41 protein-coding genes and 1 pseudogene are annotated in these 52,389 nt (G+C 70.6%); 27 read left to right on the forward strand and 15 right to left on the reverse strand.

Going from position 1 to position 52,389, the window contains the following annotated elements; translation table 11 throughout:
• Nucleotides 1-117 precede the first annotated feature (117 nt).
• From ABZ493_RS15140 to ABZ493_RS15150, 3 genes are read right to left on the reverse strand one after another with little or no spacing between them, the layout of a single operon-like run.
• The gene (locus ABZ493_RS15140) at nucleotides 118-1,878 is read right to left on the reverse strand and encodes a CDP-glycerol glycerophosphotransferase family protein (protein WP_430582970.1); all 1,761 of its coding nucleotides are present in this window, start codon (nucleotides 1,876-1,878) and stop codon (nucleotides 118-120) included.
• Nucleotides 1,878-2,585, reverse strand: coding sequence for an SDR family oxidoreductase (locus tag ABZ493_RS15145; RefSeq protein WP_430582971.1), 708 nt, complete (start codon nucleotides 2,583-2,585; stop codon nucleotides 1,878-1,880). Before ABZ493_RS15145 ends, ABZ493_RS15140 begins: the two co-directional genes overlap by 1 nt.
• Nucleotides 2,578-3,267, reverse strand: a complete 690-nt coding sequence (locus ABZ493_RS15150; RefSeq protein WP_430582972.1) for an IspD/TarI family cytidylyltransferase — start codon at nucleotides 3,265-3,267, stop codon at nucleotides 2,578-2,580. The genes ABZ493_RS15145 and ABZ493_RS15150 overlap by 8 nt, the downstream gene beginning before the upstream one ends.
• 279 nt (nucleotides 3,268-3,546) lie before the next feature.
• Between ABZ493_RS15150 and ABZ493_RS15155 the strand changes: the two genes are divergently transcribed.
• Both ABZ493_RS15155 and ABZ493_RS15160 read left to right on the forward strand, forming a co-directional pair.
• Nucleotides 3,547-4,455: an ABC transporter permease gene (locus ABZ493_RS15155; protein WP_430582973.1), complete on the forward strand. Its 909-nt coding sequence runs from the start codon at nucleotides 3,547-3,549 to the stop codon at nucleotides 4,453-4,455.
• Entirely contained in the window at nucleotides 4,448-5,401 is a 954-nt protein-coding gene (locus tag ABZ493_RS15160; RefSeq protein WP_430582974.1) for an ABC transporter ATP-binding protein, read from the forward strand. The genes ABZ493_RS15155 and ABZ493_RS15160 overlap by 8 nt, the downstream gene beginning before the upstream one ends.
• A 55-nt stretch (nucleotides 5,402-5,456) precedes the next feature.
• Here the strand turns inward: ABZ493_RS15160 and cysC are convergent, their stop codons facing one another.
• Both cysC and ABZ493_RS15170 read right to left on the reverse strand, forming a co-directional pair.
• On the reverse strand, nucleotides 5,457-6,734 hold the full coding sequence (cysC, locus tag ABZ493_RS15165; RefSeq protein ID WP_430582975.1) for an adenylyl-sulfate kinase: 1,278 nt from the start codon (nucleotides 6,732-6,734) through the stop codon (nucleotides 5,457-5,459).
• The gene (locus ABZ493_RS15170) at nucleotides 6,731-7,729 is read right to left on the reverse strand and encodes a sulfite exporter TauE/SafE family protein (RefSeq protein ID WP_430582976.1); all 999 of its coding nucleotides are present in this window, start codon (nucleotides 7,727-7,729) and stop codon (nucleotides 6,731-6,733) included. Before ABZ493_RS15170 ends, cysC begins: the two co-directional genes overlap by 4 nt.
• 130 nt (nucleotides 7,730-7,859) lie before the next feature.
• On the opposite strand from ABZ493_RS15170, the gene ABZ493_RS15175 reads away from it, so the two are divergent.
• The 9 genes from ABZ493_RS15175 (at nucleotide 7,860) to ABZ493_RS15215 (ending at nucleotide 19,963) form a co-directional block, all read left to right on the forward strand.
• The gene (locus ABZ493_RS15175; RefSeq protein ID WP_430582977.1) at nucleotides 7,860-8,732 is read left to right on the forward strand and encodes a 3'(2'),5'-bisphosphate nucleotidase CysQ; all 873 of its coding nucleotides are present in this window, start codon (nucleotides 7,860-7,862) and stop codon (nucleotides 8,730-8,732) included.
• A complete protein-coding gene (cysD, locus tag ABZ493_RS15180) occupies nucleotides 8,729-9,631 on the forward strand; it encodes a sulfate adenylyltransferase subunit CysD (protein ID WP_430582978.1) in 903 nt (300 codons plus the stop codon). Before ABZ493_RS15175 ends, cysD begins: the two co-directional genes overlap by 4 nt.
• Before the next feature lie 3 nt (nucleotides 9,632-9,634).
• On the forward strand, nucleotides 9,635-10,948 hold the full coding sequence (gene cysN, locus ABZ493_RS15185; protein ID WP_430582979.1) for a sulfate adenylyltransferase subunit CysN: 1,314 nt from the start codon (nucleotides 9,635-9,637) through the stop codon (nucleotides 10,946-10,948).
• Between the two features lie 50 nt (nucleotides 10,949-10,998).
• Nucleotides 10,999-11,808 (forward strand): sulfotransferase family 2 domain-containing protein, encoded by an 810-nt coding sequence (locus ABZ493_RS15190; RefSeq protein WP_430582980.1) that lies wholly within the window; start codon nucleotides 10,999-11,001, stop codon nucleotides 11,806-11,808.
• Nucleotides 11,809-11,968: 160 nt separating this feature from the next.
• Nucleotides 11,969-13,195: a CDP-glycerol glycerophosphotransferase family protein gene (locus ABZ493_RS15195; protein WP_430582981.1), complete on the forward strand. Its 1,227-nt coding sequence runs from the start codon at nucleotides 11,969-11,971 to the stop codon at nucleotides 13,193-13,195.
• Nucleotides 13,196-13,226: 31 nt separating this feature from the next.
• Nucleotides 13,227-13,919, forward strand: coding sequence for a phosphocholine cytidylyltransferase family protein (locus tag ABZ493_RS15200; protein WP_430582982.1), 693 nt, complete (start codon nucleotides 13,227-13,229; stop codon nucleotides 13,917-13,919).
• Nucleotides 13,920-14,054: 135 nt separating this feature from the next.
• Nucleotides 14,055-17,270 (forward strand): CDP-glycerol glycerophosphotransferase family protein, encoded by a 3,216-nt coding sequence (locus tag ABZ493_RS15205; RefSeq protein ID WP_430582983.1) that lies wholly within the window; start codon nucleotides 14,055-14,057, stop codon nucleotides 17,268-17,270.
• A 161-nt stretch (nucleotides 17,271-17,431) separates the two neighbouring features.
• Nucleotides 17,432-18,817, forward strand: coding sequence for a glycosyltransferase (locus ABZ493_RS15210; RefSeq protein ID WP_430582984.1), 1,386 nt, complete (start codon nucleotides 17,432-17,434; stop codon nucleotides 18,815-18,817).
• Between the two features lie 6 nt (nucleotides 18,818-18,823).
• Entirely contained in the window at nucleotides 18,824-19,963 is a 1,140-nt protein-coding gene (locus ABZ493_RS15215) for a hypothetical protein (RefSeq protein WP_430582985.1), read from the forward strand.
• On the opposite strand, the gene ABZ493_RS15220 is transcribed toward ABZ493_RS15215, so the two are convergent.
• On the reverse strand, nucleotides 19,908-21,146 hold the full coding sequence (locus ABZ493_RS15220) for a CDP-glycerol glycerophosphotransferase family protein (protein ID WP_430582986.1): 1,239 nt from the start codon (nucleotides 21,144-21,146) through the stop codon (nucleotides 19,908-19,910). The two genes, ABZ493_RS15215 and ABZ493_RS15220, sit on opposite strands and share 56 nt — an antisense overlap.
• A 333-nt stretch (nucleotides 21,147-21,479) precedes the next feature.
• On the opposite strand from ABZ493_RS15220, the gene ABZ493_RS15225 reads away from it, so the two are divergent.
• The 3 genes from ABZ493_RS15225 (at nucleotide 21,480) to rfbB (ending at nucleotide 26,202) form a co-directional block, all read left to right on the forward strand.
• A complete protein-coding gene (locus tag ABZ493_RS15225) occupies nucleotides 21,480-23,333 on the forward strand; it encodes a glycosyltransferase 61 family protein (RefSeq protein WP_430582987.1) in 1,854 nt (617 codons plus the stop codon).
• Between the two features lie 69 nt (nucleotides 23,334-23,402).
• Nucleotides 23,403-25,139 carry a glycosyltransferase family 61 protein gene (locus ABZ493_RS15230; protein WP_430582988.1) on the forward strand — a complete coding sequence of 579 codons (1,737 nt, stop codon included), beginning with the start codon at nucleotides 23,403-23,405 and terminating at the stop codon, nucleotides 25,137-25,139.
• 67 nt (nucleotides 25,140-25,206) lie between these two features.
• The gene (gene rfbB / locus ABZ493_RS15235; RefSeq protein ID WP_430582989.1) at nucleotides 25,207-26,202 is read left to right on the forward strand and encodes a dTDP-glucose 4,6-dehydratase; all 996 of its coding nucleotides are present in this window, start codon (nucleotides 25,207-25,209) and stop codon (nucleotides 26,200-26,202) included.
• 94 nt (nucleotides 26,203-26,296) lie between these two features.
• Here rfbB and rfbC read toward each other — a convergent pair whose 3' ends face one another.
• Nucleotides 26,297-26,914, reverse strand: a complete 618-nt coding sequence (gene rfbC, locus ABZ493_RS15240) for a dTDP-4-dehydrorhamnose 3,5-epimerase (RefSeq protein ID WP_430582990.1) — start codon at nucleotides 26,912-26,914, stop codon at nucleotides 26,297-26,299.
• Between the two features lie 54 nt (nucleotides 26,915-26,968).
• Here rfbC and rfbD point away from each other — a divergent pair, with 54 nt between their 5' ends.
• Entirely contained in the window at nucleotides 26,969-27,856 is an 888-nt protein-coding gene (rfbD, locus tag ABZ493_RS15245; RefSeq protein ID WP_430582991.1) for a dTDP-4-dehydrorhamnose reductase, read from the forward strand.
• Nucleotides 27,857-27,880: 24 nt separating this feature from the next.
• Here rfbD and ABZ493_RS15250 read toward each other — a convergent pair whose 3' ends face one another.
• Genes ABZ493_RS15250 through rfbA form a run of 3 tightly spaced genes read right to left on the reverse strand, consistent with a single transcriptional unit; the run spans nucleotide 27,881 to nucleotide 29,456 of the window.
• Nucleotides 27,881-28,291, reverse strand: a complete 411-nt coding sequence (locus ABZ493_RS15250) for a type II toxin-antitoxin system VapC family toxin (protein ID WP_430582992.1) — start codon at nucleotides 28,289-28,291, stop codon at nucleotides 27,881-27,883.
• The gene (locus ABZ493_RS15255; protein WP_430582993.1) at nucleotides 28,288-28,548 is read right to left on the reverse strand and encodes a hypothetical protein; all 261 of its coding nucleotides are present in this window, start codon (nucleotides 28,546-28,548) and stop codon (nucleotides 28,288-28,290) included. The genes ABZ493_RS15250 and ABZ493_RS15255 overlap by 4 nt, the downstream gene beginning before the upstream one ends.
• A 44-nt stretch (nucleotides 28,549-28,592) precedes the next feature.
• Nucleotides 28,593-29,456 (reverse strand): glucose-1-phosphate thymidylyltransferase RfbA, encoded by an 864-nt coding sequence (rfbA, locus tag ABZ493_RS15260; RefSeq protein WP_430582994.1) that lies wholly within the window; start codon nucleotides 29,454-29,456, stop codon nucleotides 28,593-28,595.
• A gap of 101 nt (nucleotides 29,457-29,557) precedes the next feature.
• On the opposite strand from rfbA, the gene ABZ493_RS15265 reads away from it, so the two are divergent.
• Nucleotides 29,558-31,648 carry an acyltransferase family protein gene (locus ABZ493_RS15265; protein ID WP_430582995.1) on the forward strand — a complete coding sequence of 697 codons (2,091 nt, stop codon included), beginning with the start codon at nucleotides 29,558-29,560 and terminating at the stop codon, nucleotides 31,646-31,648.
• A 72-nt stretch (nucleotides 31,649-31,720) separates the two neighbouring features.
• Here ABZ493_RS15265 and ABZ493_RS15270 read toward each other — a convergent pair whose 3' ends face one another.
• Genes ABZ493_RS15270 through glf form a run of 3 tightly spaced genes read right to left on the reverse strand, consistent with a single transcriptional unit; the run spans nucleotide 31,721 to nucleotide 37,462 of the window.
• Nucleotides 31,721-34,294: a polysaccharide pyruvyl transferase family protein gene (locus tag ABZ493_RS15270; RefSeq protein WP_430582996.1), complete on the reverse strand. Its 2,574-nt coding sequence runs from the start codon at nucleotides 34,292-34,294 to the stop codon at nucleotides 31,721-31,723.
• Nucleotides 34,295-34,346: 52 nt separating this feature from the next.
• The gene (locus tag ABZ493_RS15275) at nucleotides 34,347-36,299 is read right to left on the reverse strand and encodes a glycosyltransferase (RefSeq protein WP_430582997.1); all 1,953 of its coding nucleotides are present in this window, start codon (nucleotides 36,297-36,299) and stop codon (nucleotides 34,347-34,349) included.
• Nucleotides 36,300-36,304: 5 nt separating this feature from the next.
• Entirely contained in the window at nucleotides 36,305-37,462 is a 1,158-nt protein-coding gene (gene glf / locus ABZ493_RS15280; protein WP_430582998.1) for a UDP-galactopyranose mutase, read from the reverse strand.
• Between the two features lie 295 nt (nucleotides 37,463-37,757).
• Between glf and ABZ493_RS15285 the strand changes: the two genes are divergently transcribed.
• The gene (locus tag ABZ493_RS15285) at nucleotides 37,758-39,269 is read left to right on the forward strand and encodes a S8 family serine peptidase (RefSeq protein WP_430582999.1); all 1,512 of its coding nucleotides are present in this window, start codon (nucleotides 37,758-37,760) and stop codon (nucleotides 39,267-39,269) included.
• A 101-nt stretch (nucleotides 39,270-39,370) separates the two neighbouring features.
• Here the strand turns inward: ABZ493_RS15285 and ABZ493_RS15290 are convergent, their stop codons facing one another.
• Together ABZ493_RS15290 and ABZ493_RS15295 are read right to left on the reverse strand one after the other, a co-directional pair.
• Complete coding sequence (locus ABZ493_RS15290; protein WP_430583000.1) at nucleotides 39,371-41,266, reverse strand: gamma-glutamyltransferase; 1,896 nt, start codon at nucleotides 41,264-41,266, stop codon at nucleotides 39,371-39,373.
• Nucleotides 41,263-41,952: a YoaK family protein gene (locus ABZ493_RS15295; protein ID WP_430583001.1), complete on the reverse strand. Its 690-nt coding sequence runs from the start codon at nucleotides 41,950-41,952 to the stop codon at nucleotides 41,263-41,265. Before ABZ493_RS15295 ends, ABZ493_RS15290 begins: the two co-directional genes overlap by 4 nt.
• A gap of 285 nt (nucleotides 41,953-42,237) precedes the next feature.
• Between ABZ493_RS15295 and ABZ493_RS15300 the strand changes: the two genes are divergently transcribed.
• From ABZ493_RS15300 to ABZ493_RS15345, 10 genes and pseudogenes are all read left to right on the forward strand, one after another.
• Nucleotides 42,238-43,497 carry a glycine betaine/L-proline ABC transporter ATP-binding protein gene (locus tag ABZ493_RS15300; RefSeq protein WP_430583002.1) on the forward strand — a complete coding sequence of 420 codons (1,260 nt, stop codon included), beginning with the start codon at nucleotides 42,238-42,240 and terminating at the stop codon, nucleotides 43,495-43,497.
• The gene (locus ABZ493_RS15305) at nucleotides 43,497-44,378 is read left to right on the forward strand and encodes an ABC transporter permease subunit (RefSeq protein ID WP_430583003.1); all 882 of its coding nucleotides are present in this window, start codon (nucleotides 43,497-43,499) and stop codon (nucleotides 44,376-44,378) included. Before ABZ493_RS15300 ends, ABZ493_RS15305 begins: the two co-directional genes overlap by 1 nt.
• Nucleotides 44,379-44,457: 79 nt before the next feature.
• Nucleotides 44,458-45,369 carry a glycine betaine ABC transporter substrate-binding protein gene (locus tag ABZ493_RS15310; RefSeq protein WP_430583004.1) on the forward strand — a complete coding sequence of 304 codons (912 nt, stop codon included), beginning with the start codon at nucleotides 44,458-44,460 and terminating at the stop codon, nucleotides 45,367-45,369.
• 157 nt (nucleotides 45,370-45,526) lie between these two features.
• A complete protein-coding gene (locus ABZ493_RS15315; protein ID WP_430583005.1) occupies nucleotides 45,527-46,108 on the forward strand; it encodes a hypothetical protein in 582 nt (193 codons plus the stop codon).
• Nucleotides 46,102-47,109: a hypothetical protein gene (locus tag ABZ493_RS15320; RefSeq protein ID WP_430583006.1), complete on the forward strand. Its 1,008-nt coding sequence runs from the start codon at nucleotides 46,102-46,104 to the stop codon at nucleotides 47,107-47,109. The genes ABZ493_RS15315 and ABZ493_RS15320 overlap by 7 nt, the downstream gene beginning before the upstream one ends.
• A 185-nt stretch (nucleotides 47,110-47,294) precedes the next feature.
• A complete protein-coding gene (locus tag ABZ493_RS15325) occupies nucleotides 47,295-47,912 on the forward strand; it encodes a hypothetical protein (RefSeq protein WP_430583007.1) in 618 nt (205 codons plus the stop codon).
• A 187-nt stretch (nucleotides 47,913-48,099) separates the two neighbouring features.
• Complete coding sequence (ahcY, locus tag ABZ493_RS15330) at nucleotides 48,100-49,653, forward strand: adenosylhomocysteinase (RefSeq protein WP_430583008.1); 1,554 nt, start codon at nucleotides 48,100-48,102, stop codon at nucleotides 49,651-49,653.
• A 101-nt stretch (nucleotides 49,654-49,754) separates the two neighbouring features.
• Entirely contained in the window at nucleotides 49,755-51,236 is a 1,482-nt protein-coding gene (locus ABZ493_RS15335) for a sensor domain-containing protein (RefSeq protein WP_430583009.1), read from the forward strand.
• A gap of 41 nt (nucleotides 51,237-51,277) precedes the next feature.
• Nucleotides 51,278-51,946: a response regulator transcription factor gene (locus ABZ493_RS15340; RefSeq protein ID WP_430583010.1), complete on the forward strand. Its 669-nt coding sequence runs from the start codon at nucleotides 51,278-51,280 to the stop codon at nucleotides 51,944-51,946.
• Nucleotides 51,947-52,078: 132 nt separating this feature from the next.
• Nucleotides 52,079-52,389, forward strand: a pseudogene (locus tag ABZ493_RS15345) (hypothetical protein); the annotation flags it as partial.

Consider the following 52,389-nt stretch of genomic DNA (forward strand, 5'->3'; position numbering starts at 1 on the left):
CGGTGCCGTACACGGCGAGGTCCAGGGGCGTGGCCGAGCGGTTGGTGACGACGAGGGCACCGGCCCGCCCGTCCTCGTCCCCGCCCTCATCACTGGTCGCGCGTCAGTCGTCCCGCGTCACTCGTCGCCGTCGGCGGGGTCCGCCGTGAGCTCCGCGGCCTCCTCGTCCTCGGCGCCCGCGGCCTGCGCGTGGTGCAGGGGCGGCGGGCCCGCGTCGGTCACGGTCGCGCGCACCGCGTCGCGGAACGTGCGCGCGTACGTCTCCTCGGGGATGTCGCCGAGGTAGTAGCGCCGGGTGCGGTCGCGCTCGGCGGCGAGCCGGTCGTCGGCCAGCCCGTCGAGCGCGGCGTCGAGGGAACCGGCCTCGCCGAGGCGCGCCAGGTAGGCGGCGCGCCCGAGCGGGAACTCGTCGAGGAACTCGTCCACGGGCGTGTCGTCCACCTGCGTGATGACGAACGGCTTGCCGCTGTAGAGGTAGTCGGCGGGCACGGACGAGACGTCGGACACCAGCGCGTCGGACGCGTTGAAGCAGTCGACCAGCGTCATGGTCGAGCTGGCCGCCTCGCCGAACAGGTGCTCGCGACCGGACCGTCGGCGGTCGGCGTCGAGCAGCGCGTGGATCGCCTCGACGTGCGCGGCCTCCTCGGGCCGGCGCAGCGAGTACGGGTGCGGCCGGAAGATCACGCGGTACCCCCGCGTCAGCAGCCCCGCGACGATCTGCTCGCCCCAGGCCAGGGAGCCGAAGCTGTTGTCCTGGTTGAACCCGCCCCAGGTGGGCCCGTAGAACACGGTGCGCAGCGCGGCGGCGGCGTCGGCGTGGCGGATGTCCGCGACCTGCGGTCGCCCGACGATGACGAACTTCTCGTCGGGGATGCGCACGCCGTGGGACGCGTACCGGTCGATGCCGGCCTGGCCCGCGACGAAGATCCGGTCGAACATGGCCGTCACCGGGTTGTAGCTGGACGGCTTGTCGCTGTCGCCGTGCAGCAGCTGCACGTGCGTGAGGTCGCGGTAGCGGACGTTGTGGCCGTTCTTGGCCCCGTTGTTGACGTACAGGGCCACCCGGAAGGCGGGCACCTGCAGGGCCTCGAGATCGGCCAGCGACGGGGCCGAGACGACGGGCAGGCTCGTCAGGGCGGCGACGCGCTGCGCGAGCGACCGCTCACGGACCACGACGACGACGCCGGTGCCCTCGTCGGCGAGCCGCTCGAGCTCGCTGGTCCACACGCCGAGCTGGTACTCGGTGCCGCCCGGCCCGGAGAGGTAGACCATGACCGGCGCCGCGTGGCGCTCGAGCGCCGTCGTGATCGCGGTGGCGAAGGGCCCACGGTCGCGACGGGCCCGCAACGACCACAGGCCGCTCACGACCAGGACGCCCGCGGCGAGCGCCGCGGCGGGCAGCGCCACCACAGGCACCACGGGCACCAGCAGGCACAGGGCGAGCGCGGCGAGGTGGGCCGCCTGGAGGGCGCCCACGGCCGTGGTGTACGGGCGTGCCGGGTCGACGCCGGGCAGGTTCGCCACCGGACGGGTCGCGCCGGACCAGATCCCGCCGAGCCGCGCCTCGAGCGCGGTGAGCAGGACCAGGAGCGCGACGACGAGGGCCGTCAGCACGTCCCACCCGTCCATGCCGTCGCGGACGACACCGACCAGCGCCGTCCCGAGCAGCGCGGTGCGGGCGATGCCCCAGGCGCCGGGCCGGCCGGGACCCGGCCGGAAGAACGACCGGCGCTGGAGGTAGCCGATCAGGGCGATCCCCACGAGCGCGAGGACGCTCCCGACCGCCGGCGCCGTGAGGGTCGCCGCCGCCAGCAGGGCGCACGCGGCCAGCAGGTTGACGACGACGACCCTGCGCGGGCCCCGGAGCAGGCGATCCACTACTGGCGCACCACCAGGTTGGCCGAGTCGACGAACCGGCCCACGGGCGAGGCGAGCATCTCGATGACCTCGGCCACGTCCTGCGGCTGCATGATCGTGGACGGGTCCTCGTCCGGCGCGAGCACGCGGCGCAGCGCCGTGGCGGTGCGGCCGGGGGAGATGCACACGACACGGGTGCCGTAGATCGCGAGCTCCTCGCGCATGACCTCGCTCATGTTGATGACCGCGGCCTTGGACGCCGAGTAGGTCAGCCAGCCGGACCGGCCGTTGATGCCGGCGGTCGAGGCGATGTTGACGATGAGCTCGAACTTGTTGCCGTGGTGCAGCAGCTCCTGCACGAACGTGAAGGGTGCGTAGAGGTTCACCGCGATCGTGCGCTCGAAGTCCGCGAAGTCGACCTGCTGCAGCGGGACGGGCTTCGTGTACCCAGCGTTGTTGACGAGGATGTCGACGGTGCCGTGGGCCTTGACGATCTCGGCGCACAGGCGGATCACGCCGCCCCGGTCGGCGAGGTCGGCGACGTACGGCGCCAGCGTGACGCCGCGCTCGTTGAGCTCCTCGAGCTCCGCCAGGGCCTGGGTGTACTCCTCGGACTCGCGCGCGACCAGGACGATCGTCGAGATCTCGGCATCGTTCTGGAGGAACCGGCGCACGGTCTCGAGGCCGATGCCCTTCGACGCGCCGGTCACCATCAGCGTCTTACTCATCCCAGCCCTCCTCGCCACCCGAGAGCAGGTACGTCGCGAGGCGGACGTCCGTCGGGGTGGTCACCTTGATGTTGCGGTCGTTGCCGTCGATGAAGCGGACGTCGTGCCCGGCGACGGCGACCAGGGTCGCGTCCTCCGTGTACGTCTTGCCCTCCGCCGAGGCCTTCTGGTGGGCGTCGACGAGGTCCGCCTTCGCGAACTTCTGCGGGAGCTGGACGTTGCGCAGGGTCGACCGCTCGAGGTAGCCGGTCACCTTGCGCTGCTCCGGGTCGACGGGGGCGACGGTGAACGGGATCTCCAGCATGAGGGAGACGTTCTGGGCCTCGGCCGCGACCAGGGCGGCGAAGTCGGAGGTCGTCACGAGCGGCCGGGCCGACTCGTGCACGACGACGTGCTCGTTCGTGGCGGAGGACAGCATGGCGGCGACGGACTCGTGCCGCGTGGCGCCCGCCTCGACGTACGTCACGGGGGTCTTGATCGCGTAGTCGGTCACGATGCGCTCGACGTCGTCGCGCCACCCCTCGGGGTAGTTCAGCACGATCTGGTCGATCTCGGGCACCGCGTCGGCGGCGACCAGCGAGTACACCAGGATCGGTATGCCCTTGACCTTGATCAGCTGCTTGGGCTGACCCGCGGCGACGCGAGCGCCGACTCCGCCGTTGAGCAAGAGCAGCGAGTACATGGCGTTCCTCTCGAAGGGTTCGGAAGGGTGGGATCCGGCCCGCCACGCGTGGGGCAGCGCCGGTCCGCAGCACACGGTACCTGGTGGGGCGGCGGCTCTCCGACCGCCGGGCGGCACGCGGAGCCGCGCTAGGATCGACGGGGCCGGACAGCCGCTGGCCGTACCTCAGAAGACGGGTATGCAAGTTACGTGACCACCGACACCACCACGGGCGCCGCATCGGGTGACCGCGGGACGCCGGGGCCTGGCCGCGACCCCCTCCGTCCCCCGGAGCCGGTCGTGCCGGACACCACCTCGCAGGAGCGGCAGGCGATCGCGAAGCAGTACGGGCTGCAGCAGATGGGCGTGCGCCCGCCGCTGGGCCGGTACATCCGCGACGTCGCCTCCCGCTGGGCGTTCATCCGTGCCCTCGGCACCGCGACCGCCTACTCCAAGAACCAGAACAACTACCTGGGTCAGCTGTGGGCCGTCCTCAACCCGACGCTCAACGCGATCGTCTACGTGCTGATCTTCGGGATCCTGATCGACGCGAGCCGCGGCGTGGAGAACACGATCGCGTTCATCGTGATCGGCACGTTCCTGTTCCGCTTCGTGGAGCAGTCCGTGCACGGCGGCTCCAAGTCGATCGCGCAGAAGTCGACGCTGATCCGGTCGTTGCACTTCCCGCGCGCCGTGCTGCCCATCGCCGAGGTGGTCTCCCTGCTCACCACGCTCGTGCCGGCGCTCGTCGTCATGTGCGCGATCGTGCTGCTCAGCGGGCTGCTGCCGCAGTACCCGCCGGTGCACGTGACGTGGAGCTGGCTGCTCCTGCCGTTCATCGTGGCGCTCCTGTGGATCTTCAACACCGGGATCGCCTTCATCGTCGCCCGCGCCGTGGCCATCACACCCGACCTGGACAACGTCATCGGCTTCGTCATGCGCCTCGTGATGTACGGCTCGGGCGTGATCTTCCCCGTGACCCACTACGTGGGCACCCTCCCGGAGAGCGCGCAGGCGATCGTCGGCCCGATCCTCGACTACCAGCCGATCGGGGTGTTCCTGTACGTCGCGCGCTCGATCCTCACCCAGGAGCCCAACATCCCGCAGGACCCGGTGATGTGGGCGTGGGCCGCGGGCTGGGCCGTGGTCACGTTCGTCGCCGGGTTCATCATCTTCTGGCGCGGAGAGGAGCGGTACGGCCGTGACTGAGTCCGACCTTCATCTCGACGTCGACCTCGACGAGGAGTTCGAGCCCGAGGACCTCGAGGGCCCGAAGCCCGTCGCGACCGTCGGCGACCCGGTGCTCGTCGTGGACGACCTGCACATCGTCTACCGCGTGTTCGGCGGCAAGGCGAAGCAGGTCGCCGCCAAGGGCGGGGAGAACGTGCGCGAGGCGCAGGCGCCCAAGAAGTCTTTCCTGCGTCGCCTGGTGAGCTCCACGTCGCAGCACGTGGGCGCCGTGAGCGAGGTGCACGCCGTGCGCGGGATCTCCTTCGTCGCCCGGCACGGCGAGGCCATCGGCATCGTCGGCATCAACGGCTCCGGCAAGAGCACCCTGCTGCGCGCGATCACCGGCCTCATCCCGCCGCACTCCGGCAGCGTGCACGTGGCGGGCGAGCCGGCGCTGCTGGGCGTCAACGCGGCCCTCATGCCGCAGCTCTCGGGAGAGCGGAACATCTGGATCGGCGGCCTCGCGCTGGGGCTCACGCCCAAGCAGGTCGAGGAGCGCTTCGACGAGGTGGTGGAGTTCGCCGACATCGGCGACTTCGTCTACATGCCGATGAAGACGTACTCCTCCGGCATGGGCGCCCGCCTGCGGTTCGCGATCTCGTCGGCGGCGACGCCGGACATCCTCATGATCGACGAGGCGCTCGCCACGGGCGACGCCGCGTTCAAGGCGCGCTCGAAGGCCCGCATCGACGAGGTCCGCAAGAACGCCGGCACGATCTTCCTGGTCAGCCATTCGATCAGCACGGTCGAGGCGATGTGCACCCGCGTGCTGTGGGTGCACCAGGGGCAGCTGGTGATGGACGGCGGCACGGACGAGGTGCTCACCGAGTACCGCAAGTTCGTCCGCGCCCACCGCGCCGCGAACGCCTCGGCGCGCGCCGGCGGCGTCGGGCCCCGCGCCCGGACCAAGAAGAAGCAGGCCTGAGCGGCTCGCGCCGGTGGAGCCCGTCCGTCGCGGCGGGCTCCACCGGCGCGGGGCCTCAGCCCCCGAGACGCTCGGTGAGCGCGGCGCGCACCCGCGCGACCGCCTCCGCGACGTCGACCCGCGACGTGTCGACGACGACGTCGGCGTCGGTCGGTGCCTCGTACGGCGAGGAGATCCCCGTGAACTCGGGGATCTCGCCGCGCCGTGCCTTCGCGTACAGCCCCTTGCGGTCGCGGGCCTCGCACACCTCCAGCGGCGTGCTGACGTGCACCAGCAGGAAGGCGCCCGCGGCCTCGGCGAGCTCGCGCACCCGGGCGCGGCCCGAGGCGAACGGCGCGATGGGCGCGGCCACCGCGACGCCCCCGTGCGAGGACACGAGCGACGCGACGTAGCCGATCCGCTCCACGTTGAGCTCGCGCGACTCCTTGTCGAAGCCGAGTCCCTTGGACAGGTGGTGGCGCACCTCGTCGCCGTCGAGCAGCGTGGTGTGCCGGCCCTCGTCGTCGAGCTCGGCCGCCAGCGCCCGGGCCACGGTCGACTTCCCGGAGCCGGACAGCCCCGTGAAGAAGACGACGGCGCCCCGCGGTCGGGCGGTGTCGGCGGCGCGCACGACCTCGGCGGCGGGCACGTCGGGGTAGAGGTCGGCGACGGCGTCGGACCACAGCGTGCCGAGCCCGGCGACGGCCTCCTGGTCGGACGTCGAGCGGTGCGCGGCGAGCACCTCCGTGCGCTCCGCGCCGTAGCGTGCGCCCACGTCCGCCCAGCGCAGCCCGTCCGGTGCGTCGGCGGGCCAGGGCACGACGACGACGGTCGCGCGGCGTGCGCCGTCGTCGAGCCGGTCGGGGAGGTCGCGCGCGACGCGGACGAGCCCCGGGGCGCCCACCCGTCCCACGGCGGGAGCCCGGCGGGCGGCCGGCACGAGCAGCAGCACCGCTCCGGCGTCGCCGACGATCTCCGGCAGGGCGTCCACCTCCGAGCGGGTCGGCGGCTCGGCCACGACAACGGCGACGGTCCCCTGGGCCGGGCGGACGTCCGCGCGGACCGCGGCGGCGGTGCGGCGCAGGTCGGGGTCCCAGTGCGGCCCGGCGGCACGGGCGAACGGCCGCACGGGGCGCGGGGCCTCGTCGCCGGGGGTGCCCACGACGGCGAGCGGCGTGTTCTCCGCGTCCAGGAGCGTCACCGTGCCGGCCGGCAGCCCGGCGGGCGGGAGCCAGGGGCCGCCGGCGAGGGCGAGCTCGAGGAGGTCCAGCCCGTCGGGGGAGAGCACGTGGGTGGCGCGGGGCAGGTCGGCGGGCAGGTCGGCGGGCACGGCGGGGGGCGTGGGCTCGGTCATGATCGCGTGGTCGTGTCCTTCGGGTCGGGGTCGGGGTCGAAGTCCGGTCCCGTGGCGGGGTCGGGTGCGGGGGACGTGGTGGTGCCGAGCGGCTTCGGCCGGGGCGGGAGCCTCTTGATGCGCTCCCGCACCACGACCCACAGCACGTTACCGAGGACGAGGGCGCCCACGGCGGCCGCGACGACGACGCCGAGCGAGGCGCCCAGCAGCTTGAGGCCGGACGCCAGCAGCAGGATCGCCAGGGCGCGGCGGATGATGCCGCCGGGTGCGCGGCTCGAGACGTGCGCGCCGAACCAGGCGCCGGGGATGGCGCCGACCAGCAGCGACGTCGTCAGCCCCAGCTCGAAGTCCCCGTAGAGGATGTGCCCCAGCGACGCGGCGGCCACCAGGGGGACCGCCTGGACCAGGTCGGTGCCCACCAGCTGGGAGGCCTTGAGGGCCGGGTACAGCAGGAGCAGCACCACGATGATGATCGATCCCGCGCCGACGGACGTGAGCCCGACCATGAGCCCGGCGACGGCGCCGAGGATCAGCGTGGGCACCTTGCGGACGACGACGTCCGGGCTGCTCGGCGCGGCCGGTCCCTCGCCGAGGGCGGTGCGGCGCTGGAGCATCCCGAGCACCGCACGGACCACGAGGCCCGCCGAGGCGACGAGGAGGGCGACGCCGAGGACCTTCTTGAGCGTCTCGTCGAACCCGTCGCCGAACGGGAGGTAGCGGATGAGGAGCGCGCCGGAGAACGCCGCCGGCACGGAGCCGATGCACAGCCACAGCACGAGCTGGAGGTTCACGGTGCGGCGGCGCAGGTGGACGATCGCCCCCGCGGGCTTCATGAAGAGGCTGGCCACGACGTCGGAGGAGACGGCGGTGAGCGGGTCCACGCGGAAGACGAAGATCAGCATGGGCGTCATGAGGGCGCCGCCGCCCATGCCCGTCAGGCCCACGACGAAGCCCACGACGAGTCCGCCGACGATCAGCGGGAGATCGAGGCTCAAAAGCGCACCATTCCTATCGGAAAAAGAGAATTCAGCGATGTGAACTCTCAGGAAGTCGTCCAATTCGGAATGGTAGCGTCGGCCGCGGCCCGACCGGGTCCCCGTCCAGTGCCACCTGCCGAGGAGTCGTATGCCCCGCCCCGCCCCGTCCTTCCCGGACCCGGGCCTGTCCGACGGCGAGCTCGCCGTGGCCCTCGCGCAGGGCGCAGGCCAGGTGCTCCGCGGGCTGCGGGCCGAGGTCGACGCCGCCGGCGACGCGTTCGAGCCGCGCGAGCTCAAGGACGCGGGCGACGCGGCGAGCCAGTCGTGGCTCGCCGCCGCGCTCGCGCACGCCCGCCCAGGGGACGCCGTCCTCTCCGAGGAGGCCGCGGACTCCGCGGACCGGCTCGCGGCGGACCGCGTCTGGATCATCGACCCCCTCGACGGCACGCGCGAGTTCGCCGAGCGCGCCGGCGAGGGCTGGCGCGACGACTTCGCCGTGCACGTCGCCCTCTGGGAGCGCGGCGTGGCCCGCCCCGACGGCCTCGCGGTCGGCGCGGTCGGCCTGCCCGCCCGGGACGCTGTCCTCAGCACCGTCGAGCCCGACGGGGCCCGCGCGCTCCCGGACGACGACGCCGCGGCGGTGCTCGCGGGGCGCCGGCCGCTGCGCCTCGCCGCGAGCCGCAGCCGCCCGCCGGCGTTCGTGACGGACCTCGCCGCCCGCGGCGGCGTCGAGCTCGTGCCCATGGGCTCGGCCGGCGTCAAGGTGGTGTCCGTCGTGGACGGCACGGTCGACGCGTACGTGCACGCGGGCGGCCAGTACGAGTGGGACTCGGCGGCCCCCGTCGCAGTCGCGCTCGCCGCCGGGCTCGAGTGCACGCGCCTGGACGGCACGCCGCTCGTCTACAACCGCCAGGACCCCTGGCTCCCCGATCTCTTCGTCTGCCACCCGGCCGTGGCGGCGTACCTGCGTGCGGCGCTGACGGAGGCCGGGGTCGACATCAAGGAAGGTGCCCAGCCGTGACGTCTCGCGTCCTGAGCCAGCTCCGCAGCCTCGAAGCGGAGAGCATCCACATCTTTCGCGAGGTGGTCGCGGAGATGCAGCGCCCCTGTCTGCTCTTCTCGGGCGGCAAGGACTCGATCGTCATGCTCCACCTGGCCGCCAAGGCGTTCGCCCCGGCGCGGATCCCGTTCCCGATCATGCACGTGGACACCGGCCTGAACTTCCCGTCGGTGCTGGCCACGCGCGACCGCTGGGTCGAGCGGCTCGGCATCCAGCTCGTCGTCGCCTCCGTGCCGGAGGCCATCGAGCGCGGGCTGGTGCAGGAGGAGCCCAACGGCTCCCGCAACCGCATCCAGACCCCGGTGCTGCTCGAGGCCGCGGAGAAGAACGGCTTCGACGCGCTGTTCGGCGGCGGGCGCCGCGACGAGGAGAAGGCGCGCGCCAAGGAGCGCGTGTTCTCCTTCCGTGACGACTTCGGCCAGTGGGACCCCAAGAACCAGCGGCCCGAGATCTGGGACCTGTACAACGGCCGCGTCCACCAGGGCGAGTCGATCCGCGTGTTCCCGCTGTCCAACTGGACCGAGCTGGACATCTGGGCCTACATCGAGGCCGAGGACATCGACCTCCCCGACCTGTACTTCGCGGCCGAGCGCGAGGTCGTGGACCGGGGCGGCATGCTGTTCGCCGTCAACGAGTTCACGCCGCTCAAGGACGGCGAGACCGCCGAGGTGCGGTCCGTCCGCTACCGCACGGTGGGGGACGCGAACCTCACCGCCGCCGTCGCGTCGACGGCGGCGACCCGTGCCGAGATCGTCGAGGAGGTCGCCGCCGTGCGCCTCACCGAGCGCGGCGCCACCCGTGGCGACGACAAGGTGAGCGAGGCCGCGATGGAGGACCGCAAGCGAGAGGGCTACTTCTAAGCCATGAGCACCGAGACCTTTACCGAGACCGCCTCTCAGGCGATCGACACGTCCGCCGACCTGCTGCGCTTCGCGACCGCGGGCTCCGTGGACGACGGCAAGAGCACGCTCATCGGGCGGCTGCTGTTCGACTCCAAGACGATCTTCGAGGACCAGCTCGAATCGGTGGAGCAGGTCAGCAAGGACCGTGGCAACGACTACACGGACCTGGCGCTGCTCACCGACGGTCTCCGCGCCGAGCGCGAGCAGGGCATCACGATCGACGTCGCGTACCGCTACTTCGCCACGCCCAAGCGCAAGTTCATCATCGCGGACACCCCGGGGCACATCCAGTACACGCGGAACATGGTCACAGGGGCGTCGACGGCGGACGTCGCGCTCATCCTCGTCGACGCGCGCAAGGGCGTCATCGAGCAGAGCCGTCGGCACACGTTCCTCGCCACCCTGCTCGGTGTCCCGCACATCGTGGTCTGCGTGAACAAGATGGACCTCGTCGACTACTCCGAGGAGGTCTTCGAGGGCATCCGGCGCGACTTCACGGACTTCGCCTCGCGCCTGCGGGTGCCGGACCTCACGTTCATCCCGATCTCGGCGCTCGTCGGCGACAACGTGGTGAACCGCAGCGAGAACATGCCGTGGTTCGACGGCCGCCCGCTGCTCAGCCACCTGGAGTCCCTCCACGTGGCGAGCGACCGCAACCTGCAGGACGTGCGGTTCCCGGTGCAGTACGTGATCCGGCCGCAGTCGCACGACGCGCGCGACTACCGCGGGTACGCGGGCACCGTGGCCGGCGGCGTGCTGAAGAAGGGCGACAAGGTCCGGGTGCTCCCGTCCGGGCTCGAGACCACCATCGCGGGGATCGACACCGCCGACGGGCCGGTCGACGAGGCGTTCCCGCCCATGTCGGTGACGGTGCGCCTCGCCGACGAGATCGACATCTCGCGCGGCGACATGATCTGCCGCCCGAACAACTCGCCCGCCGCGCTGCAGGACATCGACGCCCAGATCTGCTGGATGGACGAGTCCGCGCCGCTGGTGCGCGGCAAGAAGTACGCGATCAAGCACACCACCCGGTGGGCCCGCGCCATGGTGAAGGACATCAACTACCGCGTCGACGTCAACACCCTGCACCGCGACGAGGACGCGACCGAGATCGGGCTCAACGAGATCGGCCGCATCCAGCTGCGCGTCACGCAGCCGCTGTTCGTCGACCCGTATCGCCAGAACCGTCGCACGGGCGCGTTCATCCTCGTGGACGAGGCCACGAACAAGACCGTCGCCGCGGGGATGGTGGGCGGCCTGCCGCACGCGTCCTGACGGGACGCGCCACAGGTCGCAGCCGCACGAAGCCAGGAAGGTCTGATCGCATGCCGGTTCTGCGCAAGGACAAGCGCGGGGTCCTCTTCGTCCACGTGCCGAAGACGGGTGGGTCCTCCATCGAGAACCACTTCGTCGACGCCGGGTGGTCGATGAGCTACCACAGCAGCGCCACCTCGGTGGGTTCGCTCAACCACTTCCGGTGGTGCACGTCGCAGCACATGCACGGCGACCCGCTGCGGGCGACGTTCCGGCTGCACCGCTTCGAGGCCGTCTTCATGATCGTCCGGGACCCGATCGCGCGCTTCCGGTCGGAGTACGCGTGGCGGCACGGCATCGACGGGGACGTCGTCGACCTGTCCGCCGGCGCCGTCGAGGCGTGGGCGGAGCGCCGGTTCGCGAAGTACGCGAGCTACCCGTACCTGCTGGGCAACCACATCCGCCCGCAGGCGGACTTCCTCGTCGAGGGCGCCGACGTGATGCGGTTCGAGGACGGTCTCGACGCGGCGGTCGCGCGGCTGAACGACCGCTACGGGCTGGACCTGCCCCCGCACGTGGGCCGCGAGCGCACCAGCGAGGGCGCGGCGGGCGTGTCGAGCAAGGACGTCGAGATCAGCCCCGCGCTCCACGATCGTCTCGTCGAGTTCTACGCCAGGGACTTCGAGGAGTTCGGGTACTCGACCGAGCCGGGCTCCGCGCCGCTCCCCTCGGCCACGGTCGACACGGACCCGAGGCCGGTTCGCCGGGCGATGGAGCGAGCGATCGTCGCGGACCAGACGTCCGACCTGCGCGCGGGTGAGCTCCTGGGCGAGGTGTTCCGTCGCAGCACCGACCGTGCGCGCGCCGTGTTCCGCCGCTGAACGTCGCTCGCGCCCCCGGGGGCGTGGTGTTCATCTTTTGTTTCCCGGGATGCCGTGCGAGAGCAACCCCCTATACTTCTGGGGCATCCACGTGAGCGTCACCTCATCGCGGAGGCGCGGAGACGGTGGTGGGAGGCGAGTCGTGGGTCGTGCGCGGTCGATGCTGGCGCGTCTGACGCGCCGCCTCGGACTCGTACCCTCCGGTACCGCCGACCGCATCGGCGAGGACGCCGAGCTGGCGACCACCGTCCTGCCGCACGAGGTGATGGTGTTCTTCGCCGACCCGCCCGGCTCGCTCTACCAGCTCGAGCAGTGGTACGAGCCGCTGCGGGCCCTGGACCGCGAGATGCGCACCGTCGTCGTCCTGCGCGACTCGCGCACGGCGCGGCGGGTCCGTGCGGCGTCCGGGCTCGACGTCGTCGTGGCCGCCGAGCCGTCGACCGTCGAGGGTCTGGTGCTGCGGGGCCGCCTGCGCCTCGCCATCTACGTCAACCACCACCCCGACAACTTCACGAACCTGCGGCTGGCGCAGCTGGTGCACGTGTCCCTGATGCACGGGGACTCCGACAAGCAGGTCACGGTCTCCAACCAGACCAAGGCGTACGACTTCTCGTTCGTCGCCGGTCAGGCCGCCGTCGACCGGATGGCCGCGTCGTCCGTGTTCTTCGACGCCTCCGCGCGGTGCGTGCCGATCGGCCGGCCGCAGGTGGACGAGCAGCTGGCCCGCGTCGCCGCGGTGCGGGACGCCCGTGGCGACGCCGACCGGCCGACCGTGCTGTACGCGCCCACGTGGGAGGGCAGCCCCGGCCAGTCCGCGTACGGCACCGTCGTGAGCCATGGCGAGGCCGTGGTCCGGAGCCTGCTGGGAGCGGGATACCGGGTCGTCTACCGGCCCCACCCGCTGACGGGCGTGCACTCACGCGCGTACCGCGACGCCGACGCGCGCCTCCGGGCCCTCGTCGGCGCGGCGGGGGACCGGGGCCGGACCGACGTCGACGGCGTCCCGCTCGCCGACTCGTTCGCGGCCGCGGACGTGCTGGTCTGCGACGTGTCCGGCGTCGCGATCGACTGGCTGGCCACCCGCGGTCCGATGGTGTTCCTGCGGCCCGCCTCGCCCGAGGCCCGGCCCGCGGCCAGCCCGCTGACCGAGGTCGTGCCGTGGGTCGACGCCGCCGACGCAGGTAACCTGGCCGCGCTGGTCGACGAGATCCGTGCCGACGACGCCACGGCGGCGGAGCGGGAGCGGATGGTGGAGCACTACCTGGGCGACACGACGCCGGGGGCGGCGACCGCACGGTTCGTGGCCGCGTGCCGGGAGGTCGTGAGGCGCTACGATGCCGCGGTCGTCGAGCGCGCCGCAGCACGGTCGCCAGGCGTGACCGCATGACCGACGAAGGACGAGACGAGAGGTGGCTGTGATGGGAGTGCAGGTCGTCATTCTGGCGGCGGGGATGGGGACGCGGCTCGGCCGGCCGTTCCCGAAGCCGCTCACCACCCTCAAGGACGGGCGGACGATCCTCGCGCAGCAGCTCGGCAACGTGCGCGACGCGTTCGGTGAGGGCGTGCAGGTGACGATCGTCGTCGGCTTCAAGCTCGAGCAGATCCTGGAGGCCGCGCCCGACGCGACCTTCGCCTACAACGAACTGTACGACCAGACGAACACCTCGAAGTCGCTCCTGAAGGCCCTGCGCGGCTCGGGCGACCGGGCGGTGCTCTGGATGAACGGGGACGTGGTCTTCCACCCGGAGGTGCTGCGCCGCGTCAAGGAGCTGATCGACGCGGACCAGTCGTTCGTGTGCGTGAACACGGCCGCCGTGGGCGACGAGGAGGTCAAGTACACGGTGGACGACGCCGGGTACGTGGCGCTGCTGTCCAAGAAGGTCCAGGACGCGCTCGGCGAGGCCGTCGGGATCAACTTCGTCTCCGCGAAGGACAAGGCCGCGCTCATCCAGCGCCTCGACGAGGTCGACGACCAGGAGTACTTCGAGGGCGGCATCGAGAAGTCGATCCGTGAGGACGGGATGCAGGTGCTGCCCGTCGACATCTCGGACCTCTTCGCCGTCGAGGTGGACTTCGAGGACGATCTCGCTCGCGCCAACGAGCACGTCTGACACCCGGGCAAGGAGCGGAACGACAGCAGCATGAGCTTCAGCACACGAGCGCGGCAGGTGGCGCGACGACTTCGATCGCTCGCCGCTCCAGCGACCCCGGCGAACGGGGCGCTCCCGCCAAGGCGCTCACTGACGATGCGGCGTGATGGCGGCGACCTCGTCTTCGAGGGCGACTACTGGCGTCGTGGCTGGACCGTGGTCGGGGTTCGAGCCGACGAGTCCGGCGGCGGTTCGTCGCTCCGGTTCGACGCGGACGTCGACGGTGCTGGCTACCGCGTGGTCGTGGACGTCCGCAAGGTGCTCGAGAGCGGCCACGAGGACACGGTGCACGAGCTCTGGATCGAGGTCGCGCGCCCGCGCGCCGGCCTCTCGCCCTCGCGCGAGACCTACTCGTTCGCCGAGGTCTTCGAGGTGCAGTCGGTCCGCCTGGGCAAGTACCTCGAGACCGAGCGGGCCGAGGAGGAACTGTGGTTCGAGGCGGGCGGGCGCCGGGGTGTGGTCGACATCTCGACGTACGGGAACGTCAACCTCGTGGTCGGTGGCGCGGAGGCGTCGGCGATCAAGTTCTCCGGGACCGACCTCAACATTCGGGACAACACGTCGTTCCGCATGCGCACCAAGGTGGTGTCCGGTTCGGCGCTGCCCGCAGCGGTCGAGCTCGTGGTGCGGGGCCGGCAGACCCAGACGGAGTACACCGTCCCCGTCGAACGCAGGTTCGACGCGGCCGCGACGCGCGCCACGCAGGGGCGGCTCACCTACGACGTCCGAGGCGAGGTCGACCTCGCCGCGATCCCGGCGGTGGCGGACCTCGGCGAGGACACGATCGACTTCCTCGTACGGTTCACCTCCCCCTCGGGGCGGTCGTGGGAGCGGCGACTGCCTGACCCGGGCCGAGCACGACGCAGCAGCCTCGCGTCGGTGTCGGTGGAGGTCGACGGCCTGACGCACCTGCTGGTGCCCTACGTGACCTTCCGGCAGAGCAACCTCAGCATGCGGCTCGAGCGGTTCCGCCCGGGAGACTACGACTACCTGCGTCGCCTCCAGCGCGTCGCCTGGACGTTCCCGGTGGCGCGCCTCTTCACCGATGTGTGGCTCGTCGGCGAGGTGCCCTACAAGGCCCAGGACAACGGGTACCGCTTCTTCGAGCACGTGCGTAAGGAGCACCCCCGCAAGCGTGCGTACTACGTGATCGACCGCGACTCACCCGACTATGAGAAGGTCGCGGCGCTGGGGAACGTCGTGCCGCGCTTCTCGCGCGAGCACATTCGCTACACGCTCCTGGCCTCGCGCTTCGTGGGCTCCCACCACGCCGAGTACCTGTATGCCTCGCGCGACGTGAAGTTCGTGCGATGGGTACGCGGGGTGCGGATCTTCCTCCAGCACGGACCTACCGCGACGAAGAACGTGGTGCCGAACTACGGCCGGCAGGGCACGGTCGAGCGGCCCACGGAGAAGTTCCTCGTGACGTCCGACCTGGAGAAGCAGATCGTCGTCGAGGACTACGGCTACCGCCCCCGGCAGGTTGAGGTGACCGGGTTCGCCCGCTTCGACCGGCTGCTCGACGGGGAGGCGACGCCAGAGCGCGCGCTGCTGATCATGCCGACCTGGCGGGACACGCTGCAGGGCGAGGACGCGTTCCTCGGCAGCGACTACTTCCGCGAGTGGAGCGGGCTCGTCGGCTCCCCGGAGCTGCATCGCATGCTCGAGGCGGAGGGGATGACGATCACATTCGTCCTCCACCCGAACATGCGGAAGTACGCCGACCACTTCGCGTTCCCGGGTGTGCGGGTGGTGCGTCCCGGTGAGCGCGACGTGCAGGACCTGCTCAAGAGCCACACCGCGCTCGTCACGGACTTCTCCAGCGTGGCGTGGGACTTCAGCTACCTGCGCAAGCCGGTGGTCTACTTCCAGTTCGACCAGGCCTCCCTCGTGGGTGCCCGCTCGCCCCACGTCGACGTCGCGACCGACGTCCCCGGGAAGGTCGTCACGACGATCACCGACGCGGTCGAGGAGCTCGGCGCGATCGCGAACCGCGGGTTCACCGTGGAGGAGCACTACGCAGCGCGCTCGCGCGACTTCCTCAAGTACGAGGACACGGAGAACTGCGCCCGGATCTATCGCACGGTGCAACATGCGTGGTCGGTCGGCACCGCTTTCGAGCGGGTGCGCAACCTGTGGCTCGCCCAGGCCTTCTGGCGCCGTTATCGGAAGAGCCGTTACTACTTCCCGACGATGAAGCTGGTGAACCGCGTCGGTCGCCTTCTGCCGCGCACGAACGTGGTGCTCTTCGAGTGCGATCGGGGCACGCACTACAGCGACTCGCCCCGGTACATCTATGAGGAGCTGGCCCGCCGTCACCCGGACCTCGACCTCGTCTGGGCCCTGAACACCACCGACCGGGTTCGCGGGCCGCGCACACGCAAGGTGCGCCGTCACTCGCCGACGTACTGGTGGATCGCCTCCCGAGCGCGGTACTGGGTCTCGAACCAGAACATGCCCGCGGACCTCGTACCATCACGGCGCACGCGGTACCTGCAGACGTGGCACGGCACGCCGCTGAAGAAGATGCAGCACGACGTGCCGAACATGGCCGGACGGTCGGACGACTACGAGAAGCGTGCGGCGCGGCTGACGAGCTACTGGTCGACGCTGATCTCGCCGAGCCCGTACGCCACGCGGGCGTTCCAGAGCGCCTTCCGGTTCGAGGGGGAGATGCTCGAGCAGGGCTACCCCCGCAACGACATCCTTGCCTCCGACCGTGCCGCAGAGGCACGCAGCCTGGTGCGCCTGCGCCTCGGAATCCCCGCGGACAAGAAGATCGTGCTGTACGCGCCGACGTTCCGCGACGACATGCGGAACGGCGTGCACTGGCAGCACGACCTCGGCCTCGACATCGAGCGGCTCGAGCGCGAGATCGGGGAGCGGGCCGTCCTGCTGGTGAGGTTCCACCCGCTGGTCCGAACGGCCCTCCCGGACTCCAGCACGGCATCCGGGTTCGCCCGCGACGCCGCGAAGTACCCCGACATCCAGGAGCTCCTCGCCGCGACGGACGTGCTGATCACGGACTACTCGTCGGTCTTCTTCGACTACGCGATCACCGGTCGCCCCATGGTGTTTTTCGCCTACGACATCGACCACTACCGAGACGACCTGCGAGGTTTCTACCTGGACTATGAGAAGTCGGTCCCGGGGCCGATCGTCACGACGAATGAAGCGCTGAGTGCAGCGGTCGCCAAGTCGCTCGACAGGACTGATGGTCACGAAGTGCACGTCCAGGCTTTCCGCCGCGAATACGCGCCTCATGACGACGGCTACGCTAGCCAGCGCGTTGTCGATGCGTTCTTCCGGTGAGCGGTGTAGCGATGACGGGAAGCCCTGGGAACACCCTGCCTGCCCGAGCCAAAAGGAAGCGGATGGTCTACCTCCTGGCGGACCGGTTCAGTCCGCAGTCCGGGGGTCGTACGAGGGCGACGTTTCTACGCGCCAACGAACTGTCACGCTCCGGAAACGAGGTGGCGGTCCTGACTTTCAACTATCGCCTCGACTATAGGAAGGTCTGGGCGGGCTGGGCCTCCAAGAGTCAGCTTGACCGACGGGTACGCCATCTGAATATCTTCGAGCATTATGCAGGCGAGGATTTGGCCGACTCGTCAACGGTGACGCCGTTCGCGGGGGCCGCCGACATCGATCTCGAACTCGTACGCGCCGGTGTATGGGAGCGTCGGCGTGACGGAGTAGTTCGGGAGCGCTTCGTGACCCGCCCCGACGGATCACTGGCGCATTCCGACAAGTTCCGCGACGGTGTTCGGCGTGTCCACTCGAACTACGACAGGCAGTGGCGTTTGAGGGTCGAGACCGCCTACGCCGCTGATGGCGACACTATTTCCAACCGCGCTTACCGTACGGCACGGGGACGCTTGTTTCTTGACGTCGGCTATGAGAAGGGTCGCCCCGCCCGCCACCGGGTGCATGGCAGCGACGGCATCACCACGGACTTTCCTACCGAGTTCGCTTTTCGGGCTGCTTGGATTCAGTACTTGCACCGGGAGGCGGTCCGCCCGGTCTTCGTGTCCGAGGACCGCCGGCTCGACGGGCTGGTGGTGCAGAACCCCCACAGCTCCGACATCACGTCGGTCTGCGCGATCCACAGCACGCACCTGGCCGCGCCCTACCAGGACGTCCATGCCCTCGCCACGTACAACGACTCCGCACTGCGCCGTGCCGAGAAGTTCGACGCGGTCGTCGTGCTGACCGACCGGCAGCGGGCCGACATCGAGGAGCACTACGGCGAGCTGCCGAACATGACTGTCGTCCCGCACCCGGTCTCCGCGCCGTGGCGCTACCGGCTCCCGCGCCGTCGGAGGAACATCGCCGTCGTGACCCGACTCGTCCCGGTCAAGCGCGTGCAGGACACTATCGACGCGTTCGGGACCATCGCCGCCGCGTACCCGGGCGTCAATCTGGAGGTCTGGGGCTCGGGTGAGGACCTGGAGCGGCTGAAGACGCACGCCGCGTCGGCGGGGCTCGCGGAGCGGGTGGAGTTCAAGGGCTACACGGCGAAGCCGCTGGACGTGTACTCCCGGGCGCTGTTCTCCGTGTCGTCGTCCCTCACCGAGGGCATGGGGTTGTCGACCTGTGAGTCGTTGTCCGTCGGGACCCCGGTGGCCTCGTACGACTACCGGTATGGGGCCCGGGACCTCATCCAGGACGGCGTCAACGGATACCTCGCCGAGGACGGCGATGTCGAGGGACTGGGGCAGGCGATGGCCCGGCTGCTGTCCTCGCCGGCGAAGCTGCGACGGATGAGCCGCGCGTCACGGGCGATCCTCAGGTCGCATTCTCGAAGGAACTACCGCCGGGCGTGGGAGAACCTGCTCGACGGGATCGGACAGGAGTAGGACCGCATGGCATCGCGGGTCACCATCCACATCGGCACGCCGAAATCGGGCACCACGTTCCTGCAGGCGCTCCTGTTCGGCAACAAGCGCCGCCTCGCGGAACGCGGAGTGCTCCTTCCGTCGGACAGGGCCGACGATCACGCGCTGGCGGCGATCGGCATGCGCAACGGGCCCGACGACACCTATGCGGAGCGGTGGGAGGGCCTCCTGGCCGAGGTGGCGGCCTGGGACGGGCCGGCGATCATCACGAACGAGTGGTTCGGGATGGCCGGCCCGGAGCGCACCGCGGAAGCGGTGCGGCGACTCGACGAGGTCGGGGAGGTGCATGTCGTCCTGACGGCGCGCGACCTCGTCGACCAGGTGCCCGCCGCGTGGCAGGAGACGCTCAAGCTCGGGGACTCCACCCAGATCGACGAGTTCGTGGACAAGCTCGACCAGGACGACTTCCGCTGGGGCTGGTGGGACATCGACCCGGCCGAGGTGCTGGCGCGGTGGACGCCGTCCGTCCCGGCGGAGCGGCTCCACGTTGTCACGATCCCGCCGCGCGGGGCGCCGTCGGAGATCCTGTGGCACCGGTTCGCGGACGCGTGCGGGCTGAGCCCCGAGTGGTGCTCGGCGGAGGTGAAGTTCGCGAGGCAGTCGCTGAGCGTCGAGGCGGCCCGCCTGCTGCAGCTCGCAGGCCCCCGGTTGCTGGACGCGATCGACGCGACCCCGCCGCCCTGGAACGGGCCGCGCAAGTGGATCCAGAGCCACCTGTCGCACGGGATCCTCCTGGACCATCGCGGTGGTCGGATCACGATGTCGCCCGAGCGGATCGCGGACGTGCGTGCGCGGTCGGGCCGTTCGGTGGCGGCGATCGAAGGGTTCGGGTGCGCGGTCCACGGAGACCTCGCCGACCTGACGTCGTCGCGCCTGCCCGAGGGCGCGACGCACCCCGACGACGTGCCCGACGCGGCCGTCCTCGACCTCGCGATCGACGTGATCGCGGAGCAGCTCGGACGCGCGAGGAAGGTTGCCAACCGCGCCCAGGCCGCGCCGCGGACCCGGGCCGCGCAGGCCCCCCGGGTGGAGCCCTCGCCTGCGGCCCCGGCTACCGTGCTGCGCCGTGCTCTGGGTCGTGCGCGGCGAGCCGTGCGCGGCGACTGAGGATGCGGTCGCACGCGTCGAGGAAGCGCCCGAGCGACGCGCCCGGCGTGACGTCCCCGAAGTAGTGCTCGACGATCGCGGCATAGCGGGCGCGCTGGTCGTAGCCGGCGGCTCGTTCGAGCTCCTCGACGACGTCCCCGGCGCGATCGGCCGGGAAGGTGCCGAGCCTGCCCGCCAGGCCGTCCCGGTCGACCTCCGCCGCGGGTGACGCGGGTTCGGTGAGGAGCAGCGGCTTGCCCGTGGCGAGCCAGTCGAACGCGACCGCGGAGATGTCGCACACGCAGGCGTCGGCGGCGTCGAGGTGCCAGCCGAACGGCGAGTCGGCGTCGAAGACGTGGGCGGCCGCGGGATCCGCGCGGTTCGCCGACTCCAGCTTCCGCACGAGGGTCTCGTGCAGCGCCCGGTACGACGGGTCGAAAGCGCCCGTGCGCGGATGCGGGCGGTAGACGACGCGGTGCCGGCCGGTCGCGAGGAGCGCGTCGAGCAGGGGGAGCGCGTGCGACCGGAGCGACGAGTACTCCATCGTCGGGCGGTCGCCCTCCCAGGTCGGGGCGTAGAGGACCACCGTCCGCGCGTCGTCGGGCAGGTCCGGGCCGGGATGCTCGACGTCGACCTGGGGGCGGCCGACGCGCACCAGGTGCTTGTCGCGGTCGAAGTCGACGAGGCGCCGCCCGATGCGGTCGTACGCCGCCTGCCCGGCGATGAACGTGTGGTCGTAGGCCTTGAGCTGGTTGGACGCCATGTAGTCCTTGTCGGACTCACCGTGGCTGATGAAGACGTGGGCGGGGTCGCGGAACCGCAGCATGCGGAAGTTCAGCGCGTTCTGGTTGACGTAGAACACGATCCCGACCCGCTGCGTCCGCAGCCACCGCTCCGTCTCTCCGACCGTCGGGTGGAGGACCACCGGAAGCGGGCACTCGTCCGCGAGGAGCGCGGCCGACTCCACGTCGCCGGTGATCACCGCGACGGGGTGCAGCTGGGCGAGCCGGCGCATCGGCTCGTACCACTGGCGCAGCTGGTAGATGTTCACCGGCGTGTCCGCGAAGTGGATGACGGCTTCGAAGGGCTGGTCGGCCGCCGGCCGGGACGCCAGGTGCCGGTCCCATCGTGCGCGGGCGTGGCGACGAGAGATGGCGTCACGAACCAAACCGGTCAACGTCTGGAGGTCGCGGAGCAATCGCACCCTCATCCCTTCCTCGCACTGGATGTGGCCAACGGTCGCCACCTCCGGAGGGCTCTGACGGAGTGACCGAGACCAGAGAAGGCTAGGGCGGTGACGGCTTGAAGCCAAAAGAAGTCGCCGTCGTGCGTTGACGCGAGAGCCGCGGGCGGTCCACGAGCAGCCGCGCCAGGGGACGAACTAGGTCACAACCCGCCTGTGGGTGATTCCGGGCGAGGCCTGGGTGGCACAGGCCTCTGATCGCTAAACTACCCCGGTGCAAACGCTGATCACGTACCCGGGGGCGCGCGCGACCCTCCGAGGCAAAGACTCCGAAGCCACCCACCGGCTCGGGTCATGAGCCGAATGGGGAGGCTGGGCAGGCGCGACGCGCGGGCCGCGTACGTCGCCAACGGTGGGATCGACGCGAAACAGACGCCCTCGTCAGCCGCTGACATCGGAGCCAAGAGGTACGAGACACAGGGGACCCCTCTGCCTGGCGAGTCTGCGAGCTCGCTCATCGAAGCGCTACGGGGACTGGCACGAGTCCTGGGTACTGAAGTGCCGCTGGTGGCCGTCCTGGCGGACGCAACGACGGCTCCAGTAGAAGAGGCGGCCCGGGCGTTTGGCCGGGAACGAGGCGCCGACGTTGTGCTCATCTCCCCAGAGGAGTACAGCGAATGGCCCATCGACGAGACATCGGTCCGATGGCTTCGTGCAAGGAACTTCCGAGCGGTACATCGCCAGATGTTGGCGACAGGTCCGTTCGACGCGATCATCGACATGCTGGGAGTCTCGCTCGAGAGGGCAGAGGAACCCTTCGCCAAGCTGTTCTTCCATTTGAAACCCCGCGGGTGGTACTTCGTCGTTAGCCCCAGACCGGATGAAGCCAACGGCAGGACGCGTGCGCTGATAAAAACGACTCGCGCGTTTCTGGACACATACACGGCGGGAGGGGACGGCGAGCTCCCCGGCGGCCGCCTCGGTGAGCTGGTGGCTTCGACTGCACAGATCAGCGTTGATCGAACGGGAGTATTGATCCAGAAGAGGCACCGCCACTATGCGAAACTCCGAGACTCCAATGTGGCCAGGTTCCTTCCAACGCGGAATGAGGCGACCACGGTCGAGGCGATTGAAACCGTGAAGGGGGGAGTGCTCACCGCTATGGGGGCTGTGACCCACCACGGTGCGCCCGCCCCTGTTGCTCACATGGCGTCAAGCTTGGAGTATCCGGAAGCAAACTTGCTGCGGTATAAAGGCGAGATCTACATCGGATCGAACTCACTGCTCTATTCGGATGCTTCCATACTTCCGGCCTCATATCGCTATCCGACAGCGCCAACGCTCGCAAACCCTCGAATTGTTCAAGCCGATCGTGACTTCGCGCGTATTCCACAGCAGGTGCGTGCCGCCACGTCGCTTGACGGATCGTACTACCACCTCGACTGCTGGCACAGCGGCCACTTCGGGCATATTATGTCCGAAGTGGTATCGAGAATGTGGGGGTGGCATCGAGCGAAGGCGGACGACCCTTCAATCAAGGCAATCTTCCGTCGACGTTTTCCCAACGAGCGGAAGCCTGTGATAGAGAAAACCCTTTTCGAAGCCTTTGGGATCCCCTCCGAAGATATTGTGTGGGTCGATGAACCAGTCCGGATCAACTCAATTGTCACCGGAAGCTCCCTCTGGCAGAATGTCGATCCGTACTTTGTAAATCCGCTGATCACTCAAACCTGGGCACGACTCCGGGATGGACTGACTGGCGGTTCCGCAGGGGATTCGACCAAGATTTTTGTGAGCCGGCGTGCGGAACGACATGGTAATCGGACCTGCCGGAATGCAGCAGAGGTAGAGACGATCTTCGCGCACCACGGCTTCTCTATCGTCTATCCCGAGGACTTCTCGCATCACGAGCAGGCCGCGATATTTGCGAATGCTCGCGTGGTCGCTGGATTCGCGGGTTCGGCCCTGTACAACGTGATACTATCATCGCAGATAAGTACGCTAATTGTTCTGACTCACCATGCCTATACCGCACGTTATGAGCATCTGATGTCGCTAGCTCTCGGATTCGACACCCATTATTTCTGGGGCGACCCAGATGTATCTCATCCAAAGGATGGTTGGAGCGAAGAGGCCTACTATTCCAGCTGGGAGTTCCCGCTCGCCGCTCTCGGTGAGGAGTTGGCAGGTGTGCTTGAGTCAATCTAAGGAATCCATGCTCGGCGCGAAGCGTGCCGAGCGGCGTTTAGGGGCGGCATTCTTGGAGGATTGTCCGTAGTGACAGATCGACTGCGTGAGCGCACGCTCACGGAACTCGTCCGCGCATCCGACGCGGTGGCTTCAGTCCTGCCTGATCCGGCACGGATAGTCCTTCTGCTGACCGATTATGAGTCGGGCACCGAGCGGCCGTTGGTCGAGCGATTCCCTGAGGCGCACGTGCGCGTCTACGTGACTAATGATCCGACGGAGACCGTCGCCCCCGAGGAATGTCGCGTGACGGTGGTCCACGCGCAGGACCTCGCCACACGCATGGGGTCCGAGGTCCGGGAGCAGAGGCCAGATGTCATAATCGACCTCGGCAGAACTCGCGGCCAGAAGGTGAGCTCACTGCGACATCTCCTGTATCTGCTCCCGGAGGACGGTCTCTTTATCGTAGGGTCGCTTGACTCGGGTCATCCTGGAGTTCACTCGGGTGAATCTGAGACGATTATCGACGTCCTCCGAACGCTAGTCGCGCTCGAGACGATGTCAATCGCTGCGCGAGAACGTGTTCGCGGAGTCGATCGGGCCCTCGCCAATGCAGTGAAGTCGTTTCAGATCGAAGGGGGACTCGTTCGCCTGGTAAAGGCGCGACAACATTACGTGAAGCTCCGCGACTGGGCGACTGATGGGATACTGTCGGCGCGGCTCGGTAAGGATGCGAAGGAGGATCGCGCGTCGGTAGTTCAACTGCGTCCCGCTGATCGATTCAAGAGCGCCGAGCCTGTCCACTCATATGGGGACGGCCCCTTTGCGTCGGGCCACACGGAGTTTGAGGTTCCCGAACTCTATTTACGGCGCTACCGCGGGGCGATTGCGAGCGCACGTCAGATACTTCGGATGGGGGACTATGTGCTCCCCGATTCCTGGCGCCATCCTCATCAGCGCAATCTCAATAATCGGCAGATGGAGTACGCGACCGCTTGGATGGGGGCGTTCAAGGATGAGACGATCCCCTCGGAGCGTCGCGTCCTTGAAGGGTCGTTCTACTATTTCGACACAGAACTTCCTGGACATTTTGGTCATATTACGACGGACGTCCTTTCGCGTGTTTGGGGTTGGCGGGCAGCGAAGAGGATCGATCCGACGATTCGTCCGCTCGTCTCGGTATCGAGCAATTCGCCCGACGTGCCAGGTTTTCAGCGCACGATCTTCAGTGCGCTCGGTATCGACCTCGGTGAGGCTGTGGTTGTCGGCCCGCGCGAAGAGGTCGAGATCGAGACGCTCTATGCAGGATCGCCTGAGCTGGAGAACCCGCATTATGCATCCCCGGCATTGAAAAATGTTTGGCGGGAGCTAAGCGAGGGGCTTCCGACTGTTGATGCTCCCGAGTTTGGCGAGAAGATTTTTATCTCTCGTCGGCCGGGGGGCAAGCGCGACTGCACGAATGTGGCTGAGGTTGAGGCGTTCTTCGAGGCCCAAGGTTTCAGCATTTTGTTCCCTGAAGATTACCCGTACGCCGTTCAACATGTGTTCTTTCGACGCGCCCGTGTGATTGCCGGTTTTGGTGGGAGTGGAATGTTCAATATGATGTTCGCTCCTTCCGCTACGGTTATCATGGTGTCCGGAAGTAGTTATGACGCGGCCAACGAGAAGCTCATCGGTGCGGTGAACGAAAATCCGCTGCACTACTTCTGGGGCAAGTCTGAGTTGCCCATGCCGGAAGGTAGGTTCTCGTTGCAGGCATTCACTTCAAATTTCACGTTTGATGTGGCCCGATTTCGTGGTGACCTGCTTCGAGCGGTGGCCGAGTAGGCGCGACGTCGAGTTGTGCGAGATGGTGATCGGGTTGAGAGCGTTTCTGCGGTGTGAGAGGTAATCCATGCGTGTTCTAGTGACCGGTGGCGCCGGCTTTATCGGGGCGAACTTCGTCCAGCAGACGGTGGCGGAGCGTGCGGACGCAGTGGTGACGGTGCTGGATGCGTTGACGTATGCGGGGGATCGGTCGTCGTTGGCGCCGGTGGCGGACCGGGTGAACTTTGTCGAGGGGTCGATCACGGACGCAGACCTGGTGGACGGTCTGGTCGCGGACGCGGACGTCGTCGTGCATTTCGCCGCGGAGTCGCACAACGACAACTCGTTGACGGACCCGTCGCCGTTCGTGCAGACGAACGTGGCGGGCACGTTCACGTTGTTGGAGGCGGTGCGCCGCCACGGGGTGCGGTACCACCACATCTCTACGGACGAGGTGTACGGGGACCTGCCGTTGGAGGGTGGCGAGAGGTTCAGCCCCTCGACGCCGTACAACCCGTCCAGCCCGTACTCGTCGACGAAGGCCGGGTCGGACCTGCTGGTGCGTGCTTGGGTGCGCTCGTTCGGTGTCGAGGCGACGATCTCGAACTGTTCGAACAACTACGGCCCGTACCAGCACGTGGAGAAGTTCATCCCGCGGCAGGTGACGAACCTGATCGACGGGATCCGGCCCCGGTTGTATGGGGCGGGGTTGAACGTGCGGGACTGGATCCACGTGCATGACCACAATACGGCGGTGTGGGCGATCATCGACCGTGGCCGGGTGGGGGAGACGTACCTCATCGGCGCTGACGGCGAGACGAGCAACCTCGAGGTGGTGCGCACGCTGAACGAGCTGTTCGGGCGGGACGCGGACGACTTCGACCATGTCGCCGACCGGCCGGGGCACGACCTGCGGTACGCGATCGACGCGTCGAGGCTGCGTGAGGAGCTGGGCTGGGCCCCGCGGTTCACCGAATTCCGCTCGGGTCTGGCGGCGACGGTCGACTGGTATCGGGAGAACGAGGGCTGGTGGCGCCCGGCGAAGGCAGCCGTGGAGGCGAAGTACGCCCGCACCGGGCAGTAGGCAGGGCAAGAGACGTCGAAGGGCTCCGGGACCGCGTTGCGCGGTCGTTCCGGAGCAGCCCTTCGGCGTCGGTGTCCTCGTTCGTCCTGGCGCGTCAGGCGCGCAGGGACGTGAGGTAGTCCTGGACGGTGTCGTGGGTGGGCAGCAGGCCTTGGGCCTTGGCTTCGGTGAGGGTGGGGGCGGCGGTGTCCTTGTCGGACAGTTGTGCGACCAGGGGTGATCCGTCGCGGGCGGTGGTGGGCCACTGGATGCCGACCTCGGGGTCCAGGGGGTGGATGCCGTGCTCGTGGCCGGGGTTGTAGCCGGTGGAGCACAGGTAGAGCACGGTCGAGTCGTCTTCGAGGGACATGAAGGCGTGTCCGAGGCCTTCGCCGAGGTAGATGGCGCGGCGGTCGACGTCGTCGAGCAGTACGGAGTCCCATTGCCCGAAGGTGGGGGAGCCGACGCGGATGTCCACGACGACGTCGAGGACGGCGCCCTTGGGACAGGTGACGTACTTGGCCTGGCCGGGTGGGACGTCGGCGAAGTGGATGCCGCGCAGCACGCCGGCGGCGGAGACGGACGCGTTGGCCTGTTGCAGGTCGAGGGGGTGGCCGACGGCGTCGGTGAAGGGGCCGGCCTTGAACCATTCGAGGAAGACGCCGCGGGGGTCGCCGTGCTGTTTGGGGGTGATCTCGTAGGCGCCGGGGACGGTCAGCTCGCGGATCTGCACGGGGACTCCTTGATGGTTCGGCTGGGCCTGGTCGCGGGCCCGTAGGATCCTACGGTGACCGAGACGACCCCTGCTGCCGCTTCTCCTTCTGCCCACCGCCGTTGGTTGGTCGTCGGGGCGGGCGGGATGCTGGGCGCCGATCTGTTGGCGCGTCTCGGGGACGCGGGTGCGGACGTCGTCGGGCTGGGCCGGGCGGATCTGGATGTGACGGACGCGGACGCCGTGCTGGCCGCGGTGGGTGGGTTCGACGTCGTGGTGAACTGCGCGGCGTGGACGGCGGTGGACGACGCCGAGGTGCGCGAGGCGGACGCGTTCCGCGTGAACGCGACGGGGGCGTCGAACCTGGCGCGGGCTGCGCACGCGGCGGGCGCCCGCCTGGTGCAGGTGTCCACGGACTACGTGTTCGACGGAGCCGCCACCGCCCCGTACGCCGAGGATGCGCCGCTCGCGCCCGTGTCGGCGTACGGGCGGACGAAGGCCGCGGGGGAGTGGGCCGTGCGCGCGCAGGCGCCGGACCACCTGATCGTGCGCACGGCGTGGTTGTACGGGGCGCACGGCGGTTGCTTCCCGAAGACGATGGCGCGCCTGGGCGCGGAGAAGGACCGCCTCGCGGTGGTGGACGACCAGGTCGGGCAGCCCACCTGGACGCGCGACCTCGCCGACCTGATCGTCCGCATCGTCGAAGCCGATGCGCCCGCGGGGACGTACCACGGCACCGCCTCGGGGCAGACGTCGTGGTTCGGGTTCACCCGCCGCATCCTCGCCTCCGCGGGCCTGACCACCCCGCTGGAGCCCACCACCAGCGACGCGTTCGTGCGCCCCGCGCCCCGGCCCGCGTACTCGGTGCTGGGCCACGACGCCCTGCGCGCGGCCGGGGTCGCGCCGATCGGCGACTGGGCGGAACGCTGGGACGCCGCCGCGGCCGAGGTCCTCGGGGAGTAGCGCGGACGTCCCGGGTCAGTACATCTAGCGGACCTCACCCGCGGCGTACAAGACGCCGTGCTTCCCTGCTGCCGCCCGCAGCGCGTCGTCATAGGACGCGACCACGCCCCCGTGGTGCAGGGCGGTGGCCAGGACCACGGCGTCGGGCATCTTCAGGCGGCTCTGCATCCGCGTCCGAGCGATCAGCAGCGCGGCGGCAGGTCCCTCGCCGAGACCGCGGACGACGAACCCGATGGAGGCGAGGTCCGCCCAGGCCTGCTCCTCCGTCCCGAAGCGCACGAACCCCGCGAGGACTTCGGCCGCGGTGAGCGGGTGGAGGACCAGGTCGTGCTCGCCGTCGGCCACGAGGTCGACGACGAGCTCCGTCGCGCTCTCGTGATGGGCGTCGGTGGGCTCGAGATAGGCGATCACGACGCTGGCGTCGAGGACGATCACTCCCAGCCCTCACGCAGCTCGTCGAGGTAGCCGGGGCCGTAGACGCCCTCGTACTTTCCGGCGAGTTCACGCGCCTTGCGGCGTCGGGCCTCGCTGTCGCTCTTCGCCGTCGACTCGATCGACTCGGCGCCTGCCTCGATGAGGCGAGTCAGCAGCACGCTCTGCTTCTCGCCCGGCCATCGCTTCGCCGCGACGTCCAGCGCGTGGCGCACCGGTGCGGTGTGCGTCACCTGGGTTCGGGGATTGGTCGTGGGCATATCTCAAGTGTGCCACCGACGGCGCGGGTGGTACACCCTGGCCGTCACCCGTCGAGCAGGCCGAGCAGGTAGGTGCCGTAGCCGGACTTGGTGAGCTTCTCGGCCCGCTGGCGGAGCTCGTCGTCGGTCAGGAAGCCGCGCCGCCAGGCGACCTCTTCGGGTGCGCCGACCTTGAGGCCCTGGCGGCTCTCGATCGTGCGGACGAAGTCGGACGCCTCGAGCAGGGAGTCGAACGTGCCGGTGTCGAGCCAGGCCGTGCCGCGGGGCAGCACCTCCACGTGCAGGTCGCCGCGTTCGAGGTAGGCGCGGTTGACGTCGGTGATCTCGTACTCGCCGCGTGCTGAGGGCGCGAGGTCCTTCGCGATCTCGACGACGTCGTTGTCGTAGAAGTACAGGCCCGGCACGGCGTAGTTCGACTTCGGGTGTGCGGGCTTCTCCTCCAGCGACACGGCGCGACCGTCGGCGTCGAACTCGACCACGCCGTACGCGGTGGGGTCGGCGACCCGGTAGGCGAACACGGCCCCGCCGTCGAGGGTCGTGTACTTCTGCAGCTGGTCTCCGAGCCCCTGTCCGTAGAAGATGTTGTCGCCCAGCACCAGGGCTGCGGCGTCGGTGCCGATGAACTCCTCGCCGAGCACGAACGCCTGCGCCAGCCCGTTGGGCACCTGCTGCACCGCGTAGGAGATCGAGATGCCGAACTGCGACCCGTCGCCCAGCAGCCGCCGGAACTGCTCGGCGTCGTGCGGCGTGGTGATCACCAGCACGTCGCGGATGCCGGCGAGCATGAGTGTCGACAGCGGGTAGTAGATCATCGGCTTGTCGTAGACCGGCACGAGCTGCTTGCTCACCCCGAGGGTGATCGGGTGCAGCCGGGTACCGCTCCCACCGGCCAGGATGATTCCACGCATGGTCCATAGGCTATCGTCGCGAGCCGGTTCGTCCCGGGACAGGGTCGACGGATGGGCCGCGAGACGACCCCTCGGATCCGTGACCCCCTGAAGGAGCAGCTGTGTCCGCACCCACCGGCGCACCCGAGCGCGTGTCCGCGCCCGCGCGCCCGCGCGCGGAGGTCCGCACCGACGTGCAGGGGTTGCGGGCGCTGGCGGTGAGCGCGGTGCTCGTCTACCACCTGCTGCCGGGCACGGTGACGGGCGGCTACGTCGGGGTGGACGTCTTCTTCGTGATCTCGGGCTTCCTCATCACGTCGCACCTGCTGCGCCGGCCGGTGCGCGGCGTGGGGGACCTGCTCGAGTTCTGGGCGCGCCGGGTGCGGCGCCTCATCCCTGCGGCGACGGTGGTGCTGCTGGCCACGCTGGCGGCGACGCTGCTGTGGCTGCCGTCGACGGTGCACGCCCGCGTGGCGCGGGAGGTCGCGGCGGCGGCGCTCTACGTCGAGAACTGGGCGCTGGCGTCGTCGGCGACGGACTACCTGGCCGCCGACGAGCTGGCGTCGCCCGTGCAGCACTACTGGTCGCTGTCGGTCGAGGAGCAGTTCTACGTGCTGTGGCCGGTGCTGATCGGGCTGGCCGTCCTGCTCGCGGTGCGCCTTCGCGGCAGCGGCAGGTGGGTGCCGACGGCGGTGGTGGGGCTGGTCGTCGTCGTGTCGCTGGGGTGGTCGGTGCACCTGACGGCGACGAACCCGACCGCGGCGTACTTCGTGACGACGACGCGGCTGTGGGAGCTCGCGCTCGGCGGGCTGGTCGCGGCGGCGGTGACCGCGCGCCCGTGGCGGCTGCCGGCTCCGGTGCGGGCGGCGTCGGCGTGGGCGGGACTCGTGGCCGTGGTGGCGGCGGTGCTCCTCTTCGACGGCACGACGCCGTTCCCCGGCGTCGCCGCAGCGCTGCCCACGGTGGGCACGGCGCTGGTGATCGCGGCGGCGGCCGACGGCGCGCGCGGCGGTCCGGGCGGCCTGCTCGCGCTGCGCCCGGTGCAGTGGCTGGGCGACGTCTCCTACAGCGTGTACCTGTGGCACTGGCCGCTGATCGTCGTCGTGCCCTACGCGCTCGGGCACGAGCTGGGCGCCGCCGAGCTGGTCGGCGTCGTCGTCGCCTCGCTGCTCCTCGCGGCCGTGACCAAGCGCTGGGTCGAGGAACCGCTGCGCCGTCAGCCGCTGCTGGTGGGGCGTCGTGCGGCGACGTTCGGCCTGCTTGCGGTGTGCGTGGGCGTCTCCGCGGTCTGGGGGGTCTCGGCGGCCTCGGCCTCCGACGAACGCGCGCGCGAGGCCATCGCGTCCGCCCCGGCTCGGGTCGCCGACGCCGGTGAGTGCGCGGGGGCGGGCTCGGTCCGTGACCCGTCGTGCGACGTGCGCGGTCTGCTCACGCCGCCGGAGGCCGCGGCGCAGGACAAGCCCGCCGTGTACGCGGACGACTGCTGGAACGACCCGCCGTTCACGACCCGGAACAGCTGCACCTACGGCAGCGGCGACGCCCCGGTGCGGGTCGCGCTGCTCGGCAACTCGCACGCGGGCCACTGGGCGCCGGCGCTGGAGGCCGGCGAGGACGCGGGGGACTGGCAGGTCGACACGTACCTGCAGTCGTCGTGCTACCCCGTCGAGCAGCTCCTGGACTACGCGGCCGCGGACGACGCGCAGAACTGCCTCGACACCACGCGCTGGGCGGTCGACTCCGTCGTCTCCGGCGGCTACGACCTGGTGATCATGTCGGCGCGCACCAACCAGCTCCTCGCGGACGTGCCGGAGGCCGAGCAGACCGACGCGGCGCAGGCCGCCTACGCCCGCACGCTGGCCACGTTCACCGACGCGGGCATCCCGGTGCTCGTGCTTCGCGACACCCCCGCGATGCCCGACGACGTCCCCGACTGTCTCGCCACCGGGCCGGTCTCCTGGGACGACTGCGGGGCGCCGCCGTCGCAGGCGCTCGAGCCCGACCCGCTCGCGGCGGCGGGCCGCGCCGACACGTCCGGCCTCGTGACCGTCCGCGAGGTCACCGACCTCATGTGCGACGACGACGTCTGCCATCCCGTCATCGGCGGTGTGATCGCGTACTTCGACCACGGCCACCTCACCGCGACGTTCGCGCGCACCCTCACCCCGGAGGTCACCGACGGCGTCCGGGCCGCGCTGCGGACCGCGGAAGGCTGAAGCGCGCCGCTGCCGGTCGGGCCGTCGGGTCCTCGGGCCCGACAGCCTCGACCGGCAGCGGTCGTCGCAGGATCAGCCGGCGGTGTGCCGGACGAGCACGTCCTGCACGTGGGTCCGCTTCGACCTCGGCACCAGGACCTGCTGGTCGTAGTGGCCGACGGCGACGAACGAGATGAAGACCTCGTTCTCGGGGATGTCGATGATCTTGCGGATCGCGGACTCCTTGGCGCTCCCCATCGCCGTGTTGAGCGAGCACGACCCGAGGCCCGACTCGGTGAGGCCGAGCAGCAGCGACATCATGAACAGCCCGCCGTCGACGAACGGCTGGTTGCGCTCCGGGGCGAACAGGAACGCGTCGAGGTCCGCCGTGACCAGCAGCAGGCGGGGCGGCATCTCGTAGCCGTTGAAGCCGCCCTGGATGTCCAGCACCGACTTGATGACCTGCGGATCCTCGAACTGGTGCACCCGGGCGGCCTGGCGGTTGCACACCGAGGGCGACTGCATCGCGATCTGCACGGCCCTGCTGACGGCCTCGTCGCTGACGGGCTCGTCGGTGAACTCGCGTACGCTGCGCCGCCCGTAGACGACGTCGAGGAAGCCGCGGTGGTCGTCCGTCTCGAGGCGGATCTCGCGGATCTGCGCGGCGGGCAGGACACCGCCCTCGTGGTGCCGGGTGGTGTCGATGAGGTCCTGCGCCGCCCCCGAGAAGAGCTGGCGGAAGGCGGAGACGTCGGTCCTGAGCGCGTCGTGCCGGTCGAAGTAGGTCTTCATCACGGCCGCGGAGCTCTGCACGTACGGGTCGTCCGTGCTGTACCCCGACGAGAGCCAGGCGTTCATCTCCTTGGCGAGCCCCGGGACGGCGATCTTGCCGAAGCCGGGGCGGAAGTTGCTGCGGCTCAGGCCCTTCTCGATCGCGTGGGCGTGGAAGATCATCCGTGCCCGGGCCCCGGAGACCTTGCTGGCCTTGTGCGCGGTCTCGTAGGAGCGCACCTGCCGCTCCTGGTCCGCGAGGGCGAGCGCCATCGCCTGCTTGGCGAACCCCTGAGCAGGGGTCTTCCCGGCCTTGCGTCGCGCCTGGGCGGCGACACCGGCGGGGATCTCCTGGAGCGCGATGCTCCGTATCTCGGCGCCTGCCCGGCGTCCGGAGAAGTGCACCGCGCCCAGCATGACCTGGCTGAAGCCCGGGTCGGGCACCTGGAACGTGACGGTGTCCTGCCGTGCCTCCGGCGCCCCCTCGGGGAGGTTCACCCTGCCGACGACGCGGAAGCTGCCGGTCTCCGGGTTGCGGACGTGGACGTTGACGGTCCGGGCGTCGGTCCGGGGGGTCCAGTCCAGCGTCAGCTGGTACGCCGACCCCTGGGTCAGCACCTCCGGAAGATCGGTCCAGACGAGATTGCCGAGCACCGAGCCGCCACGCGCCACCTTCAGGCGGGTGCCGGTCGCCTTCCGGGAGATGCGCCAGGCGTTGCTGCTCGCGGCGAACTCGGGGTTCGTCAGCGTGAACCGCTGGAAGGGGCGGATCGCGGCGGAGCCCGGCGTGCCGGGGTCGAGCGCGGCCTTCAACCACTCCAGCGAGGAGGCTCGGCCGGACTCGATGTACTCGCGCGCCTTGGTGAAGTCGATGTCGCGGGTGACGTACGGGTTCTCGGCGATCGTCGCGGTCGTGTCGGTCTCGAGGACGCGGCGCTGGTCGCCGAAGCCCAACGACGCCAGGAGGTTCTTGAACCGGTCGGCTCCGCGCTTGGCGTTGTAGATCGAGGAGAACGGCTTCTCGAAGATCGCGGAGAAGGCCGAGCCGTGGAAGCTGTCCGTGACCACGTAGCCGGCGTCACGGTAGGCGCGCAGGAAGTTCTCCGGGGCGTCCTCGGCCAGGACCTCGGCCCGCGGCTCGTCCGCGAACAGGGCCGTGACCTTCTCGCGCCCCTCGTCCGGGTTGGGGATGATCACGATCTTGTCGAAGCCCAGCTTGTCCGCGATCGCCTGCGCGACGGCCTTCTTCTCCGCGCTCGGGTCGAGGAAGAAGACCGCCAGGTAGTCGCCCTCGGGGCTGACCGTCGCCTTGTCCGCCAGGTCGCTGTAGTGGTCCTGGGGCAGCAGGAACACCGGGTCCACGACCAGCGAGGCCTTGACGCCGAAGACGTCCCGCGCCGTGTCGATCGCGTACTCCTCGCGCACGGAGATCGCCTTGAACTGCTGCAGGTGTCCGGAGTGCTTGGCGACGAACGGCACCTTGAACTTCTCGGTGCCGCGGTTCCCGAACGATGTGCCGTACGCCACCCGCTCGTTCTTCGGGCCGACGAAGTCCAGGAAGAGGTCGTCGTTGACGCGGCCGATCAGCGGGTTCCACAGCTGGTCGCTGCCGACGACGAAGGTACGAGCGACGTCGTTCAGGCGGGGCAGGGCGGAGTAGTGCTCCTGGTCGGTGTGCTCGTACCCGACGCGCCGGGCGAAGTCCATCGACACGATGTCGGTGGGCCAGTGCACCCGGTAGCCGTTGTAGCCGAGCGGCTCGTGCACCATGAGCACCGAACGGCCGAGGCTCTCGACGGCGCGGTTCAGCCCGTAGTAGGTGAGGATCGAACCGTAGTTCTTGCCGTACCACCATCCGAGGATGGCGACGTCGTACGTCTTCGCCGGATCCGTCATGCGCATTGTCCCTGCCTGCTCGTGATGCCTGCGTGGTGCCCGCATCGTGTCTTCACTGGTTCTCGTCCACACCGTGGGTGTCGAACGTCGCGCGCCACTCCTCGACCGAGGTGAAGGACGGCATCGCCCCCCGGTACCGGCGGCTCAGCGGCCCCCACTGGCTGCGCAGCTGCCGGTGCAGCTGCATGCTGCGGACCAGATAGGCCCGGAACTTCTTCGGGTCCCGCACGTACATCGAGGCGCCGGTGCCGTCCGCCGACGTGACGACGGCGGAGTCGAGGTGCGACAGGCGCCACCACCGGGCGGCGGTCGTCGCGACGCGCTCCTCGGGCACCTCGAGCGCCTCCGGCCGGACCGCACGCAGCTGCTTGGCCATCCCGGTCAGCGCCGAGACGACCGCGTTGGGGGCCCCCGTGGGCGCCGACGGCACCTTGCCCTTGCGGGAGGGGCGGTGGCGCCGGGTGAGCGGGAAGGCGCCCGGGTCCTTCTCCACGACGGCGTCGGGGAAGGTCGCGCGCAGCGCCCGCACCTGGGTCAGCGTGGAGCCGATCGTCGCGTGCAGGTGCTCGGGGCCCTGCAGCAGGTCCTCGAGGGCCCGCAGCCGCAGCTCGACGGCCGAGTACTGCAGCTGCAGCAGGTGCTTGACGTCGCCGGTGAAGCTCGCGCGAGGGAGCCCGCCACCGCCGCGGTACGGCGAGTGCAGCATGGCCGCGAGCCAGCGGTTGCGCTGGTGGTAGTACGCCTGCCAGTCGATCGCGTCGTCCTTGTCGACCCACGGCACGTGCCACACGGCCGCCCCGGGCAGCGAGACGGTCGGGATGCCCTGGTCGGCGGCCCGCAGGCTGTACTCGGCGTCGTCCCACTTGATGAACACCGGTAGCGACAGGCCCACCGTGCGCAGCGCCTCGACCGGGATCAGCGACATCCACCAGCCGTTGTAGTCGACGTCGACGCGCTGGTGCAGCCACGGGGTGGTCCGCAGCGGGTGCAGCGAGAAGTCGTGCCGGTCGGACGTGTTCTCGATCTTGCCCCACCAGAACGAGTAGCGGTTGACCCGTTCGCCGAAGGTGTGCAGGCAGGACTTCTCGTACATCGAGAACATGTGGCCGCCCACGATCGTGGGCACCCTCGCGAAGTCGCCGAAGGCGATCGCACGGGCGATGCCCTCGGGCTCCGAGACGACGTCGTCGTCGAGCAGCATGACGTAGTCGGACTCGCCGGCCTGCAGCGTCTCCGCCATGCCGCGCGCGAACCCGCCGGACCCACCGAGGTTCCCTTGCCGCACGAGCGACAGCCGGTCGCCGAGCACCGACGCGGCCTCGGGGAAGTCGGGCTGCTCCTCGACGAGCTTGCTGCCCTGGTCGACCACGTAGACCCGGTCCACGACGTCCTTGAGGGTGGCGTCCTCGCCGAGCGCGCGCAGCTGCGCGACGCAGTACTCGGGGCGGTTGAACGTGGTGATCGCGATGGACGCCGTGCCCTGCTTGCGGGCGTGCGCCCCGGCGACGCTCCATGCCGCCGACTCAAGGGTCACGGCGCCGTCGGACGCGTAGAGGTCGAACCAGTACCACCCGCCGTCGCCGAAGGACGCGAGCGTCAGGTCGACGTCGACGACGCCGTCCATGCTGTGGATCAGACGCACCCGCTGGGGATTCCCGCGCGCGTTCGACTTGTACACCGCCACGGTGGCGGCACCCGAGAGCCGGATGCTGAGCCGCACCTCGTCGACGTCGGTCCAGCGCCGCCAGTACCCGGCCGGGAACGCGCCGAAGTACGACCCGAACGAGGCCTCGCGGCCATGCTCGAGACGCAGCGAGCGGCGCCCCAGCACCTCGGCTCCCGCCTCCGCGGGCGCGACGTCGGGGTGTGCCTCCTCGGTCGCTCGCGCCATCGTGAAGTCGACGTACAGCGGGAGCGTGTCGGGATCGGCATCGGGCGGCAGCACCACCTGATGCACGACGCGGCGCGCCACCGTCGTCTCCGAGGCCCTGTCGAGTTCTTCCATGAGAGTCACGCCTTACCCCCGAACACCGCGTCGAGCTTGTTGTCGACCATGGAGAGAGCGGCCCCGATCGCCATGTGCATATCGAGGTATTGGTAGGTTCCCAGCCGGCCACCGAAGAACACGTTCTTCTCGCCCTCGATGTGCTTGCGGTACAGCTGCAACCGTTCGCGGTCCGCCGAGGTGTTGACCGGGTAGTAGGGCTCGTCCCCGCGTTCGGCGAAGCGGGAGTATTCCCGCACGATGACGGTCTTGTCGCGATGGTAGTCGCGTTCGGGGTGGAAGTGGCGGAACTCCAGGATTCGCGTGTACGGAACATCCAGGTCTGCGTAGTTCATGACCGGGGTGCCCTGGAAGTCGCCCACGGGAAGCACCTCCTGCTCGAAGTCCAGGGTGCGCCACGACAGCTCGCCCTCGGTGAACTCGAAGTAGCGGTCGACAGGCCCGGTATAGACGACCGGCACCTGGCCGACCGTCGCCGCCTTGTTGACCGGCTGATCCGGGTCGAAGAAGTCCGTCTCGAGCCGGACCTCGATGCGCGGGTGGTCGGCCAGCCGCTCGAGCCACGCGGTGTAGCCGTCGACCGGCAGCCCCTCGTACGTGTCGTTGAAGTAGCGGTTGTCGTACGTGTAGCGCACGGGGAGCCGCTTGATGATCGACGCGGGCAGCTCGGTGGGGTCCGTCTGCCACTGCTTGGCGGTGTAGTCCCGGATGAAGGCTTCGTAGAGGGGCCGGCCGATGAGCGACACGCCCTGCTCGTCGAGGTTCTCGGGGTCCTTGCCGGCGAGCTCGCCGGCCTGCTCGGCGATGAGCTCCCGGGCCGCGTCAGGTCCGTGCGACGAGCGGAAGAACTGGTTGATCGTGCCGAGGTTGATCGGCATCGGGTACACCTCGTCCCGGTGGGTGGTGTACACGCGGTGCACGTAGCTGGTGAACGCCGTAAAGCGGTTCACGTACTCCCACACGCGTTCGTTCGAGGTGTGGAAGAGGTGTGCCCCGTACTGGTGCACCTCGATGCCGGTCTCCGGCTCCCGGGCGCTGTAGGCGTTGCCGCCGATGTGGTGGCGCCGGTCGATCACGAGGACGTTCGCTCCGTATTGTTCGGCGAGCCTCTCAGCGACGGTCAGGCCGAAGAATCCCGAGCCCACCACGACAGCGTCCGTCATACGACGACCTCCTCAAGAAACGAATGCGGTGCCGTGCACGCGTCACGGCGGGAGCATGGCCGCCAGGGGTGTTCCGGGCTGCTCACGGAAACCGAGATTAGGGGCACCACGAGGCGCTGAAGCGCGAAATTGAACGGCGTCTCCTGATGATCGAAAAGTGTTCACCCGGGCGTTACCTGCGCGTCGGACGACGGTCCGACACCGCGCGTTCGGGCGCGCTCCGCGGACCTGACGGCTAACGTCACGTCCTGACGGTCGCAACGAGGCGACCACCGCACCTCTCGAAGGGGACACCATGAACCTGCGCACCACCCATCGCGCGCGTCTGGTCGCCGTCGGCGCCGCCACGGCCCTCCTGATCGCGGGCGTCGGCAGCGCCGCGGCCGCCGGGGACACGGCAGCCGAACCGCCGTCCACCCCGGTCCCGGTCGCCACTCCTGACGGCCAGACCTTCTCCTACGTCGTCAACGCCAAGCACGCGAACCCCGGCCAGACGCGTCTCGCGGAGCGGGCCGTCGAGGCGGCGGGCGGCGTCGTCGTCCAGTCGTGGCCCGAGATCGGCGTCGTCGTCGCGCACGCGGCACGCGCGGACTTCCGCGCCGACGTCGTGCGGCTCGCGCGCGGGCACGCCGTCGCGTCCGTCGGGGTCACCCGCACCGTCCCGGTGAGCGAGGGCACGCCCGAGGCCGCCGCCGATGTCCCCGGGGCCAAGGGCGGCCCCTGGAAGTCGAAGGTCACCAAGAAGCCCGGGGTGGAGGTCGAGGACGGGTCCGGCACCGCCGCCGTCCCGGACCCGGGCGAGGCGACCCAGTGGGACATGGCGATGATCAAAGCCGACCAGGCCATCGAGATCAACCCGGGCTCGCCGGACGTGCTCGTCGGCGTCCTCGACTCCGGCATCGACGTCACGCACCCCGACCTCGCGACCCAGGTCGACACGAGCGCTTCGGTGAACTGCACGGCGGCGGGACGCCCCGACACGTCGGCCACGGGCTGGCTGCCCACCACGTCGGACCACGGCACCCACGTGGCCGGCACCATCGCCGCCGCCGACAACGGTGTCGGGATCGTCGGCGTCGCCCCCGGCGTCAAGATGGCGTCGGTGAAGGTCGTCAACGACGACGGCTTCATCTACCCGGAGTACGCCGTCTGCGGCTTCGTGTGGGCGGGCCTGCACGGCGTGGACGTCACCAACAACTCCTACTACATCGACCCGTTCGAGTACTGGTGCGACGACCAGCCCGACCAGGCGGCGGCGAAGGAGGCCGTGCGCCGGGCGATCGACTTCTCCACCGACCGGGGTGCCGTGCACGCCGCGGCGGCCGGCAACTCGGCCACGGACCTGGCGGCCAACACCCGGGACACGTCGAGCCCCAACGACTCGACGGCCGTGGACCGCACCATCAACTCGGGCTGCGAGGACATCCCGACGGAGGCGGACGGCGTCGTGACGGTCTCCTCCGTCACGAGCACCGGGGCCCTGAGCTCCTTCTCGAACCGCGGCCTCGGCAAGATCGACGTCGCGGCCCCGGGCAGCGCCATCGTCTCGACCGAGCTGAACGGGACGTGGGACACCAAGAGCGGCACGTCCATGGCGTCGCCGCACGTCGCCGGTGTGCTCGCGCTCATGAAGTCCGCGCACCCGGACTGGACGCCGGCCCAGCTCGAGCAGGCCGTGCGCGACCAGGCCGACGACCGGCCCTGCGGCACCACGACCGCCGGGCCCGTGTGCGTCGGGACGCCGCAGGAGAACTCGTTCTTCGGTGACGGCCTGGTCGACGCGCTCGACGCGGTGACGCTCGGCTGACCTGTCGCGACGGACGAGGAGGGCGGCTCCCGGCATGCCGGGGCCGCCCTCCTCCGTGGTCGGAGGATTCACCCCTCGCCAGTTGCTCGAGTCGTTCCGGATCAGCGGCCCGCGGCGTACCCCTGCGCCCCGCGGGGGTTCGCCGCCGCGCCGAGCACGCCGGTGGCGGGGTCGCGCGTGACGGCGCTGAGCCGTCCGAGCGCCCAGTCGCCGGCGAGGGTGAGCACGTGGCCGCGCTCGGCCAGCCCGGCGAGGACGTCGGCGCCGAGCCGGTCCTCGACGACGGCGCCGCCGGGCGTCCAGGTGCGCGGCCAGAACGACCCGGGCGCCGACGTCGTGTGCAGGGCGGGGGCGTCGATCGCCTCCTGCGGCGTGTAGCCGCCCACCAGCACGCGCAGCAGGAACGCGAGCTGCCACTGGTCCTGCTGGTCGCCGCCCGGCGACCCGCACGCCAGCACGGGCTCGCCGTCGCGCAGCACGAGCGTCGGGGTGAGCGTGGTGCGCGGCCGGCGGCCCGGCGCCAGGGCGGACGGCGAGGACTCGTCCAGCCAGGTCATCTGCAGCCGGGTGCCGAGGGCGAAGCCGAGTCCCGGCACCGCGGGGGAGGACTGCAGCCACCCGCCCGACGGCGTCGCGCTGATCATGTTGCCCCAGCGGTCGACGACGTCCAGGTGGCACGTGTCGCCGCGGGTCGCGCCGGTGGCATCGGTCTCGAGGCCGTCGCCGTTCAGCGGTGCGGTCGCACCGACGACGACGGTCGGCTCGCCCACGCCGGCCGCGGGGCCGCCGGCCGGGGCGCCGGGCAGGGCGGCGGCCGGGACGTCCGTGGCGTACGACGTGCGCAGGGGCGGCATCGCCGGGGTGTCGCGGCCCGCGACGTCGCCGGGGCGGACGTCGTGGGACGCGCGGTCGCCGATCATCGCGCGGCGGGCGGCGGCGTACTCCGCGGACAGGAGGACGTCGAGCGGCACGCCGTCGCCCGCGTCCCCGTACCAGGTGTCGCGGTCGGCGAGCGCGAGCTTGAGCGCCTCGAGCACGGTGTGCGCGCCGAGCTCGGTGGACGGGTCGAGCCGCGCGTCGTCGAACCCGTCGAGGATGCGCAGGGCCTCCAGCAGCGCGGGGCCCTGTCCCCAGGCACCGGTCTTGGCGACCGTGTACCCCCAGAAGTCGATCGTCACGGCGTCCTCGAACGACGCCTCGAACCCCGCGACGTCCGCCGCGGTGAGCACCCCGGCGTGGTCGCGGCCGTCGGCGTGCCGGTGCGGCGTGCGCACGAACTCCTCGGCCGCCTCGCCGACGACGGCGCGCCAGGCGGCGCGGGCGGCGTCCACCGCGGCGGCCCGGTCGGCGCCGCCCGCGGAGGCGTCGGCCTCGGCGGCGACGAGGCGCTCGAGCACGGCCGCCAGCTCGGGGTTGGTGACGAGCTCGCCGGGCCGCGGTGCCCGCCCGCCGGGCAGCCAGCGCTCCGCCGACGTGGGCCAGTGCTCCCGGAACAGCTCCGCGACGCCCTCGATCGTGCGGCACACCGCGGCCAGCACCGGGTGGCCGTCGCGCGCATACCCGATCGCGGGGGCGAGGGCGTCCGCCACGGTCCAGGTGCCGTGGTCGCGCAGCAGCAGGAGCCACGCGTCGACGGCGCCCGGGACGGCGGCCGCCAGCGCGCCCGAGCCGGGGACGAGGTCCAGGCCCTCGACGTCGCGGTAGTGCGCGATCGTCGCCCCGGCCGGGGCGGGGCCCTGCCCCATCAGCACGCGGGGACGGGCGGGATCGTCCGCCGTCGCGAGGATCGCCGTCATGTCCCCGCCGGGCCCGTTGAGGTGCGGCTCGACGACGTGCAGCACGAACGCCCCCGCGACGGCCGCGTCGAACGCGGTGCCGCCACGCTCCAGCACCGACTGGGCGCTCGCGCTCGCCAGCCAGTGCGTCGAGGCGGCCATCCCGAACGTGCCGCGCAGGTCCGGACGCGTGGGGTGGGCGGGCGGGGGAGTGAACGTCATCGAGGATCCTCCGTGGTGTGTCCGAGGGCGGCGACGAGGAGCGTGAGTACCGCGCTCACGCCCACGCCCCACGCCAGGTGGGCCTGCAGCAGCAGGGCGCCGGCGGCCGCGCCGGCACAGATGAGGGCGATCGCGGCGATGCGCCGCCCGGAGTTCGTGCCGTGCCCGCCCGCCAGGCGGGAGTCGGCGGCCAGGCCGGTGATGGTCGACGTGACGACGACCGTCGTGACGTCCTTGACCGACAGATGACGTGCCGTCGCCGCCTGCGTGCCCATCGCGAGGGCTAGCAGCCCGGTCACGGTGAGCTGCACGGCGTGCGGCAGCTCGTCACCGGAGACGGCGAGCAGCACGGTGATCGCGGTCAGCAGGACCCCGACGGTCGCGAACATCCCGGTGGTGCGGGCCGACCAGCCCACCTGGACGGGGCGCAGCGCCACGCCCGCGACCACCGCACCGCCCATGAACGTGCCCAGTGCGAGCAGGGGTCCGGCGACGGGCAGGTCGTCGCCGCCGGCGAGCGCCATGCCGAGGATGACGACATTGCCCGTCATGTTGCCCGTGAACACCCGGTCGAGGCCGAGATAGCCGACGGCGTCGGCGATCCCGGTGGAGAACGTCAGGGCGAGCATCAGGGCGAGATGGAGGCGGTCGCGGTCACGCCGGAGCGGTCCGAGGAGCGAGGGCACCACGCCACCGTACCGATCGGCGACAGGCGGGTGCCCGGAGCGCTTGACAGTTCCAGATGACAGCGGGGTGGTTCCGTGCCTAACCTGCCCCGTTGGTCACAGCATGATAAAGATCACCGGGGTTTTGCCAGGGGTGCGTACAGGGCTGTGCCGGAGATGGCCTAACGTCGTGAACAGTGTGTGGCGGCCCCGTGCCGGTGCCAAGCCGAGACGACGCCGCCACCGTCCGGTCGACGAGCGTCGCCGTCGGACCGGGCAGGCCATGTCCCCGACCCCGGGAGAGTTGTGTCAGCCATCCAGGCAAATGGTTTGACGAAGATCTTCGGACGCCGCCCGCAGCGCGGCGTCCGCATGTTGGAAGAAGGCGCCGATCGCGCCACGCTGCGCAAGGAAGGCCTCACCGCCGCGGTCATCGACGCCACGTTCGACGTCGCGCCCGGCGAGATCTTCGTCGTCATGGGACTGTCGGGCTCTGGCAAGTCCACTCTGATCCGCACCGTGAACGGGCTCCTCGAGCCCACCGCCGGATCCATCAGCATCGACGGGCAGGACGTCACGCACCTGTCCAAGGCCGGCCTGCGCGAGGTCCGCCGCACCAAGGTCAGCATGGTGTTCCAGCACTTCGCGCTGCTGCCGCACCGGACCGTCGGCGAGAACGCCGCCTACCCGCTGCAGCTGCGGGGCGTGAGCAAGGCCGAGCGCGAGCAGCGCGCCGAGGAGGCCCTCGGCATGGTCGGCCTGGGCGGCTGGGGCGGCTCGCTGCCGTCCGAGCTGTCGGGCGGCATGCGCCAGCGCGTCGGCCTCGCCCGGGCGCTTGCCGCGGGCACCGACGTCCTGCTCATGGACGAGGCGTTCAGCGCCCTGGACCCGCTGATCCGCAAGGAGATGCAGGACCAGCTGCTGGAGCTGCAGTCCGAGCTGGGCAAGACCATCCTGTTCATCACCCACGACCTCAACGAGGCCATGCGCCTCGGCGACCGCATCGCCATGATGCGCGACGGTCGCATCGTGCAGGTCGGCACGGCCGAGCAGATCCTCAACGAGCCCGCCAACGACTACGTGGCGCAGTTCGTCGCGGACGTCGACCGCAGCCGCGTGCTCACCGCGTCCGCGGTGATGGAGCGCCCGGCCGCCGTCATCGGCGTCGAGTCCGGGCCCAAGGCCGCGCACAAGCTGCTGCGCGAGCACCAGGTGCCCGCGCTGATCGTGACCGGCCGCAACCGCCGGCTCGAGGGCGTGGTCTGGGAGGACGACGTCGCGAACGCCGTCAAGCAGGGCGCCGACACCCTCCCGCTCGGCGGCGAGGGCGCGATCCGCGTGACCCCCGACACCCCGCTCATCGAGCTCCTCGGCGACGCCGCGGCCAGCCGCGCGCCGCTGGCGGTCGTCGACGAGAACGACCGCCTCCTCGGCGTGATCCCCCGCGTGACGCTGCTCAGCGCGCTGTCGGTCCCTGACGGCGAGAACGGCGTGGCGGGCGGAGAGCCCGCCCGCGCCGGAGGCGACGACAGCGACACCGTCCTCGACACCGCGGGAGCGAACTGATGACCATCCCGAACCTGAACCTCGGCGACTACGTCGCGGACGGCGTCGACTGGATCAAGGACAACTTCGACCCGCTCCTGGACGGCATCAGCACGGGGCTGGCAGCCCTCGTCGACGGCATCTCCGGCGTGCTCCTCGCACCGCCGCCGCTCGTCGTCGTCGCGGTGTTCGCGCTGCTCGCCCTCCTCGTGCGGTCGTGGTCGTTCGCGGCCGTGACGCTGGTCGGGATGCTCCTCGTCGTGAGCATGGAGCTGTGGGAGCCGGCCATGGACACCCTCGCTCTGGTGGTCGTCGCTGCCGTCATCGCGCTCGTGATCGCCATCCCCCTGGGCATCCTCGCGGCCCGCAGCGACGGGTTCAGCGCGGTCATCCGTCCGGTGATGGACTTCATGCAGACCATGCCGGCGTTCGTCTACCTCGTGCCCGTCGTGATCTTCTTCGGCATCGGCGTCGCCCCCGGCGTCTGCGCCACGATCATCTTCGCGCTGCCCCCCGGGGTGCGTCTCACGGAGCTGGCGATCCGCCAGGTGGACCGGGAGACCGTCGAGGCGGGCGAGGCGTTCGGCGGCACCGGCCGCCAGATCCTCGCCGGCATCCAGCTGCCTCTGGGCCTCCCGACCATCATGGCCGGGGTGAACCAGGTCATCATGCTGGCGCTGTCGATGGCCGTCGTCGCCGGCATGGTCGGCGCGGGCGGGCTCGGTGCCGAGGTCGTCGGGGCGATCTCTCGCGTGGACGTCGCGTCCGGCTTCGAGGCCGGCCTCGCTGTCGTCATCCTCGCCATCTACCTGGACCGCCTCACCGGCGCCATCGGTCAGTCCACCGGGCGTTCGCTCATCGACGTGCTGCGCCGGCGCCGCCGTGTGGCGCCCGCCGTCTGAGCGCCCCGGAACGGCGTCCCGGTGCCCGGGACCCACATCGTCGAAATGCCGGCACAGGCCGGCACGAAAGGAATCCACCATGAGCAAGCACCAGATGAGCCGCCGCGTCCGCCGGGGCACCGCCCTGGCCGCGGTCGCCGCACTCGGCCTGACGCTGACCGCCTGCGGCAGCGACGACGGCGGCGAGGGTGGCGGGTCCGACGACAAGACCGTCACCCTCGGCTACATCCCCTCCTGGACCGACGGCCTCACCATGGCGTACCTGCTGGACAACCAGCTCTCGGCCGCGGGGTACGAGGTCGAGCACAAGGAGCTCAACGAGGCCGGCGTGCTCTACACGGCGCTCTCCGAGGGCGACGTGGACCTCTATCCCTCGGCGTGGTCGGGGCTGCACAGCGCCTACATCGAGCAGTACGGCGACGACCTGCAGAACCTCGGGGACTTCTACGAGGACGGCAAGAAGTTCCTGGCCGTCCCCGAGTACACCGACATCGACTCGCTGGCCGAGCTGCCGGACAACGTCGACAAGTTCGACGGTGTCATCACCGGCATCGAGCCCTCGGCGGGACTGATGAAGGACACGGCTGAGCTCGCGATCCCCGCCTACGGGCTGGACGACGCCGGGTACACGCTGCAGGAGTCCTCCACGTCGGCCATGCTCACCGCTCTCGGTGAGGCGATCGACAACAAGGAGGACATCCTCGTCACCATGTGGACGCCGTTCTGGGCGAACGGCAGCTACCCGCTCAAGGCGCTCGAGGACCCCGAGGGCGCGTTCAGCGACCGCGACAACCTCGAGTTCATGGCGAACAGCGAGTTCGCCGAGGGCAGCCCCGAGATCGCCGACTGGCTCGGCTCGATCAAGCTGAGCGACGAGCAGTACAGCTCGCTCGAGAAGACGGTCGCCGTGGACAACCAGGACGACCCGGCCGCCGGCGTCGAGCAGTGGCTCGAGGAGAACCCGGACGTCATCCCGGCGTTCGAGGGCTGAGTGCCGCAGCGCCGAGAAGTCGAGACGCCCGCCCGGTCCGCACCGGGCGGGCGTCTCGGCGTCCGGGACGTTTGCCCCGGGCTCGCGCCGGGGCACTAGATTGGCCCGCACCTTTCATTGCGAACCGCGCCGCACCATCGACGAGGAGAGCGCACGGATGAGAAGGACCCGAACGGCAGGCGTTGCCCTGCTCGCCCTGGCGGTCGCCGGGAGCGCGGCGGCCTGCGCCGACGACGACGCGGGCGCGGCGACCCTTGCGCGGCTGCAGGCCAGCGCCAGCGCCAGCCCTAGCCTCAGCGACGAGGAGCAGGAGAAGCAGCGGGTCGTCGAGGAGGCGGAGGAGTTCCTGGCCGAGTTCCAGCAGGCGGAGGTCGACGCGGGGAACGACGGCTTCACCGGGTGGCCCACGCTGGCGAACGAGTACTGGAGCAGCGCCCTGGCGGAGGGATTCGTCCCCGTCTACCAGGAGGCGGCGGCGAAGGGGCAGTACACGACGGGGGCGTCAGAGCTGGAGTCGTCGGAGGTGACGGACTACGTCGCCGAGGAGCCGGGGCACGAGCAGGTGGCGTTCACGAGCTGTCTCGACACGTCGTCGCTGCACCTCCACCAGAAGGACGGCAGCGAGATCCCGCTGCCGAACGAGCGCGAGCGGAGCGTCGTCGTCCATCGGCTCGTGCACCAGGGCGAGGGGAACTCGTGGCGGGTCACCGAATCCACACCGCAGGACGGGTCATGCTGAGCGCGGCTCCCGCCCAGCGGCGCACGGCGAGCGCGGCCGTGCTCGCGCTCCTCGTCGCCATGGCCGTGATGGTGCCGGGGCTGTCGGCCGGCGCCATCACGTGCCCCGAGGGTCAGCACCCCGTCGTGAGCGGCAACGGGATCGAGACGTGCGCGAAGGACAGTACGCAGACGGAGCCGGACCAGGATCCGGGCCCGGGCAACGAGAGCAGCGGACCCAGCGCGCCGCGGGAGTGCGTGGTCCCGGGCGCTGACGGACGTCCGGACTTTGTCGTCGATTGCCACACGCCTGACGGCGACTGGAGCGACTCTCGCCTGTGCTACGAGAAGCTCGTGGACCCGCAGCCGCCGAAGAGCGACCCGCTGTGGGAGGGGCACGACGAGGGGTACATCGTCACATGCCAGCCCTCGAGGGCGTGGTGCGACAGCCTGATGTCGGGGGACCAGGTCGACGGGCTCGAGATCGGCGGGCGTGCTTGCGTGCAGTCCGTGGACGGCTGGCAGGAGAACCTGCCCGGCGTGGAACCGGCGGACCCGGAGGAGCTCGCGCGCGAGGCGTTCGCGTCGCTCCCGATCGACCCGATCGACATCGGCATCGTGCCGGAGGACGAACCCGGCCGGGTCGGCCTGGTCGGCATGCCTACGTGGATGTGGGCGGAGGGCCCGTCCGCGGCTCAGGTGGGCCCGCAGTCGGCGTCGTCGTCGGACCAGGGTCTGACGGTCACACTGGACGCCAGGGTGGACCGGGTCGTGTGGGACATGGGCGACGGGAACACCGAGACCTGCTACGGGCCCGGGACGCCTTACGAGGACTCGTACGGCAAGAAGGAGTCGCCGGACTGCGGGTACGTGTACACGCGGCAGGGCGAGTACCAGGTGTCGGCCACGACCTACTGGGTGGCGGACTGGACGGGCGGCGGCCAGTCCGGCCAGCTCACCGCCGAGTTCGCGTCGCCGGCGACGACGATCACGGTGGGGGAGCTTCAGGTCCTCACCCAGTAGCTCGTGGCGAGGTGGTGCCGCGCGCGGCGGTCGCCGGGTGAAGTCCGCCATGGACGGGCTGTTTCGCCCGTGTGCTCGGGGATACTGGTCCCGCGACGCCGGCGCACCGCCTGGGGAGGGGCGCGTCCGCGGGTTGAATCGCGGACCCTGCGCCCCGGGAACGGGGCCCCGAACTGGAGACACACGTGACGTCCATCCTGCCTGCGCGCCGTCCCGGCCGCCTCGTCGCCCTCGTCACGGCCGTGACGCTGCTGGCGGCCCCGCTCGCCGCCGTCCCCGCGACCCTGTCCGCGCCGTCGGCGTCGGCCGCGGCCGCGACGTCCGTGACGATCAAGAAGATCGGCACCAAGACCGCGCCCTACCAGAAGAAGGCGACTGTCAAGCCGAGCGTCGTCGCCAAGGGCAAGGTCTCGGTGAAGTCCAAGACCCTCACCGTGAAGAAGTCCGGCAAGACGATCGCGAAGAACAAGAAGTCCGTCGCGCTCAAGGCCGGCACGTACAAGGTGACCACGAAGGTCACCTACAGGACGTACAAGCTCACGTCGGCGAAGAAGAAGGTCTGGTCGGCGACGAAGTCCAAGTCCAAGACGCAGACGCTGGTCGTCAAGCAGGGCAAGAAGCCGTCGCGCACCACGCCGGTGAGCAAGTACAACTGCCCGAGCTGGGCGCCGGTCAAGGGCAACCAGTCGGGGATCTATCACGTGCCCGGTGGCCGCTACTACAAGGTGACCACCCCGGAGGAGTGCTTCACGACCGCGTCCGCCGCGCGCAAGGCCGGCTACCGCGCCTCGAAGAACGGCTGAGGACGCGTCGTCGTCGCACCACCGACGCTCCGCACGAGGCCGGCACCCGCACGGGTGCCGGCCTCGCTGCATGCCGGAGGCGCCGCGGTCTACCCTGGGTGCTGGCCCGCGCGGACGCCGCCGGGCCACGCGCAGACGGGAGCCCCCAGCGCACACGGCTCATACCGCAGACCCCAGGAGGGCGACCATGTCCACGACCGCTGAGGCACCCGGCACGACCGGCTTCGACGAGGCACCCGGCCGCTACAAGGTGCGTTCGCTCGCGCTGGCCGAGGCCGGCCGGCACCAGATCCGCCTCGCCGAGCACGAGATGCCCGGCCTCATGGCCCTGCGCGCCGAGTACGGCGAGGCGCAGCCGCTGGCCGGCGCCCGCATCGCCGGCTCCCTGCACATGACGGTGCAGACCGCCGTCCTCATCGAGACGCTCGTCGCCCTCGGCGCCGAGGTGCGCTGGGCGAGCTGCAACATCTTCAGCACGCAGGACGAGGCGGCGGCGGCGATCGTCGTCGGCCCGCACGGCACCCCCGCCGACCCGCAGGGCGTGCCCGTCTTCGCGTGGAAGGGCGAGAGCCTCGAGGAGTACTGGGACTGCACCGAGCAGATCCTCGTGTGGCCGGGCGCGGAGAACGGCGAGGGCGGCCCCAACCTCATCCTCGACGACGGCGGCGACGCCACGATGCTGGTGCACCTCGGCCTGCAGTACGAGCGTGCCGGCGTCGTGCCGCCCGACACCCTGCCGGGCGAGCCCGACCACACCCACGAGATGAACGTGGTGCGCGGCGTGCTGCGCCGGGCGCTCGACTCCGACCCGCTGCGCTGGACGACGATCGCGCAGAGCATCGGCGGCGTCACCGAGGAGACGACGACGGGCGTGCACCGGCTCTACCACCTCGCCGAGGCGGGGGAGCTGATCTTCCCGGCGATCAACGTCAACGACTCGGTCACCAAGTCGAAGTTCGACAACAAGTACGGCATCCGCCACTCGCTGCCGGACGGCATCAACCGCGCCACCGACATCCTCATCGGCGGCAAGGTCGCCTTCGTGTGCGGCTACGGCGACGTCGGCAAGGGCGCGGCCGAGGCGTTCCGCGGCCAGGGCGCGCGCGTCATCGTGTCCGAGGTGGACCCGATCTGCGCGCTGCAGGCGGCGATGGACGGCTTCCAGGTCGCCCGGCTCGACGAGACGATCGGCGAGGCCGACTTCGTCATCACCACGACGGGCAACAAGGACGTCGTGCGTGTCGAGCAGATGCTCGCGCTGAAGGACAAGGCCGTCGTCGGCAACATCGGGCACTTCGACAACGAGATCGACATGGCCGGGCTCGCCGCCGTGCCGGGCGTCGTGAAGACCGAGATCAAGCCGCAGGTGCACGAGTGGACGCTGCCGGCCGGCGTCGGGCCGGACGGGGTGGAGCGGCCCGAGCGGTCGATCATCGTGCTGTCCGAGGGACGCCTGCTCAACCTGGGCAACGCGACCGGGCACCCGTCGTTCGTCATGTCGAACTCGTTCGCCAACCAGGTGATCGGCCAGATGGAGCTGTTCGCCGACATGGCCCGCCCGGCCGAGGAGCGGCAGTACGAGCGCCAGGTGTACCGCCTGCCCAAGGTGCTCGACGAGAAGGTCGCGCGCCTGCACCTCGATGCGCTCGGCGTGCGGCTCACCGAGCTGAGCAAGGAGCAGGCCGAGTACATCGGCGTGCCGGTGGAGGGCCCGTACAAGCCGGAGCACTACCGCTACTGACGTCTACTGACGTCGTACCACCCTGGGCACGGGGGACAGCCCCCGTGCCCAGGGTGGCCCGCCGGATGTCGGCGCGGCGCCGCGGGCGGCAGCCTGGAAGCATGACCAGCATGACGTCCACCGACGGCCAGGTGCCGCCGCACGCGACCCCGTCGACCCCGCCGGCCACGCAGCCCGCCGAGCGTCCGACGGTGTCCCCGCGGGCGGACGGGGCGCCGCCGTTCCTCCTCGCCCCGTTCGACGGTCGGACCTGGCGCGCCTACGGCTTCCTGTGGCTCGCGCTGCTGCTCGCGCCGTTCGCGCTCGCGTACGCCCTGTTCACCGTGTCGTTCATGGCGGGCGTCGCGGTGACGGTCGTGGGCCTGTTCGTGGCGGGCGGTGTGCTGCTCGGTGCGCGCGGCTGGGCGTCGGTCTACCGGCGGATGGCGGTGCGCTACCTCGGCGTCGAGATCGCCGAGCCCGCGCCGCGCCAGCCGCGGAAGGGGTTCTGGCGGCGCCTCGGCGGGATGCTCGGCGACGCGACCGCCTGGCGCGGACTGCTGTACATGGTGGTGACGTTCCCCCTGGCGATCGCGGCGTTCGTGGTGAGCACCGTGTTCCTCGCCGTGGCGCTCGGCGGGATGACGCACTGGTTCTGGTCGCGCTGGCTGCCGTTGCAGCAGGCCGGCGACGGTACCTGGCACCGCGGCGCGTCGTTCGGCACCGACTGGTTCGTCGACACCCCGGCGCGCCAGCTCCTGCTGGTCGCAGTCGGCCTGATCCTGTTCTACCTGTGGCCGCAGGTGCAGGCCCTGTTCGTGGGCCTCTTCCGGCTGCTGGCGGAAGGCCTGCTCAGCCCCACTCGCGCCAGCCTGCGGGTGGCGTACGCGGAGCGGGCCCGCGCCGTCACCGTCGAGGACGCCGACGAGCGCCTGCGCCGCATCGAGCGCGACCTGCACGACGGCACCCAGGCGCACCTCGTCGCCGTCGCCATGCAGATCGGGGAGGCGCGGGAGCTGTTGCGCGACGGCACCGCCGGTACCGACGGCACCGCCGGCATCGACACCGCGGAGCTCGCCGCCGTGCTGGAGACGGCCCACTCCAGCACCAAGGACACGCTCGCGGAGCTGCGTGAGCTCGCCCGCGGCATCCGCCCGCCCGCGCTGGACGCCGGCCTCGCGGTCGCCCTCGAGACGCTGGCCGCGCGGGCCGCGCTGCCGGTGCGGGTGCACGCCGTCGGGCTCGACGGCGCCGACCTGCCGCCCAGCGTCACCGCCATCTCCTACTTCGCCGTCGCGGAGCTCGTCGCCAACGCGACCAAGCACGCCCGGGCGACCGGCGTCGACGTCGTCGCCGGCGTCGAGCCCGTCGCGGACGCCGCGACCGGCGCGGCCGTGCGTGCGCTCGTGCTGCGCGTGCACGACGACGGCGTGGGCGGGGCCGCGGTGCGCGCGCCCGACGCCTCCGGGCGGGGGAGCGGCCTCGCCGGGCTCACGGACCGGCTGTCCGGCGTCGACGGGACGCTCGGGGTGGTCAGCCCGGCGGGAGGGCCTACGGTGATCACCGTGACCATCCCGCTGCCCGCCCCCGGGTCCCGCCGATGACGCCCGGCCCAGCGACCGGCCCAGCGACCGGCTCGGGCCCGCTGCGCGTCGTCGTCGCCGAGGACTCCGCCATCCTGCGCGACGGGCTCGTCGCGCTCCTGTCCCGCCGCGGGTACGACGTCGTCGCGGCGGTGCCCGACGGCGACGCCCTCGTCCGCGAGGTCACGACCCTCGCGGCCGCCGACGCCCTGCCCGACGTCCTCGTCGCGGACATCCGCATGCCCCCGTCCCACACGGACGAGGGGCTGCGCGCGGCCGAGGCGCTGCGCGCCGCACACCCCGGCCTGCCGGTGCTGGTGTTCTCGCAGTGGGTCGAGACGCGCTACGCGTCGCGCCTGCTCGAGGGCGACCCGCGCGGCGTCGGCTACCTGCTCAAGGACCGCGTCGCCGACGTCGGGGACTTCGTGGCCGCGCTCGGCCGCGTCGCGGCGGGGGAGACCGTGCTGGACCCGGAGGTGGTGCGGCAGCTCATGGGCGCGCACCGCTCGCCGGAGGACGGCGTCGCCCGGCTGACCCCGCGCGAGAAGGAGGTCCTGGAGCTCATGGCCCAGGGACGCTCCAACGGCGCCATCGCGGAGCAGCTGTACCTGTCCTACGGGGCGGTGGAGAAGAACGTCGCCGCCATCTTCACGAAGCTCGACCTGCCGCAGGACTCCGCCGACCACCGGCGCGTGCGCGCCGTCCTGCGCTACCTGGGCGTCGACGCCTGACAGGTCGGCGGGGGATGTCCCCCGAGGCGGTGCGGGGGAGACGGCGGACGGCGCGGGGGTCAGGCCCATGTCGGACGACGTCGCAGGTCACGAGGCTGGAAGGGTCCTCGTCACCCAGCCTCAGGAGCCATCGTGGCCGTCCTCGACGCCCCCGCCCCGCCCTCGCCGTCCGCCCCGCCGCCGGTCGCGACGCGGAGGCCCGACGCCCCCACCCGGTCCACGCCGCCGGACGCCGCGCCCGCCGTCCGGCCGCGCCGGGATCGCGACCCGTTCGTCGACGTCGTCCGGGCGCTCGGCACGCTCGGGGTGGTGCTGCTGCACTGGCTGATGGCGGAGGCCACCTGGGACGGGCGCACCCTGCTGGTCGGCAACGCGCTCGGGCACGGCGCCGGCTGGCTCGTGACCTGGCTGCAGCCGCTCGCGCTGCTCTTCTTCGCGGCCGG

Origin of the sequence: Isoptericola sp. NPDC019482, assembly GCF_040632295.1 — a bacterium.
Classification (GTDB): Bacteria; Actinomycetota; Actinomycetes; order Actinomycetales; family Cellulomonadaceae; genus Isoptericola.

Bases quoted from the DNA above. Each gene is read 5' to 3' on its own strand.
- ABZ493_RS15215 (WP_430582985.1), top strand. From the start codon at position 18,824: ATGGCATCGCGGGTCACCATCCACATCGGCACGCCGAAATCGGGCACC.
- ABZ493_RS15310 (WP_430583004.1), top strand. From the start codon at position 44,458: ATGAGCAAGCACCAGATGAGCCGCCGCGTCCGCCGGGGCACCGCCCTG.
- ABZ493_RS15335 (WP_430583009.1), top strand. From the start codon at position 49,755: ATGACCAGCATGACGTCCACCGACGGCCAGGTGCCGCCGCACGCGACC.
- cysN (WP_430582979.1), top strand. From the start codon at position 9,635: ATGAGCACCGAGACCTTTACCGAGACCGCCTCTCAGGCGATCGACACG.
- ABZ493_RS15145 (WP_430582971.1), bottom strand. From the start codon at position 2,585: ATGAGTAAGACGCTGATGGTGACCGGCGCGTCGAAGGGCATCGGCCTC.
- ABZ493_RS15290 (WP_430583000.1), bottom strand. From the start codon at position 41,266: ATGACGTTCACTCCCCCGCCCGCCCACCCCACGCGTCCGGACCTGCGC.
- ahcY (WP_430583008.1), top strand. From the start codon at position 48,100: ATGTCCACGACCGCTGAGGCACCCGGCACGACCGGCTTCGACGAGGCA.
- ABZ493_RS15190 (WP_430582980.1), top strand. From the start codon at position 10,999: ATGCCGGTTCTGCGCAAGGACAAGCGCGGGGTCCTCTTCGTCCACGTG.
- ABZ493_RS15305 (WP_430583003.1), top strand. From the start codon at position 43,497: ATGACCATCCCGAACCTGAACCTCGGCGACTACGTCGCGGACGGCGTC.
- ABZ493_RS15270 (WP_430582996.1), bottom strand. From the start codon at position 34,294: ATGACGGATCCGGCGAAGACGTACGACGTCGCCATCCTCGGATGGTGG.
- ABZ493_RS15255 (WP_430582993.1), bottom strand. From the start codon at position 28,548: ATGCCCACGACCAATCCCCGAACCCAGGTGACGCACACCGCACCGGTG.
- ABZ493_RS15150 (WP_430582972.1), bottom strand. From the start codon at position 3,267: ATGTACTCGCTGCTCTTGCTCAACGGCGGAGTCGGCGCTCGCGTCGCC.
- cysC (WP_430582975.1), bottom strand. From the start codon at position 6,734: ATGACCGAGCCCACGCCCCCCGCCGTGCCCGCCGACCTGCCCGCCGAC.
- ABZ493_RS15225 (WP_430582987.1), top strand. From the start codon at position 21,480: ATGAGCCGAATGGGGAGGCTGGGCAGGCGCGACGCGCGGGCCGCGTAC.
- ABZ493_RS15175 (WP_430582977.1), top strand. From the start codon at position 7,860: ATGCCCCGCCCCGCCCCGTCCTTCCCGGACCCGGGCCTGTCCGACGGC.
- rfbA (WP_430582994.1), bottom strand. From the start codon at position 29,456: ATGCGTGGAATCATCCTGGCCGGTGGGAGCGGTACCCGGCTGCACCCG.
- ABZ493_RS15275 (WP_430582997.1), bottom strand. From the start codon at position 36,299: ATGGAAGAACTCGACAGGGCCTCGGAGACGACGGTGGCGCGCCGCGTC.
- ABZ493_RS15200 (WP_430582982.1), top strand. From the start codon at position 13,227: ATGGGAGTGCAGGTCGTCATTCTGGCGGCGGGGATGGGGACGCGGCTC.
- ABZ493_RS15320 (WP_430583006.1), top strand. From the start codon at position 46,102: ATGCTGAGCGCGGCTCCCGCCCAGCGGCGCACGGCGAGCGCGGCCGTG.
- ABZ493_RS15315 (WP_430583005.1), top strand. From the start codon at position 45,527: ATGAGAAGGACCCGAACGGCAGGCGTTGCCCTGCTCGCCCTGGCGGTC.
- ABZ493_RS15205 (WP_430582983.1), top strand. From the start codon at position 14,055: ATGCGGCGTGATGGCGGCGACCTCGTCTTCGAGGGCGACTACTGGCGT.
- ABZ493_RS15195 (WP_430582981.1), top strand. From the start codon at position 11,969: ATGCTGGCGCGTCTGACGCGCCGCCTCGGACTCGTACCCTCCGGTACC.
- rfbB (WP_430582989.1), top strand. From the start codon at position 25,207: ATGCGTGTTCTAGTGACCGGTGGCGCCGGCTTTATCGGGGCGAACTTC.
- glf (WP_430582998.1), bottom strand. From the start codon at position 37,462: ATGACGGACGCTGTCGTGGTGGGCTCGGGATTCTTCGGCCTGACCGTC.
- ABZ493_RS15285 (WP_430582999.1), top strand. From the start codon at position 37,758: ATGAACCTGCGCACCACCCATCGCGCGCGTCTGGTCGCCGTCGGCGCC.